The sequence below is a fragment of the Streptococcus sp. Marseille-Q4154 genome (assembly GCF_916700545.1).
Taxonomy (GTDB): domain Bacteria; phylum Bacillota; class Bacilli; order Lactobacillales; family Streptococcaceae; genus Streptococcus; species Streptococcus infantis_I.
On sequence record NZ_CAKAKN010000003.1, the window covers coordinates 57,672 to 113,696 of the forward strand.

Genomic DNA, 56,025 nt, shown 5'->3' on the forward strand with positions numbered 1-56,025 from the left:
TCTTGCAGGCACTATCTGCAAGAAGGCCATCAATCAAAGTCCCAGGCATCATCCCTCTTTCGTCAGGAGCCAGCCACTTAGGGAGATATCCAGTATCTCTATAGCTATTGAGGAAACCTTCAAGAAACTGACGATAGTGCTCTGGAATAATCAAGGCAAAGAGTGGGAATGAAGTGCGGAAGGTATCCCAAAAACCATTGTTGGTATAGAGTAGACCAGACTTGATCGTTCCTGAAGCAAGGTCTATATGAATAGTCTCGCCTTGCTCATTTACCTCATAGAAGGTTTGTGGGAAGAGAAAGAGTCTATAAAGACAGTGATCAAAAAATGTTCGGTCTACAGAGCCAGTTTCCACGACATCAAAACGGCCTAGAAGATCTTCCCAACTTGCTTTAGCCTCTGATTTCGTTTCTTTAAAGTCTTTTCTAGGCAGATTAAAGATGGCCTGTTCTTTAGAAATAAAAGAAGTAGCCAGTTGAACTAGAGCTTCTGCTCCAGCCAAGTCGATACGCCAGTCTTGCCCCACTTGATTGATAGATAAAATATCCGTAGAGAATGCGAGAGCAGTAAACATGACGAGGGGGCTTTTGTTGGTTTCGGTTAATCCGCTTTGACCAAGGTTGACAGTACGCTCATCTACTTGCTCTAATGATAAATCATCAGCTGCATGCAGATAGAGTGAGATCTTCTTGCCTTGTATCTGTCTTAGTTGAATAGAAGCCCCATAGCAAGTAGGTGTGAGTTGAGTTTCAATCTGGTAACGCTCAGAAAAAATTCTGAGATAATGGGGATTGAAAATAGCACGATCAAGGTTATAAGAAGACTGACGATGGAAGAGGGTGTCTCCACTGATTTCTCCTGTAACAGGAGTCAGTAGTAACCAAGAATAATCGCCAATCCAAGGACTAGGCTGGTGGGTTAGTCGAACACCCTGAAATATGGGAAGATGGGGATCAAAAAACCAAGACCCTTCCTGGTCACTAGTTTGCGGAACAAAGTAATTCATCCCAAAAGGCACTCCAGCGTAAGGTAGGGTATTTCCTCGAGAAAAGGCATGCTTGCTCGCGGTGCCAAAGCGGGTATCAATGGTTTCAAGTATCGGTTCCATAGCGATTTCCTTCTGTAGTTTTCTACATTATATCAGAAAAAGGATACTTTTAGAAAATGACTTCTAAATATAACAATTTTGTAGAATAATGACTAACATTTGTGTATATATTTTCTGGACTAAAAGCTATATACTGAAAATGAAAATTTGTTTGAAAGAGGCAAAATAGTTTATGGTTTATTCTAAAGAAATCGTCAGAGAGTGGCTAGATGAGGTAGCGGAGAGTGCCAAGGAACATCCTGAATGGGTCGATGTTTTTGAGCGTTGCTATACAGACACTTTAGACAATACAGTTGAAATCTTAGAAGATGGCTCGACCTTTGTACTAACTGGGGATATCCCAGCTATGTGGCTTCGGGATTCAACTGCTCAGCTTAGACCATACCTTCATGTGGCAAAAAGAGACCCTCGTTTGCGCCAGACCATTGCTGGTTTGGTTAAACGCCAGATGACTTTGATTCTCAAGGATCCCTATGCCAACTCTTTCAATATTGAGGAGAACTGGAAGGGCCATCACGAGACAGACCATACAGACCTCAATGGCTGGATTTGGGAACGCAAGTATGAAGTAGATTCGCTTTGCTATCCCTTGCAATTGGCTTACCTTCTTTGGAAGGAAACTGGTGAGACTAGCCAGTTTGATGAGACTTTTGTTACAGCGACCAAGGAGATTCTTCATCTTTGGACGGTGGAGCAAGATCACAAGAACTCACCATACCGTTTCGTCCGTGATACCGATCGTAAGGAAGACACTTTGGTTAATGATGGTTTTGGACCTGATTTTGCCGTGACAGGGATGACCTGGTCAGCCTTCCGTCCAAGCGATGACTGCTGTCAGTATAGCTACTTGATTCCATCCAATATGTTTGCAGTCGTTGTCTTAGGTTATGTCCAAGAAATCTTTGCTACATTGAGTCTAGCTGATAGTGAAAGCATCATTGCTGACGCTAAACGTCTGCAAGCTGAAATCCAAGAAGGGATCGAAAATTACGCCTACACGACTAACAGCAAGGGCGAGAAGATCTATGCCTTTGAAGTAGACGGTTTAGGAAATGCTAGCATCATGGACGACCCTAACGTACCAAGTTTGTTAGCTGCTCCATATCTTGGTTATTGTGATGTCAATGACGAAGTGTATCAAGCAACTCGTCGCACCATTCTCAGCCCTGAAAATCCATACTTCTACCAAGGAGAATACGCTAGCGGTCTCGGAAGCTCTCATACCTTCTATCGTTATATCTGGCCGATTGCCCTATCAATTCAAGGCTTAACAGCTACAGATAAAGCTGAGAAAAAATACTTGCTAGACCAACTAGTTGCCTGCGATGGCGGAACAGGTGTTATGCATGAAAGCTTCCACGTAGATGATCCGACTCTCTACTCTCGTGAATGGTTCTCATGGGCCAACATGATGTTCTGCGAATTGGTCTTGGATTACCTAGATATTCGCTAATACTCTTCGAAAATCAAATTCAAACCACGTCAGCTTCACCTTGCCGTATATATGTTACTGACTTCGTCAGTTCTATCTACAACCTCAAAGCAGTGCTTTGAGCAACCTGCGGCTAGCTTCCTAGTTTGCTCTTTGATTTTCATTGAGTATAAGGAGTACGTTTTCGCTCAACTGATTCTTGGAAAGAATCACAAATTTACATTTAAAACGTTAACAATAAAAATTTAAATTTAGAATGAGGTTTTACTTCATGGAAAATGTTGTTGTACATATCATCTCTCACAGTCACTGGGATCGTGAGTGGTATCTACCTTTTGAAAGTCACCGTATGCAATTGGTGGAACTTTTTGACAATCTTTTTGATCTTTTTGAAAATGATCCTGAGTTCAAGAGCTTCCACCTAGATGGACAAACCATTGTCCTCGATGACTATTTAGAAATTCGCCCTGAAAACCGTGACAAGGTGCAGCGTTATATCGACGAAGGCAAATTGAAGATTGGGCCTTTCTATATCTTGCAGGATGATTACTTGATTTCCAGTGAAGCTAACGTCCGCAATACCTTGATTGGACAAGCGGAATGTGCCAAATGGGGCAAATCTACTCAAATTGGTTATTTCCCAGATACTTTTGGAAATATGGGGCAGGCTCCTCAAATCCTTCAAAAATCAGGTATTCACGTAGCAGCCTTTGGTCGCGGTGTCAAGCCAATCGGATTTGACAATCAAGTCCTTGAAGATGAACAGTTTACCTCTCAATTTTCTGAGATGTACTGGCAAGGGGCTGATGGTAGCCGTGTGCTGGGTATTCTCTTTGCCAACTGGTACAGTAACGGGAACGAAATTCCAGTGGATAAAGATGAAGCTTTGGATTTCTGGAAACAAAAATTGGCAGACGTTCGTGACTATGCATCAACTAACCAATGGTTGATGATGAACGGTTGCGACCACCAACCAGTTCAACGGAACTTGAGCGAAGCCATTCGTGTGGCAAACGAACTCTTCCCTGACGTGACCTTTATTCATAGCTCATTTGACGAATATGTCCAAGCACTGGAAAGTGCCCTTCCTGAACAATTATCAACGGTCACAGGTGAGTTGACTAGCCAGGAAACGGATGGCTGGTACACCCTTGCCAATACCTCTTCTTCACGTGTTTATCTCAAACAAGCCTTCCAAGAAAATAGCAACTTGTTAGAGCAGGTCGTGGAACCATTAACCATTATCACTGGAGGCCACAACCACAAGGATCAATTGACCTATGCTTGGAAAGTACTTCTGCAAAATGCACCGCACGATAGTATCTGTGGTTGTAGTATTGACGAAGTTCACCGTGAAATGGAAACTCGTTTTGCAAAGGTTAATCAAGTCGGGAATTTTGTTAAGAGTAATCTTCTTAACGAGTGGAAACATAAAATAGCAACTCAGGAAGCGCAAAGCGACCACCTCTTTACCGTTGTCAACACAGCCTTACATGACAAGGTTGATACAGTTAGTGTTGTAGTGGATGTTGTGACTTGTGATTTTAAAGAATTGCATCCGACTGAAGGTTACAAGAAGATGGCAGCCGTGACCTTGCCAGATTACCATGTTGAAGATTTGGATGGCCATGTCCTTGAAGCCAAGATTGAAGACTTGGGAGCAAATTTTGGCTATACTTTGCCTAAGGATAAATTCCGCCAACCATATATTGCACGCCAAGTGCGCGTGACAATCCCAGTCCACCTTGCTCCGCTTTCTTGGGCAAGCTTCCAATTGGTCGAAGGTCAAGTAAATCACCGTGATGGTATTTACCAAAATGGAGTAATTGATACACCATTCGTAACAGTCAGTGTGGATGAAGGAATCACAGTCTATGACAAGACTACTAACGAAGCTTACGAAGATTTCATCCAATTCGAGGACCGTGGAGATATTGGTAACGAGTACATTTACTTCCAGCCGAAAGGAACTGAGCCAATTTATGCTCAACTGAAAGGTTATGGAGTCTTAGAAAACAATGCTCGCTATGCTAAAATCTTGCTCAAACATGACTTGACCATTCCAGTCAGTGCAGATGAAAAATTGGATGCTGAACAAAGAGGTATCATCGAGTTCATGAAACGAGATGCAGGTCGTTCAGAAGAGTTGACAACTATTCCTCTTGAAACTGAGATGACCGTCTTTGTGGACAATCCACAGATTCGCTTTAAAACTCGCTTTACCAACACAGCCAAGGATCACCGCATTCGTCTCTTGGTGAAAACTCATAACACTCGTCCAAGCAATGATTCTGAAAGCATCTATGAAGTTGTGACACGGCCAAATAAACCAGCAGCTTCTTGGGAAAATCCTGAAAATCCACAACACCAACAAGCCTTTGTAAGCTTGTATGATGACGTAAAAGGAGTAACCGTATCCAATAAAGGATTGCATGAATACGAAATCCTTGGAGACGACACCATGGCTGTAACCCTTCTTCGTGCTTCAGGCGAACTTGGTGACTGGGGTTACTTCCCAACGCCGGAAGCTCAGTGCTTGCGTGATATCGAAGTTGAATTTGCAGTAGAATGTCACCAAGCAGGGGAACGCTTCTCAGCTTTCCGTCGTGCCAAAGCCTTCCAGGTGTCATTTACAGCTCTTCAAGTTGCAAAACAAGAGGGTAGCGTTGCAGCAACGGGTAGCCTCTTTAACCATCCGGCTCTGAACTTGCCACAAGTATGCCCAACAGCCTTTAAGGTGGCTGAGAATGAAGAAGGTTATGTCCTTCGTTACTACAACATGAGTCAAGAAAATATCCGTGTGTCTGAAAAACAACAAACTATTCTTGACTTGTTGGAACGCCCATACCCAGTCCATTCAGGACTATTGGCACCACAGGAAATTCGTACAGAACTCATTCAAAAAGAAGAAATTTAATTTCAAAAAGTAAACATAAAAAGAAAGGAGGAGCGAAAAAGTAAGAACAAACTGCTGATTCGCTCCTTTTTGCAGGTGAAAGCAATGACCATTGCAACGATTGATATCGGAGGGACTGGCATTAAGTTTGCTAGTCTAACTCCTGATGGAAAGATTTTAGATAAAACCAGCACCCCAACTCCAGAAACTCTGGAAGATTTGCTAGCTTGGTTGGACCAACGCTTATCGGAACAAGACTACAGTGGAATCGCTATGAGTGTTCCAGGAGCGGTCAATCAAGAAACAGGTGTGATTGAGGGGATTAGTGCCATTCCTTATATCCATGGTTTTTCATGGTACCAGGCCCTTTCTCATCACCAGCTACCTATCCATCTAGAAAATGATGCCAACTGTGTTGGACTTAGTGAACTGCTAGCTCATCCTGAGATTGAAAATGCAGCCTGTGTTGTCATTGGCACAGGGATTGGCGGTGCTATGATTATCAATGGCAAAATTCACCGTGGTCGCCATGGCTTGGGTGGAGAGTTTGGTTACATGACAACTATCGAACCAGCAGAAAAACTCAATAACTGGTCACAACTAGCTTCTACAGGAAACATGGTTCGTTATGTCATTGAAAAATCAGGTCAGTCAGACTGGGATGGCCGTAAGGTTTACCAAGAAGCTGTAGCAGGCAATGCCCTTTGCCAAGAAGCCATTGAGCGTATGAATCGTAATCTAGCTCAAGGACTACTCAATATTCAGTACCTGATCGACCCAGATGTCATTAGTCTGGGAGGCTCTATCAGTCAAAATCCAGATTTTATCCAAGGCGTCAAAAAAGCTGTTGATGCATTCGTAGAAACCTACGAAGAATATACTATCGCTCCAGTGATTCAAGCTTGCACCTATCAGGCAGATGCCAATCTCTACGGTGCCCTTGTCAACTGGTTACAGGAGGAAAACCAATGGTAAATTTTACCGGAATTAGCAGTAAACAACAGCAAGCTATAGACTTACTTCAAAAGCATATTTCTCTACCAGATGTAGAAGTGGCAGTCGCTCAGTCTGACCAAGCTTCTATCTCTATCAAGGGTGAGGACGGAAGCTATCAATTGACTTATCGCAAACCTCACCAACTCTATCGCGCCTTGTCTGTGCTAGCAACAGCTTTGGTAGAAGGTGATAAGGTAGAGATTGAAGAACAAGCGGCTTATGAAGATTTAGCCTACATGGCTGACTGTTCGCGAAATGCGGTTCTAAATGTTGCATCAGCCAAGCAGATGATTGAAGTCTTGGCTCTGATGGGTTATTCAATCTTTGAGCTCTACATGGAAGACACCTATCAGATTGAAGGGCAACCTTATTTTGGCTATTTCCGCGGGGCTTATTCAGCTGAAGAATTACAGGAAATCGAAGCTTATGCCCAGCAGTTTGACATGACTTTTGTTCCTTGTATCCAGACCTTGGCTCACTTATCAGCCTTTGTCAAATGGGGTGTCAAAGAAGTTCAGCAACTTCGTGATGTAGAGGACATTCTCCTCATCGGTGAAGAAAAGGTTTATGATTTGATTGACGGGATGTTTGCCACTTTGTCTAAGCTACAAACACGCAAGGTCAATATCGGCATGGACGAAGCCCACTTGGTTGGTTTGGGACGCTATTTGATTCTCAATGGTGTTGTGGATCGTAGTCTCCTTATGTGCCAACACTTGGAGCGCGTGCTGGATATTGCAGACAAGTATGGTTTCCACTGCCAGATGTGGAGCGATATGTTCTTCAAACTCATGTCAGCAGATGGCCAGTACGACCGTGATGTCGAAATTCCAGAGGAAACACGCGTTTATCTTGACCGTCTAAAAGACCGTGTGACCTTGGTTTACTGGGATTATTATCAGGATAGCGAAGAAAAATACAACCGTAACTTCGGTAATCACCACAAGATTAGCCAGGATATTGCCTTTGCAGGTGGTGCTTGGAAGTGGATTGGTTTCACACCACACAACCATTTCAGTCGTCTCATCGCTGTCGAAGCAAACAAAGCCTGCCGTGCTAATCAGATCAAAGAAGTCATTGTGACTGGTTGGGGAGACAATGGTGGTGAAACAGCTCAGTTCTCTATTCTGCCAAGCTTGCAAATCTGGGCAGAACTCAGCTACCGCAATGATTTAGACCGTTTGTCAGCTCATTTCAAGACCAATACAGGTCTACCGGTTGAGGACTTCATGCAACTTGATCTTGCCAACCTCTTGCCAGATCTACCAGATAATCTCAGCGGGATCAACCCCAATCGCTATGTCTTTTATCAGGATGTTCTCTGTCCAATCCTTGATAAGCACATGACTCCTGAACAGGACAAGCCTCACTTTGCCCAGGCAGCGGAGACTCTTTCTGCTATTAAAGAAAAAGCAGGAAACTATGCTTATCTCTTTGAAACCCAGGCCCAGTTGAATGCTATTTTAAGTGGCAAGGTGGATGTGGGCCGACGCATTCGTCAAGCCTATCAAAAAGGTGATAAAGAGAGCTTGCAACAAATTGCTAGGGAAGAATTACCAAAATTAAGAAGCCAGATTGAAACCTTCCACAAGCTCTTTAGCCACCAATGGTTGAAAGAAAACAAGGTCTTTGGCTTGGATACAGTGGACATCCGTATGGGTGGCCTATTGCAACGAATCAAGCGAGCAGAAAGTCGCATTGAAAACTACCTAGCAGGCGAAATCTCTCGTATCGATGAGTTGGAAGTAGAGATTTTGCCATTCAACGATTTCTACGGAGATAAGGACTTCGCAGCCACAACGGCTAATCAATGGCATACCATTGCGACAGCTTCGACTATTTATACGACCTAGAAAAACTCTATTCAGAAAAGAAGTTTCCCGTGAAACCTATTCTTATATAAAAAGTTCTCCACATAAAATAATTTGTGGAGTTTTTTCTATAATTTGTAGTTTAAACTGTCCTAAAAATAAGAGTATACTATTTTTGTAAACGTTATCAAGTTTAAAAATGTGAGATTATGAAGTTTTAGAAAATAAAAAGGGAGGAAATTATGAACAAGTTTTCAAAAACTTTAAGAGATAATTGGATTTTTCTCTTAATGGTTCTACCAGGAACAATTTGGTTGATTTTATTCTTCTACATTCCAGTTTTTGGGAATGTGGTTGCCTTCAAAGACTACCATATGACTGGTGAAGGATTCGTCCACAGTATTATAAATAGTAGATGGGTCGGACTAGATAACTTTAAATTCTTGTTTAGTTCCAAGGATGCCTTTGTCATCACTCGAAACACAGTACTTTACAACCTTGGATTTATCTTTATCGGTTTGGTTGTGTCAGTTGGTATCGCCATTATCCTTAGTGAACTTCGCTCTAAGCAAATGGTTAAAATCTACCAAACATCTATGTTATTCCCTTACTTCCTATCTTGGGTTATCATCAGTTTCTTTACAGATGCATTCCTAAATATCGATAAAGGGCTTATCAACCATACCTTAGAAGCTCTAGGGATGAAGGGTATTAACTTCTACGCTGATGTCAGTATCTGGCCTTACCTCCTCCTCTTCCTAGGTATCTGGAAAGGCTTTGGATATAGTAGTGTGATGTACTACGCAACGATCATGGGTATTGACCCAACTTACTACGAAGCAGCGACAGTGGACGGTGCTAGCAAATGGCAACGTATCCGTAACGTAACCATCCCTCAGTTGACACCGCTTGTGACAGTATTGACCATCCTTGCAGTCGGAAACATCTTCCGTGCAGACTTCGGTCTCTTCTACCAAATCCCTCACAACGCAGGTCAGCTCTATAGTGTAACAAATGTATTGGACGTCTATGTCTTTAACGGATTGACTCAGACAGCAGATATCGGTATGGCTTCAGCAGCCGGTCTCTACCAGTCAGTCGTCGGTTTGATTCTCGTTATCCTATCAAACTTACTTGCAAGACGTGTTGATCCTAACTCAGCACTATTCTAGAAAGGAGGAGCATATGGCAAAAAAAATTCAAAAAGAAAAAATTGATAATGTTGGCATACACTCCTTCAGCAAAAAGGCAGATATCTTCTTTAGTATCATATCTGGTTTGCTGGCCTTCTCTTGTATCTTGCCTTTCATCTTCGTAATCATTATTTCAGTTACAGACGAAAAAAGTATTGTTCAATATGGATATAGTTTCTTCCCTTCCAAGTTTGGTGTAGATGGATTCCAATTCTTGGCTCAGTTTAAAGACAAAATTTTACAAGCGCTCTTTATCTCAGCTTTTGTAACAGTTGTTGGAACTTTGACAAACGTCTTCATCACAACAACATACGCTTATGCCATCTCACGTTCAACATTTAAGTATCGCAAATTTTTTACAATCTTTGCTCTTCTTAGTATGTTGTTCAATGCTGGTTTGGTACCAGGCTATATTGTGGTAACTCAGTTACTTCACTTGGGTGATACTATTTGGGCCTTGATTGTTCCGATGCTTCTATCGCCATTCAACATCATGTTGATGCGGTCTTTCTTCAAGAAAACCATTCCAGAAGCAATCCTCGAATCAGCTCGTATCGATGGTGCTAGCGAGGCGCGGATCTTCTTCCAAATCTGTTTACCACTCTCTCTTCCAGGGATCGCGACTATCACACTTTTGACAGCACTTGGATTCTGGAACGACTGGTTCAATGCCCTTCTTTACATCAAGAGTGACAACTTGTATCCATTGCAATATTTGCTCATGCAAATTCAAAACAACATGGATTACATTGCTAAGTCAGTTGGTATGTCAGGACAGCTTGCGGTTGCCCTACCAAAAGAAACAGGTCGTATGGCCATGGTCGTAGTTGCGACTGTCCCAATTGCGATTCTCTATCCTTTCTTCCAACGCTACTTTGTAAAAGGTTTGACTATCGGTGGTGTTAAAGAATAAGAGACACTGAGAAACAAGTTTTCTCTACCCTATCTAACTTTTCTTTGTTGAAAAGTAGATCATTAAAATTGTTTATAAATTAAAAATAAAAAAAGGAGTTTTTATCATGAAAAACTGGAAAAAATATGCTTTTGCATCTGCTAGCCTTGTCGCTTTAGCTGCTAGTCTTGCTGCTTGTGGAAACCTTAAAGGAAACAACCAAAAAGCTGCTGACTCAGCTTCAGGTGACAAAACTGTTATCAAAATGTACCAAATTGGTGACAAACCAGATAACTTGGATGAATTGCTAGAAAATGCAAACAAAATCATCGGAGAAAAAGTTGGTGCTAAATTAGACATCCAATATCTTGGTTGGGGTGACTATGGTAAGAAAATGTCAGTTATCACTTCATCAGGTGAAAACTACGATATCGCATTTGCAGATAACTATGTAGTAAACGCTCAAAAAGGTGCTTATGCTGACTTGACAGAATTGTACAAGAAAGAAGGTGCTGAGCTTTACAAAGCGCTTGACCCAGCTTACATCAAAGGTAACACTATAAACGGTAAGATTTATTCTGTTCCAGTTGCAGCTAACGTTGCATCTTCACAAAACTTTGCTTTCAACGGCCCACTTCTTGAAAAATATGGAATCGATATCTCAGGTGTAACTTCATACGAAACACTTGAACCAGTATTGAAACAAATCAAAGAAAAAGCTCCAGACGTAATGCCATTCGCTGTTGGTAAAAACTTTATCCCGTCAGAAAACTTTGACTACCCAGTTGCAAATGGTCTTCCATTCGTTATCGACCTTGAAGGCGACACTACTAAGATCGTAAACCGTTACGAAGTTCCTCGTTTCGTAGAACACTTGAAGACTCTTCACAAATACTATGAAGCAGGATACATTCCAAAAGACGTAGCAACAAGTGAAACTTCATATGACCTTACTCAAGATACTTGGCTTGTTCGTGAAGAAACAGTAGGACCAGCTGACTACGGTAGCAGCTTGCTTTCTCGTGTTGCTAACAGAGACATCCAAATCAAACCATTTACTAACTTCATCAAGAAAAACCAAACAACTCAAGTTGCAAACTTTGTAATCTCAAACAACTCTAAGAACAAAGAAAAAGCAATGGAAGTGTTGAACCTCTTGAACACTAACCCAGAACTCTTGAACGGCCTTGTTTACGGTCCAGAAGGCAAGAACTGGGAAAAAGTTGCAGGTAAAGAAAACCGTGTTAAAGTCCTTGATGGATACAAAGGAAACACTCACATGTCAGGATGGAACACTGGTAACAACTGGATCCTTTACATCAACGAAAACGTTACAGATGAGCAAATTGCACAATCTAAGAAAGACTTGGAAACTGCAAAAGAATCTCCAGCGCTTGGATTCATCTTCAACACTGACAACGTGAAATCTGAAATCTCAGCTATCACTAACACTATGCAACAATTCGATACAGCTATCAACACTGGTACTGTAGACCCAGAAAAAGCTATTCCAGAATTGATGGAAAAACTTAAATCTGAAGGTGCTTACCAAAAAGTATTGGATGAAATGCAAAAACAATACGACGAATTCTTGAAAAACAAAAAATCATAAGATAGATTGATTTCGTGTATTCATTCCTAAAAGATGCGATCACTGCCTTGTCTGGATTTTTCCAGACGGGGTGGTGATTCTTTTTTTGAGCAAATACATATAATTATCTGTGTTTGAAATCCAGACATTTGCCTTACAAGTAGCGTTGATAATAGGTACATGAAAAATACCATCTACTCCTAAAAATCAGTGCAATTTTTTCTGGATTCGAAATCTTATCAGTCTTGTTTTTTTAGATCATGATTAGTAATTTATTCAAGACAGGCCATGGATATCTTTTTGTTAATTTTTCTTCTTCAAATATTTAATTAAAACAAGATCTGAAAATGGGTCTTGTTTTTTATTTTTCGGTCAAATAAATTGCATTCGCTTTCTTGGGAGAGTATACTGGTATAGTTGAATGAAAATTTCTGATAATTTAATCTTAGAAAAGAGAAGCAAATGTCAAAAGATATTCGAGTTTTACTTTACTATAAATATGTTCCCATCGAAAACGCGGAACAATTTGCTGCAGACCACTTGGCTTTCTGTAAGTCTATTGGCCTCAAGGGCCGTATCCTAGTGGCTGACGAAGGGATCAACGGAACCGTTTCTGGTGACTACGAAACAACGCAAAAATACATGGACTACGTTCACAGCCTTCCAGGTATGGAAGACCTCTGGTTCAAGATTGATGAAGAAAGTGAGCAAGCCTTCAAGAAGATGTTTGTTCGCTACAAAAAGGAAATCGTTCACCTTGGTTTAGAGGATGATAACTTTGATAACGACATCAATCCTCTTGAAACAACAGGTGCTTACTTGTCACCAAAAGAATTCAAAGAAGCCCTTCTTGACGAAGATACAGTTGTCCTTGATACTCGTAATGACTATGAGTACGATCTTGGGCACTTCCGTGGGGCTATCCGTCCTGACATCCGCAACTTCCGTGAATTACCACAATGGGTCCGTGATAACAAGGAAAAGTTCATGGACAAGCGTGTCGTAGTTTATTGTACAGGTGGAGTCCGCTGTGAGAAATTCTCTGGCTGGATGGTCCGTGAAGGCTACAAAGATGTCGGTCAATTGCATGGAGGAATTGCGACTTACGGGAAAGATCCAGAAGTTCAAGGGGAACTTTGGGATGGGAAAATGTATGTCTTTGACGAACGTATTGCAGTCGATGTCAACCATGTAAATCCAACCATTGTAGGGAAAGACTGGTTTGATGGAACACCATGTGAACGCTATGTCAACTGTGGAAATCCATTCTGTAACCGCCGTATCTTGGCATCAGAAGACAACGAAGACAAATATCTTCGTGGTTGCTCACACGAGTGTCGTGTTCACCCACGTAATCGCTATGTTTTAGAACATGAATTGACACAAGATCAAGTCATCGAGCGTTTAGCAGCGATTGGTGAGAACCTAGATCATTCTGAAGTCGTATAATAGTATCAACAGTCCTAAAGGGCTGTTTTTCTATGCTTTTGACTAAAAAATCTTAAATTTGTTTCTGCATCTTTCAGGAAAATGGTGTATACTATATGTAAACGATTTCAAAGGAGACCATTATGGTGAAGACATTTTTTATTCCAAATAAACAAAGTATTTTAGGACAACAGGAGATTCTCACAGCTAAATCAATTTTAGGCTTAGTAGAAGGCCTAGAGTCGCATAGTTATGATGCTGTTTACCTCCGTCAACCTCTTAATCGCCTTGAGTATATCGAGTGTGGAATCGTAGGTAAGTCTCAATTTCTCTTTAAAGTTCGATATCTAGATGCTCAAAAAGGCTATCAAGTAATCATTCCTGACTTGATTACAAGAGCTGACTGGGAGATTGTAGAAGGGCTCTTGCGGGCTTTGTCTAGCAAGGTTGGTGAAGCAGTTGAGGGCTTGGCAGACTTTGATTTGGAAAACTATTTCCAAGAAACGGTTAAGAACTATCTGGCTGATAAAGCTGCTCGTTTAGGTTTCTGTCAGGGTATTCTATCACCTGTTTACTTTGATAAGAAGGATTTGGAAAGTTTCTTGGAAGAAGATGGCTTGGCACGTTTTGAAGAGTTAGTCAAGAAAGTTCAAGGGTCTGATGCCTATCCTTCCAGTGCTAAATTCTATCCAGATGGTGAAGGTAAGGTTCATGGGGTCTACCACCTAGCTCAGGGGGTAAAAACCATTTTGCCAAAAGAACCGGTGATTCCTGCTCCTTACGTTGAGCAATTGGTAGGCAAGGAACTTGTTTGGGAGATTGATTTGGTAAAAATCTCTGGAGATGGCTCAAAACCAGAAGACTATGAAGCGGTAGCTAGAGTTGATTATCAAGCCTTTTTAGGAGCTTTGCCAAAAGAACTTTATCAGGACTTAGATGCTAACCAAGTAGAGGTAGGACCAGTTTCAGGGGAAGATTTTGATAACTTAGTAAAAGGTAACTAGAGGCATAAATGAAAGATATTGGTTTTAAATAATGTGAAAAGGCAGATCGTTTGATCTGCTTTTTGTGTACACAAAAAAATCCTGTCAGAGTGACAGGATTTTATCTTATATAAAAGCAAGGATTCGAAGATAGTCAAAAACAAGAGCCATTTCTGCTAGAAAGAAGAGAAATAGAACACCACCGTTGACTAGGAAAGCTAAAAGAAGGCGATAGAAGGGATCGGTTTGACTATCCTTGCTAGGTCTTGAGATGAAGTAGAGATTGGCCAAGAGAGTCAGACCAATGCTAATCAAGCAAAGCAATGCTGCAAATCGTAGACCATTAAAAAGAGCGAAGAAACTAGCAATACCTGTCAAGAGAACTGGGATAGCCAAGAGTCTGCTATGTGCTTGAAAGGCTCTTTCTAATGTCCAATCACTGTCCTGGTCGACAAAACGTTTGACTACAAATCCACCCATGAGAATTGAAAAGAAGAAGAGACTTGTCGCTACTAGGATGGAGAAGACCGAGAAGAGATTGAGAGACGGGAATTGTTCCATGAAGTGAGCATCGATGCTTGCCATACGACCATAGTAGCCTTGTTTGGCGTGATAAACTGTAAAGAGGAAACTTGTGGCAGAAAAGATAGTTAGGAGCACAAAGGCATTATAACTATGTTTTTTATCTGTATCAATGCTTGCTGTTGGCTCTTTGAGAGCACCTTGTAACCAGACCCAAAAATCAGCCAATTCTTCTTTGAAGATTGTAGTTTTTGTAGGGACAGGATCTGGGACAAATGGACTTTCCAAAGATTTGCTAGGCTGAGCTGCTTCCTTAACTAGTTTTTCTGCTTGGTCTGTCTTTGTTGCCAGTTCTTCTTGTTCTTCAGTCTCTACAGGTTCTTCTGACTTGTCTGTATTTTCCACGATTTCTTCGTGTTCGTCACTCTCTACTTTCTCTAGGTCAGCTTCTTGTTCTTCAGGATTGGCTTGAAGGCTTTCTTCAACCACTGGCAATTCTTCTTTTTCTTTTAACTCTTCTTGGGGAATGACTGGGTCAGATGGATTATCTTTTTTCTCATTGTTGGCTGTTTTCTCGAAATCAGCACTTTCGAACCATTCTTGAGTCATGATGAGACCTCCTTTTTTATTTCTTGTTTGAGTAGTAATGATTAACTATTATTCATGATCTCTCGAATTAGGTGAGCGATCCGGTTCGTCTGGAATGTTGATATCTTGACCTGCCTTTACGACGAGGAGATCTTGCGTATCTTTTTTCTCTACTTTGTAAGGATTTGAGAATTCTTCGTCCCTATTTACATCATTTCCCTGGCCAGGCTTCACTCCTTCTCGAGTTCGATGATAAATAGCTCCGTATTCTGATGAGAGATTGAGATTGATTCGTTCAAGCTCTTTTCTTGATAACATGAGCGATATGTCATTTTCTGCCTCGAATTCTACCTTACCGTGCACTTGGATGTCGTCAGCAGAGATATGTTCATGTTCTGCTTGGATACGGCTATCTGTTAGACTTGTTCCAAATACATTGACAATTCCAGTTGTGGTCAGTTGGCTATTTTTTATCTCGCTATTTGTGATACGAAGAAGAAAGCCATTTGACTGAATCTTGGCATTGCTGAGTTTTACATCGGCAATCGAAAGGACACCGTGGTCGACCTGGGCGGTTAGATCTTTTAATTCTCTTCCTTTTGGCAATGATAGAACGACTTCATCATTGCGGCTAGAAATTCCGCTTGCGATAAAGAGGATACCTTGGATACTAGAACCTACAGAAGGACGTGTAGTTGACTTGGTGTCAGAAATCTCAAGAGTTTTTTCTTTGGTAGAATGTTGAAGATTTTCTTTTTCAGAGATAGTTGGATGATACTGAAGGTGAATCTTGTCATCGCTAGATTCTCTAATGACTAACGAATGTTCTGTCAGTGACATGTTAAGTTTTTCAATATCTTGATCAAAAACGAGCTCTTCCATTCGGCTCTCAAAGACTGGTTTTTGTGACATTGCAAGGAGGCTTCTGATACCGTCTGTTTGGATGCCGATGATCATCATGGCAAAACCGATGATACTAGTAACAACACCAAAGATAAGAAATCCTTTTGTTAATTTACGCATGACTTTCACCTCTCTTTCCTCTATTAAGAATCCACTGAATAAGTCGAAGGATTAGTATTCCAAAGAAACGGGTCACATAGGAAGTCGCTAGCAAGACTAGGGATGAAGCTCCAATAGCTAGCAAACCTCCACCAAAAATCAGCGTAAAGGCAGATGTCGATTCAGCCAGAACGTAGAAGCTTTCAAATAGGAGAACACCTCCTAGGATTAGTCCAGCTGCTGATATAGCAAAGAAGGTTAAAAGTACACTAACCGCAGCGATAAAAATCCCGATGATAGCCATGAGAAGACCAATACCGACTGGAATCCCAATAGGTGCAGCCAGAAGTGCGAGGATTGCGATTTGTAAAACCTGACGGTTGTTCTTATTGGAATTTTCTTCGTTGATTTTTTTATCAAGAAGTGTTGTCAGGATGTCATGGGCAGCCTCTTTTGGACTACCGAGACTAGCTATGAGTTCTTTCTCACCTTCTGGACCAGCATCATCAAAGAGTTCTTTGAAGTAGTCCATGGCTTCGATGCGATCAGATTGAGGAAGCTTCATCAGATAGGCTTCAAGCTGATTCAAATATTCAGTTCTTGTCATGGCGAACGCTCCCTTCTATGATGCCGTTGATAGTGTCAGTGTAGAGTGTCCACTCTTCTCTGAGTACAAATAGTTGCTCCTCCCCAATCTCTGTTAAGGAGTAGTATTTCCGCATCCGACCTTGGTATTCGCGAGAGTATGTAGTCAGATAGCGGTTGGTATCCAGTTTTTTCAAGATGGGGTAGAGGGTAGATTCCTTGATTTTGGCAATGAGTTTAATGGTTTGACTAATTTCATAACCATAGGAATCCCCTTGTTCTAGAATGGCCAAGATGAGAAATTCAATCAAAGCCGCTGATGTCGGAAAATACATGGGGCACCTCCTTTTTAGTATATAAAAATTTTATATATAATTATTCTACACATACATCATACATCTAAATGGAAACGCTGTCAAGTAATATGTATAAAATTTTTACATATAAAAAATCTTCTAGTGAAAACTAGAAGATTAGAGGATTTTATCCGCTCGATCCACCATAAAGAGGGCGACCGTCATGATGATATCAATTACTAGAAGAATCAGTACCGCTGGAACCCAAGACTGGAACATGTTAAAACTGTAACCAAAGAGAGTTGGTCCAAAGGCCGCTAGAATGTAACCACCAGTCTGGGCAAGACCAGATAATTGGGCCGTCTTTTCAGGAGAGCTGGTTTTGATGGAGAAGCAAACCATGAGATAAGGGAAAAGAGCGCTACAAGCAGTACCAATCAAGAGATGCGCTACTAACCAGTAAAGGAAACTCTTGCTCGGGTATAGGAGCATAGCAATTCCAAGCATTCCAGCCAGAGAGATGACTGTCAGCATGATTTGACGGTGACGATTTGATAAACGAGTTGTGAGACTTGGAATGGTCATCGAGAAGGGGATACTAATCAGTGAAAAGATAGAAGCCAGAAGTCCAGCATCTGTATGAGATAGTCCTGCACTGATGGCCATGGTTGGTAGCCAGGTCATACTGGTATAGAAGAGTAGGGACTGCAACCCACCAAATACAATAATAGCCCAAACTTCCTTGTTTTTTAAGATATTCTCTTTCTTTTGTTTTTTCTCACTTCCTCTTAGAAAATGATTGTGACGATGATTGGGGAGCCAGGCAACTAAAGTTAGTAAGCAGACCAAGGATAAACAGAGAATCAAGCCTTTCCAGGATGTTGCCTGAGTAATGGGGACTGAGAGATAGGAAGCAAGAGCCGTTGTAATCCCCATAGAGGTCACATAGATGGTTGTCAGAAAGCCAATCTTTTGTGGGTGATTGGCCTGAATGGCGCTAGGAAGGAGCACGTTAAAGATCGCAATACTTGCTCCGATGAGTAAAGTCCCTAGATAGAGTAAAGGAAGATTAAAGATACGAATCACTGAACCGATGGTCAATACGATAAGACTATAGGTGAAAAGGTGCTCGAGTCCAATTTTTTGAGCCAAACGAGTCGCAAAAGAGGAGAAGAGGGCAAACATCAAGAGAGGGAGACTGGTCAAAACACCAAGTGAACTGACTTCCACGCCTAAACCTTGGGCAATATCTCCCAAAATAGTTGGTAAAGCTGTGAAAGGAGCTCTTAAGACCGCTCCAATTAAGATAATTCCTAGAATAAAAAAGAGTGATCGTTTTTTCATGTGAACCTCAATAAGCTGATTTTGATAACAGCTTATTTTAATTTTTTTTCCTAAAGATGTCAAGTTGACCTGACGTGATTCGCTACGTAGTCGATAGAAATCATAGTAAAGAAGGACAATATATTTACTAGTTTTTTTCTGGGATTCAAATAAAAATAGGAAAGTCTGAAAAATTGTGATAAAATAGTGAAAGAAAATCTATATATTGGAGAACTACTGTGTCTGAAAATCGTAAATTTAGCGTCCTGATGTCAGTCTATGTTAAAGAAAATCCAGTCTTTCTAGAAGAGGCGGTAGAGAGTATCATACATCAAACGCTCAAACCTAGCGAAGTGGTAATCGTCGAAGATGGTCCGCTGACACCTGAACTGTATCAAGTTTTGGAGAAATTGGAAGCACAGTCAAGTATTCCAATCAAACGTTGTCCACTTGAGCAAAATCGCGGCTTAGGTTTAGCGCTTCAGTACGGTGTCTTACAGTGCCAATATGACGTCATTGCTCGTATGGATACAGATGATATTGCTGTTGAAGACCGTTTCGAACAGCAGTTCGAATTGATGGAAAAAGAAAACTTGGACCTACTAGGTGGTCATATCGCAGAGTTTATCGACCAACCTGACGAGATTGTGTCTTACCGTCGTGTACCGACTAAGCATGAGGATATCATTGCCTACCAACGTATGAGAAGTGCCTTTAATCATATGACTGTTATGTTCAAAAAAGAAATGGTTCTCAAGGCTGGTAACTACGAGGATGGTCTTTATATGGAAGATGATCTTCTCTGGCTCAATATGATTAGCGCTGGAGCTCGAACTGGAAATGTGGATCAAATTCTATGTAAGGTGCGCGTGGGAGCAGGGATGTTTGAACGCCGTGGAGGTCTTCGCTATCTCAAACTCTATCGCCAAGCACGTCAAAGAATGCACGCTCGTGGACAGATTTCTTATGGCGAATATCTGAAAAGTGTTTTAATCCAAGTTGTCGTTGCCCTATGTCCAGGATTTGTGCGACAGTTTATATTTTTGAAACTTCTAAGAAAAAGCAAGTAATTGAAGCTAATTAGATTTTAAAAATTTATCTGAAGATTACTAGAAAATGTGATTCTGTGTAGGAGGATACCATTCACATGAATAAAAAAATAACAGATTACGTAATTGATCTGGTTGAAGTATTAAATAAACAACAGAAACAAATTTTTTGGGGATTTTTTGATATTGCCAGTATGGTCTTATCAATTATTGTTTCCTATATTCTATTTTATGGCTTGATTAATCCAGCCCCGGTAGACTATGTCATTTACACAGGTCTAACCTTCCTTTTCTACCAACTGATGATTGGATTCTGGGGGCTTAATGCTAGTATTAGTCGATATAGCAAAATAACAGATTTCATGAAGATTTTCTTCGGAGTGACTATCAGTAGTATCTTATCTTATGTGATCTGCTATGCTTTCTTGCCGCTCTTTTCTATCCGCTTTATCGTACTCTTTATCCTATTAACAACATTCTTGATTCTACTTCCTCGTATCACTTGGCAGTTGATTTACTCAAGACGTAAAAAGGGAAATGGAGCTGGAGAACACCGTCGTACCTTCTTGATTGGTGCTGGTGATGGTGGCGCGCTCTTTATGAACAGCTACCAACATCCTACTAGTGACCTTGAACTAGTTGGGATTTTGGATAATGATGAAAAGAAAAAAGGACAAAAACTTGGGAAAATCCCAGTTTTGGGTTCTTATGATGATCTACCAGAATTGGCTAAACGCTACAGAGTTGAAAAAGTGATCGTTGCGATTCCGTCTCTAGATCCATCTGAATATGAACGAATCCTGCAAATGTGTAACAGTATCGGTGTAAAATGCTTTAAGATGCCGATGATTGAATCAGTTGTGCAAGGTATCCAGCCTCAAGCAGGTGGTTTCCAGAAAATTGATATCACGGACCTGTTGGGACGTAAAGAGATTCAGCTCGATGAATCACGTCTGGGTTCTGAAATCACTAATAAAACGATTTTGGTAACTGGTGCCGGAGGTTCGATTGGTTCAGAAATTTGCCGTCAAGTCAGTCGCTTCAATCCGGAACGTGTCGTTTTGCTCGGTCATGGAGAAAACTCTATTTATCTGATTTACCATGAATTGATTCGTAAATTCCAGGGAATTGACTTTGTTCCTGTCATTGCCGATATTCAAGATTACGATCGTTTGCTTCAAGTTTTTGAACAGTACGAACCAGCGATTGTTTACCATGCTGCAGCTCATAAACATGTTCCGATGATGGAGCGTAATCCAAAAGAAGCATTCAAGAATAACATCCTTGGAACTTATAATGTTGCTAAGGCAGTTGACGCTGCTCGAGTTCCAAAAATGGTCATGATTTCGACAGATAAGGCTGTTAATCCACCAAACGTAATGGGAGCAACTAAACGTGTGGCTGAGTTAATTGTTACAGGATTTAATCAACGTAGCCAATCTACCTACTGTGCGGTTCGTTTCGGTAACGTACTCGGTAGCCGTGGTAGTGTAATTCCTGTCTTTGAACGTCAGATTGCTGAAGGTGGGCCTGTAACGGTGACAGACTTCCGAATGACTCGTTACTTTATGACCATTCCAGAAGCTAGCCGTTTGGTGATTCATGCGGGTGCTTATGCAAAAGATGGAGAAGTCTTTATCCTTGATATGGGCAAGCCAGTACGCATTTACGATTTGGCTAAGAAAATGGTTCTACTCAGTGGCCATACTGAAAATGAAATTCCAATCGTAGAAGTAGGTATTCGCCCAGGTGAAAAACTATACGAAGAGTTGCTTGTATCAACTGAACTAGTTGATAATCAAGTAATGGACAAAATCTTTGTTGGTAAAGTAAATGTAATGCCTCTTGAGATGATCAATCAGAAGATTGAAGAGTTCCGTACCTTGCAAGGTTCTGAATTGAAGAGAGCAATCATAGCTTTTGCTAATGAAACAACACATGTTGACTAAAAATAGATGAGATATTATCTGCAACTTCTGTTTATGAGAAAGAGCGGATAGTATCTTTTTTTCTAGATTTCGAGAGACTTTCAGAGTTTTTTGAACAAACTTGTTATTATTGAACAGATATGGTAAACTATAGTAAATAAAAAATTAGGGAGTAACTTATGATTAACGCAATTAAAAATTTCTTTAAAGGTTATGTAGATTTTTCAGGACGTTCAACTCGCGCAGATTACTGGTGGATTTGGTTGGCAAACATTATCCTTTCTATTCCTTTCTACATGGCATACGGTGCTGCAATGGCAAATCCAGATAGCGAAGCTGCTATTATGACTTTGGGCTTAATCGGATTTGTCTATCTCATTTTTGGACTAGCAGTTTTATTGCCTGGACTAGCACTGACAGTTCGTCGTCTACGTGATGCTGGTTTCCATTGGGCGCTCATCTTCGTTGCTTTTATTCCAATGGTTGGAGGTATCGCACTTTTGGTGCTCCTAGCTATGCCAACAAAGGACTAACACTAAGTTCAGCTATCTGAAAAAATGCTACAAGAACGAAGAAGTTTCAATCTTGTCGAATAATTTGCTAACACTCCCAGGTCTTTTACTAGATTTGGGAGTGTTCTATAACTGTACAGTATCTACTGATAAAATAAAAGTTGGGAGTATCATATGATTAACGCAATTAAAAATTTCTTTAAAGGTTATGTAGATTTCTCTGGACGTTCAACACGTCCTGATTACTGGTGGATTGGGTTGGCAAACATTATCCTTTCTATTCCTTTTGACATAGTCTACGGTAGTGCAATAGCAAATCCAGATAGCGAAGCTGCTATTACGACTTTGGGTCTTTTCATATTTATTTATTTCATTTTTGGTCTGGCACTTTTCTTGCCTCAACTTGCATTGACAGTTCGTCGTCTGCGTGATGCTGGTTTCCATTGGGCACTCATTTTCGTAGCATTTGTTCCATTTGTTGGAGGTATCGCTCTTATGATACTCCTAGCTATGCCGACAAAGGATTAAATATAAGTTCAACTATCTGAAGAATGCTACAAGGACGAAGAATTTTCAGTCTTGTCGAATAATTGGCTAACACTCCCAGGCCTTTTACTAGATTTGGGAGTGTTCTATAACTGTACAGTTTAGTATCTACTGATAAAATAAAAAATGGGAGTATCATATGATTAACGCGTATAAGAATTTTTTTAAGAATTATGCAGAGTTCACCGGTCGTTCGACGCGTCCAGATTTCTGGTGGGTTTGGCTAGGAAACCTCATCCTTTCTATTCCTTTCTGGATTATCTATTTCTACATTGTATATCTTAGTACTGTGATGGATTCAGTGAGCGATTCAGCCAGCGAGGCTATTTTCATGGTTTTTGGTTTAGTTGCTATTATTTATGCAGTTTTCTACCTAGCAATCTTAGTACCGACTTTGGCTATATCAGTTCGCCGTTTGCGTGATGCCGGATTCCACTGGGCCTTTATCTTCCTTCGCTTTGCCCCAATGGGAGGGCTAGCTCTTTTGATTCTTTTCGCTATGCCGACAAAAGAAACTGAAGTGGTAAACTATAGTGAATCTCAAGCAGTCAAAAATGAAGAAGCCATCGAAGATACACCGTTCGAAGAATCAGATAAGAACTAAGAGATTCTTGTTTTACGGTTGAATCTGTTTTGGACTTCTTGTATTTTATTATCAAAAAGTTAAAAAACACTCCAATTTAATTGGAGTGTTTTTTGTTTAGGGTTTCAATTATAGTTGACGTAAAATGTCTGCTGGTTGATGTGCGACCCAGTCAGGATGGTAGCTCATCAACTCTTCCTCTTCACCAAATCCCCAAGTAACCGCTAGTTTTTTAATGCCAGTTTCTTGGGCGCCAATCATATCAAATTTAGTATCTCCGATAAGGACCACTTTTTCTGGATCCAATTTATGAGTTGTCAAAGCTTGATGAATGACATCTGCCTTATGCACCGCTTGAGGACTTGAACCATAGATGCCGTCAAAGAAGTGATCGATTTCAAAATTAGCTGTCATATGGACTGCTGTCGGAGTATTTTTTGTTGTCGTGATATAGAGAGGATATTGTTGAGCTAGTTCAGTGAGTAGTTCCTTGATTTGTGGAAAGAGCTGAGCTTCGTAGACTCCTTTTTCCTTATAATAGGAGCGATAAAGCTGGATAGCTGACTCAATCTGCTCAGTTGGTAAGCAACTAGCGAAACTAGTTTCCAAAGGAGGTCCCATAAAACCACGGATGGTTTTTGCATCTGGACTAGGAATTCCCAGTTGTTCAAAAGTATAGGTGAAGCCATTGTGAATACCGATAGAGCTGTCCACAAGGGTTCCATCTAAGTCGAAAAAGATGGCTGATAGAGATGACATTGATTCTCCTAGTAATCTTGAAATTATTCGCCGAAGATTTCTTTTTGAAGGCGACGGCCTGTCGGTGTGGCTGCGAGACCACCTTCGGCAGTTTCACGAAAGGCAGTTGGGAGGCTAGAGCCTACTTGGTACATGGCATCAATGACTTCGTCAACCGGGATTTTTGATTCGATACCGGCTAGAGCCATATCAGCTGCGATGAAGGCGAAACTTGCCCCCATAGCATTACGCTTAACACAAGGGACTTCAACCAAACCTGCAACGGGATCGCAGATAAGACCGAGCATGTTTTTGATAACGAAGGCGATAGCCTGACTCGCTTGATAAGGAGTTCCACCTGCAGCTAGAGTTAGGGCAGCAGCGCTCATGGCAGAGGCAGATCCAACTTCGGCTTGACAGCCTCCTTCGGCTCCCGAGATAGAAGCGTTATTAGCAATGACGAGCCCAAAAGCACCGGCAGCAAAGAGAAAATCTAGTTGTTGTTCATGCGTTAAATCTAACTTTTGAATAGCAGATGTGAGAACTGCAGGAAGACAACCTGCGCTACCTGCAGTTGGTGTCGCACACACAAGGCCCATCTTGGCATTGTGCTCATTAACGGCAATGGCGTTACGGGCGGCAGACAAGACAGTGAAGTCTGATAAGGTCTTTCCTTTTTTGATGTAGTGGTCGAGCTTAGCTGCATCACCACCAGTCAAACCGCTACGAGATTTCTTTTCGCTGAGACCAAGCTCGACGGAAGCTTTCATGACTTCGAGGTTACGTTCCATGAGGAGGAGAACTTCTTCTCGCTCACGACCAGTTAGCTCATACTCAGTAGTAATCATGAGCTCAGCAACATTTCCTTGGAAATCAAGTTCGGCTTGTTCGACTAATTCTTTGATAGAGTAAAACATATTTTCTCCTATTGAAAGAAATTGACATTGTGCAAATGAGGAATTTTCCGAATTTCTTCGATAGATTCTTCACAGTTGCGACTATCAACTTCAATAATCATGATTGCTTTCTCGCCAGCTTTTTCTCGAGTTACATTCATCTGAGCGATATTGATACCAAAGCGAGAAAGAGCCTCAGTCACATGAGCAATCATACCTGGAACATCCTGATGAACGATGATGATGGTAGGGGTGTTCATGTTGAGAGATACGGCAAAACCATTTAATTCTGTCACCTGGATATTTCCACCGCCGATTGAAATTCCTGTTACGCTGATAGTCTTACGATCGTTCTTAACAGTGATTTTCGTAGTATTTGGGTGGGGAGCATTACTGTCCTTTTGGATGGTCCACACGATTTTAATGCCACGCTTATGGGCAATTTCTAAACTATTTGGAATTTCAGGATCATCCGTATCCATTCCCAAAATACCAGCTACAAGGGCAAGGTCTGTCCCGTGTCCACGATAGGTTTTTGCAAAAGAGTTAAAAAGCTGGAATTCAACCTCAGTTGGAGTATCATCAAAGATAGATGAAACGATTTTACCGATACGAACAGCTCCTGCAGTGTGACTACTAGATGGCCCAATCATTACTGGTCCAATGATATCAAAGACAGATTGAAAACGAAGTGATTGCATCTGTTTCCCCTTAAAAAGATTCTTACTTCTATTATAGCAAAGATTAGATGTAAGTGCTTAATTACTTTCTGAAATATATAAAAAGATTAAAAAGCTTTAATAACAAGGGTTTTGTAACAAAAAAGGGCTTTTTTAAGTAAATAAATCACAGTTTTGTAACATTTCTACACAAATTCGTTAACAAATAGTAACATTAGAAAGGTATCATGGTAGTATAAGAAAAAAGGAGAACTTTTTTAAATGAAATTAAACATTAAGACTAAACTTGCAGGATTTGCAGTTGTACTTGCTTTCCTTGCACCATCACTTACTTTTGCACAAGAATCAAAAACTTATACAGTTAAACCTGGAGATACTCTATCAGAAATTGCTGAGACTTACAACACAACAGTTGAAAAATTGGCTAAATTGAACAACATTAAAAACGTTGACCTCATCTATGTTGACCAAGTTTTAGTTATTGAAGGAGAAGCTCCAGTAGTAGCGGCGACTCCTGCAACGACAACTCCTGCACCATCTGCAAATACTGAAGCTCCGGTTTCAACACCAGCCCCAGCGACTGCAGAAGAAACTCCAGCAGTAGAAGAAACTTCTGCCCCAGCAGCTGCAACACCAGCCCCAGTAGCAGAAGAGAGCACAACACCAGCTGCGACTGTAAGCGGATCTGAAGCAGAAGCGAAAGAATGGATTGCTCAAAAAGAATCAGGTGGTAGCTACACAGCTACAAACGGACGCTACATCGGACGTTACCAATTGACAGATTCATACTTGAACGGTGACTATTCAGCAGAAAACCAAGAACGTGTAGCAGATGCTTACGTTTCAGGACGTTACGGTTCATGGACAGCTGCTAAGAACTTCTGGCTTAACAACGGTTGGTACTAAGAAATAAAAATAAGAGCCTTGAAAGGCTCTTTTTGTATGCCTTTTGATGAAAGACAATTTTTTAGAGATTAGTGATGGTAGATTCATTAATGCTGATGATGTTTACAGAATTTTTCACTCGAATTAGTAAGATGAACGGTTTGTTTCGTGAAATTCAGTCTAATCACTGTGGTTATTAGACTCTACTTGAGAACTGGAAGAATTAGAAGGTTGACCTTGTGTGTCAACACTATGATTTCCTTCACTGCCAGCACTATCAGACGAGTATTGCTCAGTTGCAGGTGCTTGAGAATTATTTATGCTTCCATATGATTCAGTGTAGGTTGGAGTGTAGTTGCTATCTTCTGAATTGTAGTTTTCTACTCCCTGAACGTTACTAGTCGTTTCAGTATGGTTAGACTTTTGTTCTTCTTTTTTGGTCAAGGTTTCAACTTGTTTTTGGAATTTAGAGATTAGTTCTTGAATTGGTTTTGTCTTTTCTTCAAGAGCAACTTGGTCGCTGGCAGAATTAATGTTTTTAATGATGTCTATTATTTTTTGCAAGGAAGTGATGGCTGTCTCAAGTGTTTGTTTATCTTGAAAATGGCTATCAGAATCCTTTATATCTAATTTCAAAGCTTTTTCACTATAATGATTTGTGACTTTATCGGCAGTAGAAGCGAGAAAGTCTGCTAATGTCTTTTTGCCTTCATCAGTAGTTGGTTTTAATTCTTGAATTTTTTTCCAATCTTCTATAATGGTTTCAGAATCAATATTGAAGTCTTTAATGGCGTTTTTTACTTGTTCGACATCTTGTTGATTTTTTTGTTGTTTGATGAGAGCAACATTCCCTCTCTCTGCTTGGATTTTTTCTTGATGGAGGACTAAGCCTGTCAAAAGTCCAATACCTGCAATAAGTGTAATAATAAAAATAGTATTTTTTGATTTTAGAATATCTTTGTAATTGTTCACATTTGTTCTACGCACACGGATGATGGTGTATATATGGAATCATGTGCGCATTCCTCCTTATTAAAGTATATCATTTTTAGTTGATTTTAAAAATAAGTTTTTAAAGAGAATAGAGATTTAGGAATGGATTGACTTTTTTGTATCCTATCTTCATGTATTTATAAATGAGGTGGCTAGGTTTGTCAGCATCTTCCTTGTCTTCTCTAATCAAGCATGTTATAATGAAAACTGCTCAAACGACCTTCAATCGTGATAGCAAACACGACCTTCAATCGTGAATAAACGAATAGATGGGAGACATACCATGAGTGATAACTCTAAGACACGTGTTGTCGTGGGGATGAGTGGTGGTGTTGATTCGTCGGTGACGGCTCTCTTGCTCAAAGAACAGGGCTACGATGTGATCGGTATCTTCATGAAGAACTGGGACGACACAGATGAAAACGGCGTCTGTACGGCGACCGAAGATTACAAGGATGTGGCTGCGGTAGCAGATCAACTTGGCATTCCTTACTACTCTGTAAATTTTGAAAAAGAGTACTGGGACCGCGTTTTTGAGTATTTCCTAGCGGAATACCGTGCAGGACGCACGCCAAATCCAGACGTTATGTGTAACAAGGAAATCAAGTTTAAGGCCTTTTTGGACTATGCCATGACCTTGGGAGCAGACTATGTAGCGACTGGGCACTATGCCCGAGTGGCGCGTGATGAGGATGGTATCGTTCACATGCTTCGTGGCGTGGACAATGGCAAAGACCAGACCTATTTCCTCAGTCAACTTTCACAAGAACAATTACAAAAGACTATGTTCCCATTGGGACATTTGGAAAAGCCTGAAGTTCGCAGACTAGCAGAAGAAGCAGGCCTTGCGACTGCTAAGAAGAAAGATTCAACAGGGATTTGCTTTATTGGAGAAAAGAACTTTAAAGAATTTCTCAGCAACTACTTGCCAGCTCAACCTGGTCGAATGATGACTGTAGATGGTCGCGATATGGGTGAGCATGCTGGTCTGATGTACTATACGATCGGTCAGCGTGGCGGACTCGGTATCGGTGGACAACACGGCGGTGACAATGCTCCTTGGTTCGTTGTTGGAAAAGACCTGAGCAAGAATATCCTCTATGTAGGCCAAGGTTTCTACCATGATTCGCTTATGTCAACTAGCTTAGAAGCCAGTCAGGTTCACTTTACTCGTGATATGCCAGAGGAATTTACGCTAGAATGCACGGCTAAATTCCGCTATCGTCAGCCTGACTCTAAAGTGACTGTACATGTCAAAGGAGATAAGGCAGAGGTCATCTTTGCGGAGCCACAACGCGCCATTACACCAGGACAAGCAGTTGTCTTTTACGACGGTGAAGAGTGTCTCGGTGGCGGTTTGATTGATAATGCTTACCGTGATGGCAAGGTTTGTCAGTACATTTAGATTGACAAATGTTCTCAATTTGCTACAATAATAAAAGCAATAGAAATGATGGTCAAAGCTCATGGATGTTGCAGGCTTTTTTGTCCTGCACTTCTTACGAGTTTTGACTGTTTTTGTGTCGTTTAAAGGAAAGGACAACATGACTCAACAAGACTTTCGGACAAAAGTGGGGGATACGGTTTTTGGCGTTCGGGCGACAGCTTTGATTCTTCAAAACCGCAAGCTCCTAGTCACCAAAGATAAGGGCAAGTATTACACTATTGGCGGTGCGATCCAAGTAAATGAAAGCACGGAAGACGCGGTAGTCCGCGAAGTGAGGGAAGAACTGGGTGTTAAAGCTCAAGCTGGGCCACTAGCTTTCGTGGTTGAAAATCGTTTTGAACAGGACGGTGTTTCCTATCACAACATCGAGTTTCATTATCTGGTAGACTTACTTGAGGACGCCCCATTGACCATGCAGGAAGATGAGAAAAGGCAACCCTGTGAGTGGATTGACTTGGAAAAGCTTGAGGATTTCCAACTAGTTCCAGCCTTTTTAAAAACAGCCCTGCCAGATTGGGACGGCCAACTAAGACACATTCACCTTGAAGAATAGGAGAGAAAATGACTTATAATTTTACGGAAGAATACGATATTATTGTAATCGGTGCGGGACATGCTGGGGTCGAAGCTTCCCTAGCTGCGAGCCGTATGGGTTGCAAGGTCTTGCTTGCGACTATCAACATTGAAATGTTGGCTTTCATGCCTTGTAATCCGTCTATTGGTGGTTCTGCCAAGGGGATTGTCGTGCGTGAGGTAGATGCCCTTGGTGGCGAAATGGCTAAGACCATTGACAAGAGTTACATCCAGATGAAGATGCTCAACACTGGGAAGGGACCAGCTGTCCGTGCCCTTCGTGCGCAGGCTGATAAGGAACTTTACTCTAAGGAAATGCGCAAGACGGTTGAAAATCAAGAAAATCTAACCCTTCGTCAAACTATGATTGATGAGATCTTGGTGGAAGAAGGCAAGGTTGTCGGTGTTCGTACAGCTACCCATCAGGAATATGCTGCCAAGGCTGTTATCGTGACCACAGGGACAGCCCTCCGTGGGGAAATCATCATCGGAGATCTCAAGTACTCATCAGGGCCAAACCACAGCCTAGCTTCTATTAACCTAGCTGACAATCTCAAGGAACTTGGACTTGAAATCGGTCGTTTCAAGACAGGAACGCCTCCACGTGTCAAGGCTTCCTCTATCAACTATGATGTGACAGAGATTCAGCCAGGAGATGAAACACCAAATCACTTCTCTTACACTTCACGCGATGAAGATTATGTTAAAGACCAAGTGCCGTGCTGGTTGACCTATACCAATGGTACCAGTCATGAGATTATCCAAAACAACCTCCATCGTGCGCCTATGTTTACAGGTGTGGTTAAGGGAGTGGGACCTCGTTACTGTCCGTCGATTGAGGACAAGATTGTGCGTTTTGCGGACAAGGAACGCCACCAGCTTTTCCTTGAGCCAGAAGGACGAAACACAGAAGAAGTTTATGTCCAAGGACTTTCAACCAGTCTTCCTGAGGATGTCCAACGTGACTTGGTTCATTCCATCAAAGGTTTGGAAAATGCAGAGATGATGCGAACTGGTTATGCTATCGAGTACGACATGATCTTGCCTCATCAATTGCGTGCAACGCTTGAAACCAAGAAAATCTCAGGACTTTTCACTGCGGGTCAGACAAATGGAACGTCTGGATATGAAGAAGCTGCTGGTCAAGGGATTATCGCGGGTATCAACGCAGCGCTGAAAATCCAAGGTAAGCCTGAGTTAATTCTAAAACGAAGCGACGGTTATATCGGGGTTATGATTGATGACTTGGTGACCAAGGGAACCATTGAACCTTACCGTCTCTTGACCAGTCGTGCAGAATACCGTCTCATTCTCCGTCATGACAATGCCGATATGCGTTTGACTGAGATGGGGCGCGAGATTGGGCTTGTTGACGATGAACGTTGGGCTCGTTTTGAAATCAAGAAAAATCAATTTGAAAATGAGATGAAGCGCCTAGACAGCATCAAACTCAAGCCAGTCAAGGAAACCAATGCCAAGGTTGAGGAGATGGGCTTCAAGCCGTTGACCGATGCAGTGACAGCCAAGGAATTCCTTCGCCGTCCAGAAGTTTCTTACCAAGATGTGGTAGCCTTCATCGGACCTGCTTCTGAAGAGTTAGATGACAAGATTATCGAATTGATTGAAACAGAAATCAAGTACGAAGGCTACATTTCAAAAGCCATGGATCAGGTTGCCAAGATGAAACGCATGGAAGAAAAACGGATTCCAGCGAATATTGACTGGGATGATATTGACTCTATCGCGACTGAAGCTCGTCAGAAGTTCAAGCTCATCAATCCAGAAACTATCGGGCAAGCTAGCCGTATTTCAGGTGTAAACCCAGCAGATATTTCCATTCTTATGGTGTATTTAGAAGGTAAAAATCGAAGCATTTCTAAAAACTTAGAAAAGAAAGCTGACTAAAAATAAAAAGCTGAATTCTCATTTTGAGAATTCAGTTTTTTTAGTTTTTTCTTCATTTTTCGAATTAAGAGAAAAGGAGAAATGACTATGCTGACAGTAGAAGAAAAAAATTTTTTAGACCGCTATAAAAGAGTTTCATATCATCGTTTTTATGAGATTGAACGCTTTGTTACCTTGTCTGAAAAGTTGAGCGAACGTCCGCCAAAGGCTGACAAGAACTAGACTTTTTGATATACTAGAACAAATTAAAATATAGGAGAGAGCGAATGAACGTATATGGCAGATTAGAAGACGAACCAACTCCAACTTGGATGGGAAGTCAGGATGCTCCAGTAGAAAATGAGGAGCAACTCGAGGTTGAAACTCGTCAGCCTGCCCGCTTACCATTTTTGAATATCCTCATTTTGAGTACTCTAGTGGTCCTTGTGTCCGTAATTTTACCCTTCTTCTTAGGGTTAATAAGTCCGGAGCAATCTCAGGATTTTTATATTGGATGGGCTATGCATCAGAGCGGAGATATCTACACAGATTATTTTGGAACTAGTGGTCTCCTTTATTACTTTTTACAGTATTTAACAAAGGGCAGTATTTTATTTGCCGTCTTTAATTGGTTGGCTTTAGTAGGTGCCGGATTCTTTCTTTTCCGTTCGGCTTACAATCTGACGGAACAAAATAAGCAATCGCAACAAGTGTTGACAGTCTTTTATGTCCTGGCTAGTGCTCTTAGTTTTGGTGGGGGCTATGCAACTATTCTTGCACTCCCATTCTTGTTCTATTCCTTGAGTTTAGTAACAGCTTATTTGGCAGAACCAAGCCTTGACAAAGGATTTATCCGTATTGGAGCTAGCTTAGCTCTAGCATTTTTCTTTGCACCTTTGGTTACAACTTTGTACGCCTTTGTCTTGTTTTTTGCTGTAACAGCTTTTAATATTGGTCGCAAAAATTTGGCTCATGGTGTCTACCAATTTTTTGCAGCGGGCCTTGGTTTTTCAATTCTCTTTTATCCAATCGGATATTATACGGCTTATAAAGGTAGCTTTGGAAATGCGATTAGTCAAATCCTTTATCCATTAGATAGTTTAAACTTTACGTCTAACTCGGGATTACTCGACAATATCCTCTTTTATGGATTGTTAGCAATTGCTCTTGGAGCATTGACGTTTGCATTGACAGGTCTCTTCAAATATAAACCATTGAAGCAATCAGTCTTATCAATCACTGCTGCAATAGCTGTTGTTTTGGTATTAGTTTTAGAAATTTTCTCTACAGATCTTATCAATGGTAGTCGTATGGTTGAGTTACTTCCTTTCTTGTCGCTTCTTTTTCTGACACGAATTCCTACAGAGAAGCCAGAAGGAGCGAATCGTCGTAGAAGATCTAGAGAAGAAACTTCGGTATGGGGAGTTTTTGTAAAAGGAAATGCCTATCTACCAATTTTGGCTCTCGTTTATCTATTTTCAGCCCCTCTAGTATCACGATATTTACTTCATGCGGAACAATATCAAGAGCGCACAAGCATTGAAGCTAAGGTCAAAGGGGAAACTCAAGCTACAGATCGTATCTATGTTTGGGATAATCTGACAAGTAGTTATAAGGCTAGTGAACGTTTAGCTGCGAGTCAGTTGCTTTCGCCTAGGTTGCATACAGGACTTGGTGAAAATCGTACCAAACTTGTTAATGATCTGAGAGATAATCAACCAAAGATGATTGTAGTGAATACAAAAACAAGTCTATGGACAGAAGTTGAGCAGCTCTTAGCTGAAAATTATCAAGCGGTTCAAAGTGAATTCAAAGATTTTAAACTCTATAAATTAAAATAAAAACTATCAATATCTTGTGTAATTTTAAAAAATTTTTATTTTTTAACACAAGATATTGATTTTTATTTTTTTAGTGATATAATACTTTTTAGAATCAATATTATATTTAAGAAAAGGGTATGGATATGATTGTATTGGAAGAGAAGGCTGTCCCTGATCCGACTTTATTCGTCGAAAAACGTGACGGCAGACGTGTAATTTTTGATGTAGACAAGATTGACAAAGCGCTTCATAAGGCAGCTGAAAAGGTTATGGATGTAACCCCTTTGGTTGAAAAGCGACTTAGTACCCTAGTTGAACGTATCGTCGAAGAGATTCATAGTCGCTTTCCTCAAGGTGTAAAAATCTATGAAATCCAAAACATCGTAGAACATGAGTTATTGGAAGCTAAAGAATACGCCTTGGCCGAGGAGTATATCACCTATCGGACTCAAAGGGATTTTGAGCGCTCAAAAGCGACAGATATCAACTTTAGTATTCATAAACTTCTCAATAAAGATCAGGCAGTTGTCAATGAAAATGCCAATAAGGATAGTGATGTTTTTAATACCCAGCGTGATTTGACGGCAGGGATTGTTGGGAAATCCATCGGACTTCAAATGCTTCCTAAACATGTGGCTAATGCCCATCAAAAAGGAGATATCCACTATCATGATTTGGACTACAGTCCCTATACCCCTATGACCAACTGCTGTTTGATTGATTTCAAGGGCATGTTGGAAAATGGTTTTAAGATTGGGAATGCTGAGGTAGAGAGTCCCAAATCTATCCAGACTGCGACAGCGCAGATTTCACAAATCATCGCAAACGTTGCTTCTAGCCAGTATGGGGGCTGTTCAGCTGACCGTATCGATGAAGTATTGGCTCCTTATGCAGAGAAAAATTACCAAAAGCACCTCAAAGATGCGGAGGAATGGGTTCTGCCTGATAAGCGCCAAGAATATGCCTGGAAGAAAACCCAAAAAGACATCTACGATGCCATGCAATCTCTAGAGTACGAGATTAATACCCTCTTTACATCAAATGGGCAAACGCCATTTACCTCTCTTGGTTTCGGTCTAGGAACCAGTCGTTTTGAACGTGAAATTCAAAAGGCAATCCTGAACATTCGTATCAAGGGGCTTGGTTCGGAACATCGAACAGCCATCTTCCCTAAACTCATCTTTACGCTAAAAAGAGGACTCAACTTAGAGGAAGGCTCTCCTAACTACGACATCAAACAGTTGGCTCTTGAGTGTGCAACCAAGCGCATGTACCCAGATGTCTTGTCTTATGATAAGATTGTCGAGTTGACAGGTTCTTTCAAGGTTCCGATGGGATGTCGTTCATTCCTTCAAGGATGGAAGGATGAAAATGGAGTAGAAGTCAATTCGGGCCGTATGAATCTAGGGGTCGTGACGGTTAATCTTCCTCGTATCGCACTTGAATCCGAAGGCGACCTGAACAAGTTCTGGGAAATCTTCAATGAGCGTATGAATATCGCGGAAGATGCCTTGGTTTACCGTGTGGAAAGAACCAAGGAAGCCACTCCAGCTAATGCACCAATTCTTTATCAATATGGTGCCTTCGGACGTCGTCTTGGTAAAGAAGAAAGAGTTGACGAGCTCTTTAAGAACCGTCGTGCGACTGTTTCGCTTGGCTACATTGGACTTTATGAAGTAGCGACAGTATTCTTTGGCAACAATTGGGAAACTAATCCAGAAGCTAAAGAATTCACCCTTAATATCATTCGAGATATGAAACATCGAGTGGAAGAGTGGTCAGACCAATATGGGTATCATTTCTCTATTTATTCAACACCATCTGAAAGTCTGACAGACCGCTTCTGCCGCTTGGATACAGAGAAATTTGGCTCTATTCCAGACATTACTGATAAAGAATACTACACAAATTCCTTCCATTATGATGTGCGTAAAAATCCAACTCCTTTTGAAAAACTAGATTTTGAAAAGGTTTATCCAGAAGCAGGTGCATCAGGTGGCTTTATCCACTACTGCGAGTATCCTGTTCTCCAACAAAACCCAAAGGCCTTGGAAGCTGTGTGGGACTATGCTTATGACCGTGTAGGTTATCTAGGAACCAATACTCCGATTGACCGTTGCTACAAGTGTGATTTTGAAGGAGATTTTGAACCTACTGAGAGAGGATTTGCTTGTCCTAACTGTGGAAATAACGATCCTAAAACAGTAGATGTGGTTAAACGGACCTGTGGCTATCTTGGGAACCCACAAGCGCGTCCGATGGTTAATGGACGCCACAAGGAAATTGCTGCGCGTGTCAAACACATGAACGGTTCTACTATCAAAACAGCAGGACATGAAGTAAGAAATTAGAAAGAGATAGCATGGGAAAATATCAATTAGATGATAAAGGCAAGGCCTTGGTTCAACGATTCCACGAAAAACATTCAAAGGGTGGAGTCAATAAAAAAGACCGAGTAGCTAGCCTTAGAGAACAATTTTTAAACAAGAACAAGAAAAAGTGAGAGTTGCCTCTCGCTTTTCTTATAGCGGGGAGGGGAATATGGAACTACGCAGACCAAGATTGGCAGATAAAGAAACAGTTTTAGAGATGATGGCAGAGTTTGAACAGACTCAATCAGCCCACGATGGCGGATTTTGGGATGCTGAGAATTTTGTTTATGAAGAGTGGTTAGAAGAAAATCTTCAAGCGGAAGCGGGACTCAATATTCCTGAAAACTGGGTTCCTTCTATTCAATTTGTATCATTTGATGATGTAGGTTGTGCTTTAGGGTTTTTGAATCTGCGATTAAGACTGAATGAGGGCTTGCTGAATTATGCTGGCCACATTGGCTACTCTATTCGTCCATCTGAAAGAGGTAAGGATTATGCGAAAGAATCCCTCCGACAAGGTCTACAAGTTGCTAAGGGAAAAAATATTAAACGAGCTTTAGTGACTTGTAGCACAGAAAATCCAGCAAGCCGAGCTGTTATCTTAGCTAATGGTGGGGAGTTGGAGGATGTTCGAAATGGAACGGAGCGCTATTGGATAGACTTGGAGTAGAAAGCATGACATGGAATACACCAAAACCAGGCGAGTGGAAAAGTGAAGAACTCAGTCAGGGGCGCATCATTGACTATAAGGCTTTTAACTTTGTCGATGGAGAGGGGGTGCGCAATTCTCTCTATGTAGCAGGTTGCATGTTTCACTGTGAGGGCTGTTATAATGTTGCGACCTGGTCCTTTAATGCAGGCATACCTTATACCCCAGAGTTGGAAGAGCAAATCATAGTAGACCTAGCCCAACCCTATGTTCAAGGCTTGACTTTATTAGGAGGAGAACCCTTCCTAAATACAGGAATCCTCTTGCCGCTCGTGAAACGTATCCGGAAAGAATTGCCAGAAAAAGATATCTGGTCTTGGACGGGATACACATGGGAAGAGATGATGTTGGAGACACCTGATAAACTGGAGCTCTTGTCAATGATTGATATCTTGGTTGATGGACGGTATGATAAAAGCAAGCGTAATCTCATGCTTCAATTCCGTGGCTCTTCCAATCAACGAATTATCGATGTACAAAAATCTATGCAAAGTGGAAAAGTAGTTATTTGGGACAAGCTTAATGATGGGAAGCAAAGCTATGAACAGGTGAAGAGAGAATGAAGAAAAAAGACTTAATAGAAAGACTAGTATCAGAAATAGAGTCCGGAAAAGTAAAAACGCTGGGTATTTACGGTCATGGGGCTTCAGGGAAATCAACCTTCGCTCAGGAATTGTATCAAGCCCTAGATTCTACTACAGTAAATTTGCTAGAAACAGATCCCTATATCACCTCAGAACGTCACCTGGTAGTACCAAAGCAAGCACCTGATCAAAAGGTGACAGCCTGTCTGCCAGTGGCGCATGAACTGGCAAGTTTGCAGAGAGATATTCTCGCCCTGCAGGCGGGTATGGATGTCTTGACAATCGAAGAACCTTGGAAAGCTAGTGAAATCTTGTCTGGTTCTAAACCAATTCTGATAGTCGAAGGGATGTCTGTGGGTTTTCTACCCAAGGAACTCTTTGACAAAACTGTCTGTTTCTACACGAATGAAGAGACAGAATTAAAGAGGCGTCTAGCTCGAGATACGACTGTGAGAAATCGCGATGCGTCCTTTATATTGGCTAGTCAGCAAATGAGACGAGAACAGTATCTGCAATACTATAAAGAAACCGAGTCAAAAGCGGATATCTTGATAAATCAATCAAATGATAAATTTCAGATCAAAACGAATATTATATAGAAGAAAAAATAAAAATTCGCTCTTCATTTATGCTTATTTGAGATAAGGAGCGATAAGAAAACAGTTTCATTCGAAAAATTAAAAAAATCCTGTCAAATCCCTTGCAATCGCAGGGGCTTTGTGTTATTCTATTATGGTGCTGTAAATTACAGCCTTAGCTTTGATGCAAGAGGTTGCGACACGCTCGGTTGCATTGCCACGCAACGCGCGTCGGTTTTCTTGTGGAGCTAGCCTATTATCTTAAATAGACGAAAAGGAGAAAAAGATGGCAAACAAAAAAATCCGTATCCGTTTGAAAGCTTACGAACACCGTACGCTTGACACAGCGGCTGCTAAAATCGTAGAATCAGCTACTCGCACAGGTGCAGAAGTTGCAGGTCCAATCCCACTTCCAACTGAACGTAGCCTCTACACAATTATTCGTGCGACTCACAAATATAAAGACTCTCGCGAACAATTCGAAATGCGTACACACAAACGTTTGATCGATATCATCAACCCAACTCAAAAAACAGTTGACGCTTTGATGAAATTGGATCTTCCAAGTGGTGTAAACGTAGAAATCAAACTTTAATCTAAAGTTTGAAACCTTGAGCATAAAAAACGCTCGTTAAAAACTTTTTGAATAAAAAATATAGAAAAGGAACTATTTTCTCATGACAAAAGGAATCTTAGGGAAAAAAGTGGGAATGACTCAAATCTTCACTGAAGCTGGCGAATTGATCCCTGTAACAGTTATCGAAGCAACTCCAAACGTTGTTCTTCAAGTTAAAACTGTTGAAACAGATGGTTACAACGCTATCCAAGTTGGTTTCGATGACAAACGCGAAGTATTGAGCAACAAACCTGCTAAAGGACATGTAGCAAAAGCTAACACGGCTCCTAAGCGCTTCATTCGTGAATTCAAAAACGTTGAAGGCTTGGAAGTTGGTGCTGAAATCACAGTTGAAACTTTCGCAGCTGGAGACATTGTTGATGTAACTGGTACATCTAAAGGTAAAGGTTTCCAAGGTGTTATCAAACGCCACGGACAATCACGTGGACCTATGGCTCACGGTTCTCGTTACCACCGTCGTCCAGGTTCTATGGGACCTGTTGCACCTAACCGCGTATTCAAAGGTAAAAACCTTGCAGGACGTATGGGTGGCGACCGCGTAACAATTCAAAACCTTGAAGTTGTACAAGTTGTTCCAGAAAAGAACGTTATCCTTATCAAAGGTAACGTACCAGGTGCTAAGAAATCTCTTATCACTATCAAGTCAGCAGTTAAAGCTGGTAAATAATAAGGAAAGGGGAATACAGTCAAAATGGCAAATGTAACATTATTCGACCAAACTGGTAAACAAGCGGGCGAAGTTGTTCTTAACGATGCAATCTTTGGTATCGAACCAAACCAATCTGTTGTGTTTGATGTGATCATCAGCCAACGTGCTAGCCTTCGTCAAGGAACTCACGCAGTTAAAAACCGCTCAGCTGTTTCAGGTGGCGGACGCAAACCATGGCGTCAAAAAGGAACTGGACGTGCTCGTCAAGGTTCTATCCGCTCTCCACAATGGCGTGGTGGTGGAATCGTCTTCGGACCAACTCCACGTAGCTATGCGTACAAACTTCCTCAAAAAGTTCGTCGCCTTGCGCTTAAATCTGTTTACTCAGAGAAAGTTGCTGAAAACAAATTTGTAGCCGTTGATTCTCTTGAATTTACAGCTCCAAAAACTGCTGAATTTGCAAAAGTTCTTGCAGCTTTGAGCATCGATTCTAAAGTCCTTGTTATTCTTGAAGAAGGAAACGAATTCGCAGCTCTCTCAGCTCGTAACCTTCCAAACGTGAAAGTTGCGACTGCTACAACTGCAAGTGTTCTTGACATCGCAAATAGTGACAAACTTCTTGTTACTCAAGCAGCTATCTCTAAAATCGAGGAGGTTCTTGCATAATGAATTTGTATGATGTTATCAAAAAACCTGTTATCACTGAAAGCTCAATGGCTCAACTTGAAGCAGGGAAATATGTATTTGAAGTTGACACTCGTGCACACAAACTTTTGATCAAGCAAGCTGTTGAAGCTGCTTTCGAAGGTGTTAAAGTTGCAAATGTTAACACAATCAACGTAAAACCTAAAGCTAAACGTGTTGGACGTTACACTGGTTTTACTAACAAAACTAAAAAAGCTATCATCACTCTTACAGCTGATTCAAAAGCAATCGAGTTGTTTGCAGCTGATGCTGAATAATCTAAGGAGGAAATATCGTGGGAATTCGTGTTTATAAACCAACAACAAACGGTCGCCGTAATATGACTTCTTTGGATTTCGCTGAAATCACAACAAGCACTCCTGAAAAATCATTGCTTGTTGCATTGAAGAGCAAGGCTGGTCGTAACAACAACGGTCGTATCACAGTTCGTCACCAAGGTGGTGGACACAAACGTTTCTACCGTTTGGTTGACTTTAAACGTAACAAAGACAACGTTGAAGCAGTTGTTAAAACTATCGAGTACGATCCAAACCGTTCTGCAAACATCGCTCTTGTACACTACACTGACGGTGTGAAAGCATACATCATCGCTCCAAAAGGTCTTGAAGTAGGTCAACGTATCGTTTCAGGTCCAGAAGCAGATATCAAAGTCGGAAACGCTCTTCCACTTGCTAACATCCCAGTTGGTACTTTGATCCACAACATCGAATTGAAACCAGGTCGTGGTGGAGAATTGGTACGTGCTGCTGGAGCTTCTGCTCAAGTATTGGGTCAAGAAGGTAAGTACGTTCTTGTTCGTCTTCAATCAGGTGAAGTTCGTATGATTCTTGGAACTTGTCGTGCAACAGTTGGTGTTGTCGGAAACGAACAACATGGACTTGTAAACCTTGGTAAAGCAGGACGTAGCCGTTGGAAAGGTATCCGCCCAACAGTTCGTGGTTCTGTAATGAACCCTAACGATCACCCACACGGTGGTGGTGAAGGTAAAGCACCAGTTGGTCGTAAAGCACCATCAACTCCATGGGGCAAACCTGCTCTTGGTCTTAAAACTCGTAACAAGAAAGCGAAATCTGACAAACTTATCGTTCGTCGTCGCAACGAGAAATAATTTAAAATTAGTCGCTTAAGCGCTAGATAATCCGCCAGCTCGGTAGCGCTCGTTGAGAGCGCAAGCCGCTGTGGTACTATATTTAAAGGAGAAAATATAAAAATGGGACGCAGTCTTAAAAAAGGACCTTTCGTCGATGAGCATTTGATGAAAAAAGTTGAAGCTCAAGCTAACGACGAAAAGAAAAAAGTTATCAAAACTTGGTCACGTCGTTCAACGATCTTCCCAAGTTTCATTGGTTACACTATCGCAGTTTATGATGGACGTAAACACGTACCTGTTTACATCCAAGAAGACATGGTAGGTCACAAGCTTGGTGAATTTGCACCAACTCGTACTTACAAAGGTCACGCCGCAGACGACAAGAAGACACGTAGAAAATAAGGAGAACATAAATGGCAGAAATTACTTCAGCTAAAGCAATGGCTCGCACAGTACGTGTTTCACCTCGTAAATCACGTCTTGTTCTTGACAACATCCGTGGTAAAAGTGTAGCCGATGCAATCGCAATTTTGACATTCACTCCAAACAAAGCTGCTGAAATCATCTTGAAAGTTTTGAACTCAGCTGTAGCTAACGCTGAAAACAACTTTGGTTTGGATAAAGCTAACTTGGTAGTATCTGAAGCATTTGCAAACGAAGGACCAACTATGAAACGTTTCCGTCCACGTGCGAAGGGTTCAGCTTCACCAATCAACAAACGTACAGCTCACATCACTGTAGCTGTTGCAGAAAAATAAGGAGGTAAAATCGTGGGTCAAAAAGTACATCCAATTGGTATGCGTGTCGGCATCATCCGTGATTGGGATGCCAAATGGTATGCTGAAAAAGAATACGCGGATTACCTTCATGAAGATCTTGCAATCCGTAAATTCGTTCAAAAAGAACTTGCTGACGCAGCAGTTTCAACTATTGAAATCGAACGCGCAGTAAACAAAGTTAACGTTTCACTTCACACTGCTAAACCAGGTATGGTTATCGGTAAAGGTGGTGCTAACGTTGATGCACTCCGTGCAAAACTTAACAAATTGACTGGAAAACAAGTACACATCAACATCATCGAAATCAAACAACCTGATTTGGATGCTCACCTTGTTGGTGAAGGAATTGCTCGTCAATTGGAGCAACGTGTTGCTTTCCGTCGTGCACAAAAACAAGCAATCCAACGTGCTATGCGTGCTGGAGCTAAAGGAATTAAAACTCAAGTATCAGGTCGTTTGAACGGTGCAGATATTGCCCGTGCTGAAGGATACTCTGAAGGAACAGTTCCACTTCACACACTTCGCGCAGATATCGATTACGCTTGGGAAGAAGCAGATACTACATACGGTAAACTTGGTGTTAAAGTATGGATCTACCGTGGTGAAGTTCTTCCAGCTCGTAAAAACACTAAAGGAGGTAAATAACCAATGTTAGTACCTAAACGTGTTAAACACCGTCGTGAATTCCGTGGTAAAATGCGCGGTGAAGCTAAAGGTGGGAAAGAAGTAGCATTCGGTGAATACGGTCTTCAAGCTACAACTAGCCACTGGATCACTAACCGCCAAATCGAAGCTGCTCGTATCGCCATGACTCGTTACATGAAACGTGGTGGTAAAGTTTGGATTAAAATCTTCCCACACAAATCTTACACAGCTAAAGCTATCGGGGTTCGTATGGGATCTGGTAAAGGGGCACCTGAAGGTTGGGTAGCACCAGTTAAACGTGGTAAAGTAATGTTTGAAGTTGCTGGTGTATCTGAAGAAGTTGCTCGCGAAGCGCTTCGTCTTGCAAGCCACAAATTGCCAGTTAAATGTAAATTCGTAAAACGTGAAGCAGAATAAGGAGAAGGCATGAAACTTAATGAAGTAAAAGAATTTGTTAAAGAACTTCGTGGTCTTTCTCAAGAAGAACTCGCGAAGCGCGAAAACGAATTGAAAAAAGAATTGTTCGAACTTCGTTTCCAAGCTGCTACTGGTCAATTAGAACAAACAGCTCGCTTGAAAGAAGTTAAAAAACAAATCGCTCGTATCAAAACAGTTCAATCTGAAGCGAAATAATAGACTAGGGAAGGAGAAATTTCAATGGAACGCAATAATCGTAAAGTTCTTGTTGGACGTGTTGTATCTGACAAAATGGACAAGACAATCACAGTTGTAGTTGAAACAAAACGTAACCACCCAGTCTATGGTAAACGTATTAACTACTCTAAAAAATACAAAGCACATGATGAAAACAATGTTGCCAAAGAAGGCGATATCGTACGTATCATGGAAACTCGCCCGCTTTCAGCTACAAAACGTTTCCGTCTTGTAGAAGTTGTTGAAGAAGCGGTAATCATCTAATCAAACCTGAAAGGAGAAAACTGAAATGATTCAAACAGAAACTCGTTTGAAAGTCGCAGACAACAGCGGTGCTCGCGAAATCTTGACTATCAAAGTTCTTGGTGGTTCAGGACGTAAATTTGCAAACATCGGTGATGTTATTGTGGCATCTGTAAAACAAGCTACTCCTGGTGGTGCGGTTAAAAAAGGTGACGTTGTTAAAGCAGTTATCGTTCGTACTAAATCAGGTGCTCGTCGTGCTGATGGTTCATACATCAAATTTGACGAAAACGCAGCAGTTATCATCCGTGACGACAAAACTCCTCGCGGAACACGTATCTTTGGCCCAGTTGCACGTGAATTGCGTGAAGGTGGCTTCATGAAGATCGTGTCACTTGCTCCAGAAGTACTTTAATCAATAAAAACAAACACAGTCCCCTGGCTTAGCCAGGGTGCCCATTGGGCGTAAGAATAAAAGGAGAAAAAAATGTTTGTAAAAAAAGGCGACAAAGTTCGCGTAATCGCTGGTAAAGATAAGGGAACAGAAGCTGTTGTCCTTACTGCCCTTCCAAAAGTAAACAAAGTTATCGTTGAAGGTGTTAACATCGTTAAGAAACACCAACGTCCAACTAACGAACTTCCTCAAGGTGGTATCATCGAGAAGGAAGCAGCTATCCACGTATCAAACGTTCAAGTTTTGGACAAAAATGGTGTAGCTGGTCGTGTTGGTTACAAATTTGTAGACGGTAAAAAAGTTCGCTACAACAAAAAATCAGGCGAAGTGCTTGATTAATCACGAAGGAAAGGAGAAGTATAATGGCAAATCGTTTAAAAGAAAAATATCTTAATGAAGTAGTTCCTGCTTTGACAGAACAATTTAACTACTCATCAGTGATGGCTGTTCCTAAAGTGGATAAGATCGTTTTGAACATGGGTGTTGGTGAAGCAGTATCAAACGCTAAAAGTCTTGAAAAAGCTGCTGAAGAATTGGCGCTTATCTCAGGTCAAAAACCACTTATCACTAAAGCTAAAAAATCTATCGCCGGCTTCCGTCTTCGTGAAGGTGTTGCGATCGGTGCAAAAGTTACCCTTCGTGGTGAACGTATGTACGAATTCTTGGATAAATTGGTTTCAGTATCACTTCCACGTGTACGTGACTTCCACGGTGTTCCAACAAAATCATTTGACGGACGCGGAAACTACACACTTGGTGTGAAAGAGCAATTGATTTTCCCAGAAATCAACTTTGATGACGTTGACAAAACTCGTGGTCTTGACATCGTTATCGTTACTACTGCTAACACTGACGAAGAGTCACGTGCATTGCTTACAGGCCTTGGAATGCCTTTTGCAAAATAATATAGGAGGTATAACTAATGGCTAAAAAATCTATGATTGCTAAGAACAAACGCCCAGCGAAGTTCTCTACTCAAGCATACACTCGCTGTGAACGTTGTGGACGTCCACACTCAGTTTACCGCAAGTTTAAACTTTGCCGTGTTTGCTTCCGTGAATTGGCATATAAAGGTCAAATCCCTGGTGTAACAAAAGCATCTTGGTAATTTAAGATATCAAGGGCGTCAAAACTCTAAGTGAAAATAGGAAATTTGACGAAGAAACTTTAGTTTCTAGGAAAGTTTATCTTTTTCGCGCAGAGTTTAGCCCGGGTTCAGTTGGGCCCGCCAATTTGAACACGAGCTACAGCTTTGGCAAAAAAGACCAATTTTCTTTGGAGCATCGCTCCTGCATCAAATTGCCTATTTTTGCTCTAGCTGTTACGCTCTCTGTATCATGTATTAACTAGCAAGTGCAACTTGCAAACTACTAGTAAGAGGAGAAAAATAAAATGGTTATGACTGACCCAATCGCAGACTTCCTAACTCGTATTCGTAACGCTAACCAAGCAAAACACGAAGTACTTGAAGTGCCTGCATCAAACATCAAAAAAGGGATTGCTGAAATCCTTAAACGCGAAGGTTTTGTTAAGAACGTAGAAATCATCGAAGATGACAAACAAGGCATCATCCGTGTATTCCTTAAATACGGAGCAAACGGTGAACGAGTTATCACTAACTTGAAACGCGTTTCTAAACCAGGACTTCGTGTCTACAAAAAACGTGAAGATCTTCCAAAAGTACTTAACGGCCTTGGAATTGCTATCCTTTCAACTTCAGAAGGTTTGCTTACTGATAAAGAAGCTCGCCAAAAGAATGTTGGTGGGGAAGTTATCGCTTACGTTTGGTAATTGATGATGTGAGAGCGTTAAAAGAATGCAGTGAAAATAGGAAGTTTGTAGCAGGAGCGATGCTCCAAGACAAACTTATCTTTTTCACCAAATTCTTAGCTCGAACTCAAATCAAGATACACAGTTCTTAGAGCGTGTTCAGTTCAGCTCTTGAACTAAACAAGTATCTTAAACCCCGTGAAAACTGGCCTTTATGGCCTGACAATTTAACAGGAGAATAAAAACATGTCACGTATTGGTAATAAAGTTATCGTGTTGCCTGCTGGTGTTGAACTCACTAACAATGACAACGTTGTAACTGTAAAAGGACCTAAAGGAGAACTTACTCGTGAGTTCTCAAAAGATATTGAAATCCGTGTGGAAGGTACTGAAGTAACTCTTCACCGTCCAAACGATTCAAAAGAAATGAAAACTATCCACGGAACTACTCGTGCACTTTTGAACAACATGGTTATTGGTGTTTCAGAAGGATTCAAGAAAGAACTTGAAATGCGTGGGGTTGGTTACCGTGCTCAACTTCAAGGAAACAAACTTGTTTTGGCTGTTGGTAAATCACATCCAGATGAAGTTGAAGCTCCAGCAGGAATTACTTTTGAACTTCCAAACCCAACGACTATCGTTATCAGCGGAATTTCAAAAGAAAAAGTTGGTCAAACAGCTGCTTACGTACGTAGCCTTCGTTCACCAGAACCATACAAAGGTAAAGGTATCCGTTACGTTGGCGAATATGTTCGTCTTAAAGAAGGTAAAACTGGTAAATAATGTTGAGTGGTTGATTTTCAACCACCAACCTCATTACCAACTTTGTGCATAGCACACGATTTAAAATTAAAGAGGTGAAAACTGTGATTTCTAAACCAGATAAAAACAAACTCCGCCAAAAACGCCACCGTCGCGTTCGCGGAAAACTCTCTGGAACTGCTGATCGCCCACGTTTGAACGTATTCCGTTCTAATACAGGCATCTACGCTCAAGTGATTGATGACGTAGCGGGTGTAACGCTCGCAAGTGCTTCAACTCTTGACAAAGAAGTTTCAAAAGGAACTAAAACTGAACAAGCCGTTGCTGTCGGTAAACTCGTTGCAGAACGTGCAAGTGCTAAAGGTATTTCAGAAGTGGTGTTCGACCGCGGTGGATATCTATATCACGGACGTGTGAAAGCTTTGGCTGATGCAGCTCGTGAAAACGGATTGAAATTCTAATAGGAGGACACTAGAAAATGGCATTTAAAGACAATGCAGTAGAACTTGAAGAACGCGTAGTTGCTGTTAACCGTGTTACAAAAGTTGTTAAGGGTGGACGTCGTCTTCGTTTCGCAGCTCTTGTAGTTGTTGGTGACCGCAATGGTCGTGTAGGATTTGGTACTGGTAAAGCTCAAGAAGTTCCAGAAGCAATCCGCAAAGCAGTAGAAGATGCTAAGAAAAACTTGATCGAAGTTCCTATGGTTGGAACAACAATCCCACATGAAGTTCTTTCAGAATTTGGTGGAGCTAAAGTATTGTTGAAACCAGCTGTAGAAGGTTCTGGAGTTGCCGCAGGTGGTGCAGTTCGTGCCGTTGTGGAATTGGCAGGTGTGGCAGATATTACATCTAAATCACTTGGCTCTAACACTCCAATCAACATTGTTCGCGCAACTGTTGAAGGTTTGAAACAATTGAAACGCGCTGAAGAAGTTGCTGCCCTTCGTGGTATTTCAGTTTCTGATTTGGCATAAGAAAGGGGATAAAATGGCTCAAATTAAAATTACTTTGACTAAGTCTCCAATCGGACGCATTCCATCACAACGTAAAACTGTTGTAGCACTTGGACTTGGCAAATTGAACAGCTCTGTTATTAAAGAAGATAATGCTGCTATCCGTGGTATGATCACTGCAGTATCTCACTTGGTAACAGTTGAAGAAGTAAACTAATAAAATTTTAGGGGATGTGCATAAGACCATCCCCTAAAACTAGATATAGTCATCTTAGATGACTCAGTATAGGCGAGTTGATAGGAGAGACAACCTTTTCTCTCTTATCGGCGCTAGCATTTTACAAAAGAGGAGAAAATATATAATGAAACTTCATGAATTGAAACCTGCAGAAGGTTCTCGTAAAACTCGTAACCGTGTTGGTCGTGGTACTTCATCAGGTAACGGCAAAACATCTGGTCGTGGTCAAAAAGGTCAAAAAGCTCGTAGCGGTGGCGGAGTACGCCTTGGTTTCGAAGGTGGACAAACTCCATTGTTCCGTCGTCTTCCAAAACGTGGATTTACTAACATCAACGCTAAAGAATATGCGATTGTTAACCTTGACCAATTGAACGCCTTTGATGATGGTGCTGAAGTAACTCCAGTGGTACTTGTAGAATCAGGAATTGTTAAAGCTGAAAAATCAGGTATCAAGATTCTTGGTAACGGTGAGTTGACTAAGAAGTTGACTGTTAAAGCTGCTAAATTCTCTAAATCAGCTGAAGAAGCTATCACTGCTAAAGGTGGTTCAGTTGAAGTCATCTAAGTGAGGTGACCTATGTTTTTTAAATTATTGAGAGAAGCACTCAAAGTTAAGCAAGTTCGATCAAAGATTTTATTTACAATTTTTATCGTATTTGTTTTTCGTATCGGTACTAGTATTACTGTACCGTGGGTAAATGCAAATAGCTTGAACGCTTTGAGTGGACTATCCTTCTTGAATATGTTGAGCTTGGTGTCAGGGAATGCCATGAAAAACTTTTCAGTTTTTGCTCTTGGAGTTAGCCCTTACATTACAGCCTCAATCGTCGTCCAACTTTTGCAAATGGATTTATTACCAAAGTTTGTGGAGTGGGGCAAACAAGGGGAAGTTGGCCGTAGAAAGTTAAACCAAGCGACTCGATACATTGCACTAGTGCTTGCATTTGTTCAATCAGTCGGTATTACTGCTGGATTTAACGCTCTGTCTGGAGCTAAACTTTTGACTGTACCACTTACACCACAAGTTTTCCTTGTGATTGGAGGGATCTTAACAGCAGGTAGCATGATTGTAACCTGGCTGGGAGAGCAAATCACAGATAAGGGATATGGTAATGGTGTTTCAATGATTATCTTTGCAGGGATTGTTGCTTCAATTCCTGACATGGTTAAGGGCATCTACGTGGACTACTTTGTCAATGTACCAAGTAGTCGATTGACATCGTCTCTCATTTTCGTTGCCATCTTAATCATTGCTGTTTTGTTAATTGTATACTTTACAACTTACGTTGAACAAGCTAAATACAAGATTCCAATTCAGTATACAAAGGTAGCTCAAGGTGCGCCGTCAAGCTCCTATCTTCCATTGAAGATTAACCCTGCTGGGGTTATCCCGGTTATCTTTGCTAGCTCTATTACAGCAGCACCGGCAGCAATTTTACAATTCGTAAGTGCGTCTGGCCTTAATTGGGAATGGGTAAAAACAGCTCAAGAGTTGGTATCTACTTCAACCCCAACAGGTGTTGCTTTGTATGCTCTGTTGATTATTCTCTTTACATTCTTCTATACATTTGTACAGATCAATCCAGAGAAAGCAGCAGAAAATTTACAAAAGAGTGGAGCTTATATCCATGGTGTCCGTCCTGGTAAAGGGACAGAAGAATATATGTCAAAACTTCTTCGTCGTCTCGCAACAGTCGGATCAATCTTCCTAGGTGTGATTTCTATCTTACCTATTGTAGCTAAAGATTTATTTGGTCTTTCAGAAGTTGTCGCTTTTGGGGGAACAAGTTTGCTAATCATTATCTCTACAGGTATCGAAGGAATTAAACAATTGGAAGGTTATCTATTGAAACGTAAGTATGTTGGTTTCTTAGATACAACAGAATAATTGTAATAGAAAATAAAATTCACTATTGCTCAGAGAGTGGAGTGTAAAAATCAAAGACATTGTCAGATTTTTATCTCCTCTCTTCTATTTTGTATTTAAATAGGAGTTGAAATGAATTTTTGCTTCTATTTAAATACAAAAAAGGAGTTTGAATCATGAATCTTTTGATTATGGGTTTACCTGGTGCAGGTAAAGGGACACAAGCAGCGAAAATTGTTGAACAGTTTCACGTTGCCCACATCTCAACAGGTGACATGTTCCGTGCAGCAATGGCTAACCAAACTGAAATGGGTGTATTAGCTAAGTCTTATATCGATAAAGGCGAATTGGTTCCAGATGAAGTTACAAATGGAATTGTTAAAGAACGTCTTTCTCAAGATGATATTAAAGAAACTGGTTTCTTGTTGGATGGATACCCACGTACAATTGAGCAAGCTCATGCCTTAGATAAAACATTGGCTGAACTTGGAATTAAACTTGAAGGTGTTATCAACATCGAAGTAGATCCATCTTGCCTACTTGAACGTTTGAGTGGTCGTATCATTCACCGTGAAACTGGCGAAACTTTCCATAAAGTATTCAACCCACCAGTTGATTACAAAGAGGAAGATTACTACCAACGTGAGGATGATAAACCTGAGACAGTAAAACGTCGTTTGGATGTCAATATCGCTCAAGGTGAACCAATCATTGCTCACTATCGTGCTAAAGGTCTAGTACATGATATCGAAGGCAACCAAGATATCAATGATGTCTTTAAAGATATCGAAAAGGTATTGACAAATTTGAAATAAAAGCGTTTTTCAGGCTTGCAAAATGTCTTGACAAATGTTATACTGAGTTAGTCTGACTTATAATTGTTGTCTCTGTGTCTAGAGGCATCAAATCGAAATTTAGGGAGGTACTTTTGCGTGGCAAAAGACGATGTGATTGAAGTTGAAGGCAAAGTAGTCGATACGATGCCGAATGCAATGTTTACGGTTGAACTTGAAAATGGACATCAGATTTTAGCAACAGTTTCTGGTAAAATTCGTAAAAACTATATTCGTATTTTAGCGGGAGATCGTGTTACTGTTGAAATGAGTCCATATGACTTGACACGTGGACGTATCACTTACCGCTTTAAATAATCGAAAAACTTGGAGGGATAAGAAATGAAAGTAAGACCATCGGTCAAACCAATTTGCGAATACTGTAAAGTAATTCGTCGTAATGGTCGTGTTATGGTAATTTGCCCAGCAAATCCAAAACACAAACAACGTCAAGGATAAGATAGAAAGGAGAAAACATGGCTCGTATTGCTGGAGTTGATATTCCAAATGACAAACGCGTAGTTATCTCATTGACTTATGTCTATGGTATCGGACTTGCAACATCTCAAAAGATTTTGGCAGCTGCTGGAGTTTCAGAAGATATTCGTGTTCGTGACCTTACATCAGATCAAGAAGATGCTATCCGTCGTGAAGTGGATGCAATTAAAGTTGAAGGTGACCTTCGTCGTGAAGTGAACTTGAACATCAAACGTTTGATGGAAATCGGTTCATACCGTGGTATCCGTCACCGTCGTGGACTTCCTGTCCGTGGACAAAATACTAAAAACAACGCTCGCACTCGTAAAGGTAAAGCTGTTGCGATTGCTGGTAAGAAAAAATAATATAGGAGGTAAAAGTCTTGGCTAAACCAACACGTAAACGTCGTGTGAAAAAGAATATCGAATCTGGTATTGCTCATATTCACGCTACATTTAATAACACTATTGTTATGATTACTGATGTGCATGGTAATGCAATCGCTTGGTCATCAGCTGGTGCTCTTGGTTTCAAAGGTTCTCGTAAATCTACACCATTTGCTGCTCAAATGGCTTCAGAAGCTGCTGCTAAATCTGCACAAGAACACGGTCTTAAATCAGTTGAAGTTACTGTAAAAGGTCCAGGTTCTGGTCGTGAGTCAGCTATTCGTGCTCTTGCTGCCGCTGGTCTTGAAGTAACAGCAATTCGTGATGTGACTCCAGTGCCACACAATGGTGCTCGTCCTCCAAAACGTCGCCGTGTATAATCATTACCTTTACACTGCTTTTCGTTTAAGAGGGAGTAACTAAATGATCGAGTTTGAAAAACCAAATATAACAAAAATTGATGAAAATAAAGATTATGGCAAGTTTGTAATCGAACCACTAGAACGTGGATACGGTACAACACTTGGTAACTCTCTTCGTCGTGTACTTCTTGCTTCTCTTCCAGGAGCAGCTGTTACATCTATCGATATCGATGGAGTATTACATGAATTTGATACAATTCCTGGTGTTCGCGAAGACGTGATGCAAATCATTCTGAACATTAAAGGTATTGCAGTTAAATCATATGTAAAAGACGAAAAGACTATTGAACTTGATGTTGAAGGTCCTGCTGAAGTGACAGCCGGAGATATTTTAACTGATAGTGATATTGAAATCGTAAATCCAGATCATTATCTTTTTACAATCGGAGAAGGTGCTTCATTTAAAGCAACTATGACTGTAAACACTGGTCGTGGTTATGTACCTGCAGATGAAAATAAAAAAGATAATGCCCCAGTTGGAACACTTGCTGTAGATTCTATTTATACACCAGTTACAAAAGTTAACTATCAAGTTGAACCTGCTCGTGTAGGAAGCAATGATGGTTTCGACAAATTAACCCTTGAAATCTTGACAAATGGAACGATTATTCCAGAAGATGCTTTAGGGCTTTCAGCACGTATTTTGACAGAACATCTTGATTTGTTTACAAATCTTACAGAGATTGCTAAATCTGCAGAAGTGATGAAAGAAGCTGATACTGAATCGGACGACCGTATTTTGGAACGTACGATTGAGGAACTTGACTTGTCTGTACGCTCATATAACTGTTTGAAACGTGCTGGTATCAATACTGTGCATGATTTGACAGAAAAATCTGAAGCAGAGATGATGAAAGTAAGAAATCTTGGACGCAAGAGTTTGGAAGAAGTGAAACTCAAACTCATTGATTTGGGTCTTGGATTAAAAGATAAATAAAGGAGGAATACATGGCTTACCGTAAACTAGGACGCACTAGCTCACAACGTAAAGCAATGCTTCGCGATTTGACAACTGACCTTTTGATCAACGAATCAATCGTGACAACTGAAGCTCGTGCTAAAGAAATCCGTAAAACTGTTGAAAAAATGATTACTCTAGGTAAACGTGGTGATTTGCATGCACGTCGTCAAGCTGCTGCTTTCGTACGTAATGAAATCGCATCTGAAAACTATGATGAAGCAACTGATAAGTACACTTCTACTACAGCACTTCAAAAATTGTTCTCAGAAATCGCACCTCGTTACGCAGAACGTAACGGTGGATACACTCGTATCCTTAAAACTGAACCACGTCGTGGTGATGCAGCGCCAATGGCGATCATCGAATTAGTATAAAATCATCAATTTTGTTGAGTGTTATGATGATGGAGCCCTGTGCTCTTAGTCTAGCTCTGGTCTACCGCTAGGACTTTTGTCCTAGCGGGAACACTCATCATAAGATGGTAGGGTAGACGCTTGTTTACGAAATTGTTTTTCTTTTAAGAACAATTTCGTAAGCAGGCGTTTTTTAGTTTTTTTGAAGTAAATGTGCTATACTGAGAAAAAAGAAAAATATAGATATGGTTATTTTCTATGATTTCAAAGATGGAGGACCAATATGAAAGCTATTATAACTGTTGTTGGAAAAGATAAGGGTGGTATTGTTGCAGGTGTTGCGACTAAGATTGCTGAATTAGGATTAAATATTGATGATATTTCACAAACTGTCTTGGATGAGTTTTTTACCATGATGGCTGTAGTATCCAGTGATGAAAAACATGATTTTACTCAACTAAGAAATGAGTTTGAAGCCTTTGGCCAGACATTGAATGTCAAAATCAATATTCAGAGCGCAGCTATTTTCGATGCTATGTACAATATCTAGGAGGTGCTTATGGATATTAGACAAGTTACCGAAACTATTGCAATGATTGAAGAGCAGAATTTTGATATTCGTACCATTACCATGGGAATTTCTCTTCTTGATTGTATTGATCCAGATATTGATAAGGCTGCAGATAAAATATATGAAAAAGTTACGACTAAGGCGGCGAATTTAGTGGCAGTCGGTGATGAAATTGCTGCTGAGTTAGGTATACCTATTGTCAATAAACGTGTATCAGTAACACCGATTTCTCTAATTGGTGCGGCTACAAATGCAAGGGACTATGTACCATTAGCCAAAGCTTTAGATAGAGCAGCAAAAGAAATTGGCGTAGATTTTATTGGTGGTTTTTCTGCTTTGGTACAGAAAGGCTATCAAAAAGGAGATGAAATACTCATCAATTCGATTCCACGTGCTTTAGCTGAAACTGATAAAGTTTGCTCTTCAGTAAATATTGGTTCAACAAAGTCAGGAATCAACATGACTGCTGTAGCTGATATGGGTCGAATTATCAAGGAGACAGCTGAGCTTTCAGATATGGGTGCTGCAAAACTTGTCGTTTTTGCCAATGCAGTTGAAGACAATCCTTTTATGGCCGGAGCCTTTCATGGTGTTGGTGAAGCTGATGTTATTATCAATGTAGGTGTTTCGGGGCCCGGTGTTGTCAAACGTGCTTTAGAAAAAGTTCGCGGTCAAAGCTTTGATGTAGTTGCTGAAACTGTTAAAAAGACAGCCTTCAAGATTACTCGGATTGGTCAATTAGTTGGCCAGATGGCTAGTGAAAGACTAGGTGTTGATTTTGGGATTGTTGATTTGAGTTTAGCACCTACTCCTGCAGTGGGGGATTCAGTAGCTCGGGTCCTGGAAGAAATGGGACTGGAAACAGTTGGGACTCATGGGACGACTGCAGCTTTAGCTCTTTTAAATGACCAAGTAAAAAAAGGCGGAGTAATGGCTTGCAACCAAGTCGGTGGTCTGTCAGGTGCTTTCATCCCAGTTTCAGAAGATGAGGGTATGATAGCAGCAGTGCAAAATGGTTCCCTAAATCTTGAGAAATTAGAAGCCATGACTGCTATCTGTTCAGTTGGATTGGATATGATTGCCATTCCAGCTGATACCCCGGCAGAAACGATTGCGGCTATGATTGCGGATGAGGCAGCAATTGGTGTTATTAATATGAAAACCACAGCTGTCCGTATCATTCCAAAGGGTAAAGAAGGCGATATGATTGAGTTTGGTGGCTTGTTAGGAACTGCCCCAGTTATGAAAGTCAATGGAGCTTCTTCGGCTGATTTCATCGCTCGTGGAGGACAGATTCCAGCTCCAATTCATAGTTTTAAAAATTAATAAAAAAATAAAATGATTTAAGTTCAATTTAAGGATAGGTGTGTATACTCTAATCATTAAATAAAGACCTCCTAACTTTATTTAATAGAAATCCTAAACTTTTTCATAATAATCTCCTACAAAAGTCGCTCGTAAGAGTGGCTTTTGTTTTGTATTCTTTAAAAAACTAGTAAAATTTCATTGATTCTGGTCAAATTTTTTAAGAATGGCGACTTTTTTCGAAGTCAAACCAGTCTAAAACCTTGCCATGATTGGCTTTTTGAAAAATTATGGTATAATAGTAGTAGTTTTATTAGATGGAGTAGAATTTTTGAGAAAAAGCTTTCGTGTAAAAAAAGAGAAAGATTTCGACGCCATATTTAAAAAGGGAGCAAGTGTAGCTAATCGAAAATTTGTTATTTATCGATTAGAAAACAATGAAACACATTTTCGAGTAGGTTTATCAGTCAGTAAAAAATTAGGAAATGCTGTGACAAGAAACCAAATCAAGAGAAGAATCCGGCATGTTCTCATTCAAAATAGTAATCAACTTGTTGATAATGTTGATTTTGTTGTGATTGCTCGAAAAGGCGTTGAACTATTAGAATATGCAGAAATTGAAAAAAACTTACTTCATGTTTTGAGATTAGCGAAGATTTACCAGGAAGGAAATAAGAGTGAAGAAGAAATTACAATTGACTAGTTTGTTAGGTTTGTCCTTGTTGGTAATGACTGCTTGTGCAACTAGTGAAGTGTCTGCAGATTCTGCAGACTTTTGGAGTAAACTTGTTTATTTTTTTGCTGAAATTATTCGATTTTTGTCATTTGATGTCAGCATTGGTTTAGGGATTATTCTGTTCACAGTCTTGATTAGAACAATACTGTTACCAGTCTTTCAAACACAAATGGTGGCTTCCAGAAAAATGCAAGAGGCGCAACCTCTTATCAAAGAATTGCGCGAACGTTATCCAGGTCGCGACATGGAAAGTCGTACTAAGCTAGATCAGGAAACACGTAAATTATTTAAAGAATTAGGCATTAAGCAATCCGCATCCTTCTGGCCACTTTTGATTCAAATGCCAATTCTATTGGCTCTTTTCCAAGCTTTATCAAACGTAGATTTTTTGAAGACAGGCCACTTTTTATGGTTCAATCTAGGTGGAGCTGATACCACTTTCGTACTACCTATTTTAGCTGCCCTATTCACCTTCCTCAGTAGCTGGCTTTCAAATAAAGCTTTGCCTGAGAAAAATGGTGCAATGACAGGTATGATGTATGGGATGCCTGTTATAATCTTCTTTTTTGCAATATCTGCTCCAAGTGGTGTCGCTCTTTACTGGGCGGTTTCAAATGCTTATCAAGTATTGCAAACTTACCTTTTGAACAACCCCTTCAAAATCATTGCAGAGCGTGAAGCAGATGTGCAAGCTAAGAAGGATTTAGAAGTTAAGAAAAGAAAAGCTCAAAAGAAAGCACAGAAAAAGAAAAAGTAAGGAGAAATCTGATAATGGTATTATTTACAGGTTCAACAGTTGAAGAAGCAATCCAAAAGGGATTGAATGAATTAAATATTCCGAGAATGAAAGCTCATATCAAAGTTGTTTCGAGAGAAAAAAAGGGATTTTTTGGACTTTTTGGTACAAAACCAGCTCAAGTTGATATCGAAGCAATCAGTGAAACAACTGTTGTAAAAGCAAATCAGCAGGCGATCAAAGGTGTTCCAAAAGAAATTAATGATCAAAATGATCCAGTTAAAACAGTCAGTGAAGCAACCGTTGATTTGGGACATGTAGTTGCTGCTATCAAGAAAATTGAAGAAGAAGGCCAAGAAATTTCTGAAGAAGTC

The 56,025-nt window shown here is 40.7% G+C and carries 69 protein-coding genes (2 of these 69 running past the window's edge); 59 read left to right on the forward strand and 10 right to left on the reverse strand.

The features are described from left to right. Nucleotides 1-1,108 carry the 5' portion of a GH92 family glycosyl hydrolase gene (locus LG369_RS07805; RefSeq protein WP_004250999.1) on the reverse strand. Its footprint begins 977 nt before the window's first position, so only the first 1,108 of its 2,085 coding nucleotides appear in the window; the start codon lies at nt 1,106-1,108; its stop codon lies beyond the left edge, outside the window. Between the two features lie 172 nt (nt 1,109-1,280). Between LG369_RS07805 and LG369_RS07810 the strand changes: the two genes are divergently transcribed. From LG369_RS07810 to LG369_RS07850, 9 genes are all read left to right on the forward strand, one after another. Further along, entirely contained in the window at nt 1,281-2,561 is a 1,281-nt protein-coding gene (locus tag LG369_RS07810) for a glycoside hydrolase family 125 protein (protein WP_004251001.1), read from the forward strand. 250 nt (nt 2,562-2,811) lie between these two features. Continuing rightward, nucleotides 2,812-5,457, forward strand: a complete 2,646-nt coding sequence (locus LG369_RS07815) for an alpha-mannosidase (protein ID WP_074324775.1) — start codon at nt 2,812-2,814, stop codon at nt 5,455-5,457. An 84-nt stretch (nt 5,458-5,541) separates the two neighbouring features. Continuing rightward, entirely contained in the window at nt 5,542-6,411 is an 870-nt protein-coding gene (locus LG369_RS07820) for an ROK family protein (protein ID WP_225750767.1), read from the forward strand. Continuing rightward, nucleotides 6,405-8,285: a beta-N-acetylhexosaminidase gene (locus tag LG369_RS07825; RefSeq protein WP_004251013.1), complete on the forward strand. Its 1,881-nt coding sequence runs from the start codon at nt 6,405-6,407 to the stop codon at nt 8,283-8,285. Before LG369_RS07820 ends, LG369_RS07825 begins: the two co-directional genes overlap by 7 nt. Nucleotides 8,286-8,485: 200 nt before the next feature. Then, a complete protein-coding gene (locus tag LG369_RS07830) occupies nt 8,486-9,415 on the forward strand; it encodes an ABC transporter permease (protein WP_004251016.1) in 930 nt (309 codons plus the stop codon). Between the two features lie 13 nt (nt 9,416-9,428). Beyond that, nucleotides 9,429-10,349 carry a carbohydrate ABC transporter permease gene (locus tag LG369_RS07835; protein ID WP_025170531.1) on the forward strand — a complete coding sequence of 307 codons (921 nt, stop codon included), beginning with the start codon at nt 9,429-9,431 and terminating at the stop codon, nt 10,347-10,349. Nucleotides 10,350-10,455: 106 nt separating this feature from the next. Continuing rightward, entirely contained in the window at nt 10,456-11,940 is a 1,485-nt protein-coding gene (locus tag LG369_RS07840; protein ID WP_006149054.1) for an ABC transporter substrate-binding protein, read from the forward strand. 441 nt (nt 11,941-12,381) lie between these two features. Then, complete coding sequence (locus tag LG369_RS07845; RefSeq protein ID WP_004251023.1) at nt 12,382-13,368, forward strand: rhodanese-related sulfurtransferase; 987 nt, start codon at nt 12,382-12,384, stop codon at nt 13,366-13,368. Between the two features lie 122 nt (nt 13,369-13,490). Continuing rightward, on the forward strand, nt 13,491-14,351 hold the full coding sequence (locus LG369_RS07850; RefSeq protein WP_004251026.1) for a DUF4299 family protein: 861 nt from the start codon (nt 13,491-13,493) through the stop codon (nt 14,349-14,351). Nucleotides 14,352-14,456: 105 nt separating this feature from the next. Here LG369_RS07850 and LG369_RS07855 read toward each other — a convergent pair whose 3' ends face one another. From LG369_RS07855 to LG369_RS07875, 5 genes are all read right to left on the reverse strand, one after another. Continuing rightward, the gene (locus LG369_RS07855; protein WP_004251030.1) at nt 14,457-15,461 is read right to left on the reverse strand and encodes a DUF6574 domain-containing protein; all 1,005 of its coding nucleotides are present in this window, start codon (nt 15,459-15,461) and stop codon (nt 14,457-14,459) included. 48 nt (nt 15,462-15,509) lie between these two features. After that, nucleotides 15,510-16,463, reverse strand: coding sequence for a DUF4097 family beta strand repeat-containing protein (locus LG369_RS07860; protein WP_225750768.1), 954 nt, complete (start codon nt 16,461-16,463; stop codon nt 15,510-15,512). After that, nucleotides 16,456-17,049, reverse strand: a complete 594-nt coding sequence (locus LG369_RS07865; protein WP_225750769.1) for a DUF1700 domain-containing protein — start codon at nt 17,047-17,049, stop codon at nt 16,456-16,458. The genes LG369_RS07860 and LG369_RS07865 overlap by 8 nt, the downstream gene beginning before the upstream one ends. Further along, complete coding sequence (locus tag LG369_RS07870; RefSeq protein WP_006153330.1) at nt 17,036-17,362, reverse strand: PadR family transcriptional regulator; 327 nt, start codon at nt 17,360-17,362, stop codon at nt 17,036-17,038. Before LG369_RS07870 ends, LG369_RS07865 begins: the two co-directional genes overlap by 14 nt. Before the next feature lie 138 nt (nt 17,363-17,500). Further along, the gene (locus LG369_RS07875; protein ID WP_004251040.1) at nt 17,501-18,667 is read right to left on the reverse strand and encodes a CynX/NimT family MFS transporter; all 1,167 of its coding nucleotides are present in this window, start codon (nt 18,665-18,667) and stop codon (nt 17,501-17,503) included. Between the two features lie 218 nt (nt 18,668-18,885). On the opposite strand from LG369_RS07875, the gene LG369_RS07880 reads away from it, so the two are divergent. From LG369_RS07880 to LG369_RS07900, 5 genes are all read left to right on the forward strand, one after another. After that, nucleotides 18,886-19,716 (forward strand): glycosyltransferase, encoded by an 831-nt coding sequence (locus tag LG369_RS07880; RefSeq protein ID WP_004251041.1) that lies wholly within the window; start codon nt 18,886-18,888, stop codon nt 19,714-19,716. A gap of 77 nt (nt 19,717-19,793) precedes the next feature. Continuing rightward, nucleotides 19,794-21,644 carry a polysaccharide biosynthesis protein gene (locus LG369_RS07885; protein ID WP_004251043.1) on the forward strand — a complete coding sequence of 617 codons (1,851 nt, stop codon included), beginning with the start codon at nt 19,794-19,796 and terminating at the stop codon, nt 21,642-21,644. Nucleotides 21,645-21,802: 158 nt separating this feature from the next. Next, entirely contained in the window at nt 21,803-22,156 is a 354-nt protein-coding gene (locus LG369_RS07890; RefSeq protein ID WP_004251045.1) for a DUF805 domain-containing protein, read from the forward strand. A gap of 153 nt (nt 22,157-22,309) precedes the next feature. Then, nucleotides 22,310-22,663 carry a DUF805 domain-containing protein gene (locus LG369_RS07895; RefSeq protein WP_004251050.1) on the forward strand — a complete coding sequence of 118 codons (354 nt, stop codon included), beginning with the start codon at nt 22,310-22,312 and terminating at the stop codon, nt 22,661-22,663. Between the two features lie 157 nt (nt 22,664-22,820). Further along, entirely contained in the window at nt 22,821-23,285 is a 465-nt protein-coding gene (locus LG369_RS07900; protein WP_004251052.1) for a DUF805 domain-containing protein, read from the forward strand. A 108-nt stretch (nt 23,286-23,393) separates the two neighbouring features. On the opposite strand, the gene LG369_RS07905 is transcribed toward LG369_RS07900, so the two are convergent. The 3 genes from LG369_RS07905 to sdaAB are packed head-to-tail and all read right to left on the reverse strand — an operon-like array spanning nt 23,394 to nt 25,599. Next, nucleotides 23,394-24,023 carry an HAD hydrolase-like protein gene (locus LG369_RS07905; RefSeq protein WP_004251054.1) on the reverse strand — a complete coding sequence of 210 codons (630 nt, stop codon included), beginning with the start codon at nt 24,021-24,023 and terminating at the stop codon, nt 23,394-23,396. Between the two features lie 23 nt (nt 24,024-24,046). Beyond that, nucleotides 24,047-24,919, reverse strand: coding sequence for an L-serine ammonia-lyase, iron-sulfur-dependent, subunit alpha (gene sdaAA, locus LG369_RS07910; RefSeq protein ID WP_004251056.1), 873 nt, complete (start codon nt 24,917-24,919; stop codon nt 24,047-24,049). A gap of 8 nt (nt 24,920-24,927) precedes the next feature. Then, nucleotides 24,928-25,599, reverse strand: coding sequence for an L-serine ammonia-lyase, iron-sulfur-dependent subunit beta (gene sdaAB, locus LG369_RS07915; RefSeq protein WP_004251057.1), 672 nt, complete (start codon nt 25,597-25,599; stop codon nt 24,928-24,930). Between the two features lie 240 nt (nt 25,600-25,839). On the opposite strand from sdaAB, the gene LG369_RS07920 reads away from it, so the two are divergent. Continuing rightward, on the forward strand, nt 25,840-26,484 hold the full coding sequence (locus LG369_RS07920) for a LysM peptidoglycan-binding domain-containing protein (protein ID WP_049494420.1): 645 nt from the start codon (nt 25,840-25,842) through the stop codon (nt 26,482-26,484). 159 nt (nt 26,485-26,643) lie between these two features. On the opposite strand, the gene LG369_RS07925 is transcribed toward LG369_RS07920, so the two are convergent. Further along, nucleotides 26,644-27,435 (reverse strand): hypothetical protein, encoded by a 792-nt coding sequence (locus LG369_RS07925; RefSeq protein ID WP_070677872.1) that lies wholly within the window; start codon nt 27,433-27,435, stop codon nt 26,644-26,646. Between the two features lie 304 nt (nt 27,436-27,739). Between LG369_RS07925 and mnmA the strand changes: the two genes are divergently transcribed. From mnmA to jag, 44 genes are all read left to right on the forward strand, one after another. After that, complete coding sequence (mnmA, locus tag LG369_RS07930; protein ID WP_070677838.1) at nt 27,740-28,861, forward strand: tRNA 2-thiouridine(34) synthase MnmA; 1,122 nt, start codon at nt 27,740-27,742, stop codon at nt 28,859-28,861. 139 nt (nt 28,862-29,000) lie between these two features. Further along, nucleotides 29,001-29,456 (forward strand): NUDIX hydrolase, encoded by a 456-nt coding sequence (locus LG369_RS07935; protein WP_070677840.1) that lies wholly within the window; start codon nt 29,001-29,003, stop codon nt 29,454-29,456. Nucleotides 29,457-29,464: 8 nt separating this feature from the next. Continuing rightward, complete coding sequence (mnmG, locus tag LG369_RS07940) at nt 29,465-31,381, forward strand: tRNA uridine-5-carboxymethylaminomethyl(34) synthesis enzyme MnmG (protein ID WP_225750770.1); 1,917 nt, start codon at nt 29,465-29,467, stop codon at nt 31,379-31,381. An 87-nt stretch (nt 31,382-31,468) separates the two neighbouring features. Then, the gene (locus LG369_RS08515) at nt 31,469-31,603 is read left to right on the forward strand and encodes a hypothetical protein (RefSeq protein WP_024054483.1); all 135 of its coding nucleotides are present in this window, start codon (nt 31,469-31,471) and stop codon (nt 31,601-31,603) included. Nucleotides 31,604-31,647: 44 nt separating this feature from the next. Continuing rightward, the gene (locus tag LG369_RS07945; RefSeq protein ID WP_070677844.1) at nt 31,648-33,201 is read left to right on the forward strand and encodes a damage-inducible protein CinA; all 1,554 of its coding nucleotides are present in this window, start codon (nt 31,648-31,650) and stop codon (nt 33,199-33,201) included. Between the two features lie 125 nt (nt 33,202-33,326). Further along, the gene (gene nrdD / locus LG369_RS07950) at nt 33,327-35,534 is read left to right on the forward strand and encodes an anaerobic ribonucleoside-triphosphate reductase (RefSeq protein WP_070677873.1); all 2,208 of its coding nucleotides are present in this window, start codon (nt 33,327-33,329) and stop codon (nt 35,532-35,534) included. Nucleotides 35,535-35,545: 11 nt separating this feature from the next. Further along, entirely contained in the window at nt 35,546-35,686 is a 141-nt protein-coding gene (locus LG369_RS07955; protein ID WP_000521611.1) for a hypothetical protein, read from the forward strand. 38 nt (nt 35,687-35,724) lie between these two features. Continuing rightward, nucleotides 35,725-36,225 carry a GNAT family N-acetyltransferase gene (locus LG369_RS07960; RefSeq protein WP_004251074.1) on the forward strand — a complete coding sequence of 167 codons (501 nt, stop codon included), beginning with the start codon at nt 35,725-35,727 and terminating at the stop codon, nt 36,223-36,225. Between the two features lie 5 nt (nt 36,226-36,230). Continuing rightward, the gene (gene nrdG, locus LG369_RS07965) at nt 36,231-36,827 is read left to right on the forward strand and encodes an anaerobic ribonucleoside-triphosphate reductase activating protein (protein WP_004251085.1); all 597 of its coding nucleotides are present in this window, start codon (nt 36,231-36,233) and stop codon (nt 36,825-36,827) included. Next, nucleotides 36,824-37,447 (forward strand): uridine kinase, encoded by a 624-nt coding sequence (locus tag LG369_RS07970; protein ID WP_004251086.1) that lies wholly within the window; start codon nt 36,824-36,826, stop codon nt 37,445-37,447. The genes nrdG and LG369_RS07970 overlap by 4 nt, the downstream gene beginning before the upstream one ends. A gap of 265 nt (nt 37,448-37,712) precedes the next feature. Further along, nucleotides 37,713-38,021, forward strand: coding sequence for a 30S ribosomal protein S10 (gene rpsJ / locus LG369_RS07975; RefSeq protein WP_001284511.1), 309 nt, complete (start codon nt 37,713-37,715; stop codon nt 38,019-38,021). Nucleotides 38,022-38,103: 82 nt separating this feature from the next. Next, nucleotides 38,104-38,730 carry a 50S ribosomal protein L3 gene (gene rplC, locus LG369_RS07980; RefSeq protein ID WP_004251088.1) on the forward strand — a complete coding sequence of 209 codons (627 nt, stop codon included), beginning with the start codon at nt 38,104-38,106 and terminating at the stop codon, nt 38,728-38,730. A 24-nt stretch (nt 38,731-38,754) separates the two neighbouring features. Then, nucleotides 38,755-39,378, forward strand: a complete 624-nt coding sequence (rplD, locus tag LG369_RS07985) for a 50S ribosomal protein L4 (RefSeq protein ID WP_000024549.1) — start codon at nt 38,755-38,757, stop codon at nt 39,376-39,378. After that, the gene (locus LG369_RS07990) at nt 39,378-39,674 is read left to right on the forward strand and encodes a 50S ribosomal protein L23 (protein ID WP_070677850.1); all 297 of its coding nucleotides are present in this window, start codon (nt 39,378-39,380) and stop codon (nt 39,672-39,674) included. The genes rplD and LG369_RS07990 overlap by 1 nt, the downstream gene beginning before the upstream one ends. A gap of 17 nt (nt 39,675-39,691) precedes the next feature. Then, complete coding sequence (gene rplB / locus LG369_RS07995; protein ID WP_000512910.1) at nt 39,692-40,525, forward strand: 50S ribosomal protein L2; 834 nt, start codon at nt 39,692-39,694, stop codon at nt 40,523-40,525. A 102-nt stretch (nt 40,526-40,627) separates the two neighbouring features. Beyond that, nucleotides 40,628-40,909, forward strand: coding sequence for a 30S ribosomal protein S19 (gene rpsS, locus LG369_RS08000; protein ID WP_000533766.1), 282 nt, complete (start codon nt 40,628-40,630; stop codon nt 40,907-40,909). An 11-nt stretch (nt 40,910-40,920) separates the two neighbouring features. Beyond that, on the forward strand, nt 40,921-41,265 hold the full coding sequence (rplV, locus tag LG369_RS08005) for a 50S ribosomal protein L22 (protein WP_000818137.1): 345 nt from the start codon (nt 40,921-40,923) through the stop codon (nt 41,263-41,265). 12 nt (nt 41,266-41,277) lie between these two features. Then, nucleotides 41,278-41,931 (forward strand): 30S ribosomal protein S3, encoded by a 654-nt coding sequence (gene rpsC / locus LG369_RS08010; protein WP_000529936.1) that lies wholly within the window; start codon nt 41,278-41,280, stop codon nt 41,929-41,931. Between the two features lie 3 nt (nt 41,932-41,934). After that, nucleotides 41,935-42,348: a 50S ribosomal protein L16 gene (rplP, locus tag LG369_RS08015; RefSeq protein WP_002928793.1), complete on the forward strand. Its 414-nt coding sequence runs from the start codon at nt 41,935-41,937 to the stop codon at nt 42,346-42,348. Between the two features lie 9 nt (nt 42,349-42,357). Next, nucleotides 42,358-42,564, forward strand: a complete 207-nt coding sequence (rpmC, locus tag LG369_RS08020) for a 50S ribosomal protein L29 (protein ID WP_000772918.1) — start codon at nt 42,358-42,360, stop codon at nt 42,562-42,564. A gap of 24 nt (nt 42,565-42,588) precedes the next feature. Beyond that, nucleotides 42,589-42,849, forward strand: a complete 261-nt coding sequence (rpsQ, locus tag LG369_RS08025) for a 30S ribosomal protein S17 (protein WP_000440801.1) — start codon at nt 42,589-42,591, stop codon at nt 42,847-42,849. A 25-nt stretch (nt 42,850-42,874) separates the two neighbouring features. Further along, a complete protein-coding gene (gene rplN, locus LG369_RS08030; protein ID WP_002928796.1) occupies nt 42,875-43,243 on the forward strand; it encodes a 50S ribosomal protein L14 in 369 nt (122 codons plus the stop codon). A gap of 72 nt (nt 43,244-43,315) precedes the next feature. Further along, complete coding sequence (rplX, locus tag LG369_RS08035; protein WP_000497691.1) at nt 43,316-43,621, forward strand: 50S ribosomal protein L24; 306 nt, start codon at nt 43,316-43,318, stop codon at nt 43,619-43,621. A gap of 23 nt (nt 43,622-43,644) precedes the next feature. Continuing rightward, entirely contained in the window at nt 43,645-44,187 is a 543-nt protein-coding gene (rplE, locus tag LG369_RS08040) for a 50S ribosomal protein L5 (protein WP_000013542.1), read from the forward strand. Between the two features lie 17 nt (nt 44,188-44,204). After that, on the forward strand, nt 44,205-44,390 hold the full coding sequence (locus LG369_RS08045) for a type Z 30S ribosomal protein S14 (protein WP_001085699.1): 186 nt from the start codon (nt 44,205-44,207) through the stop codon (nt 44,388-44,390). A 284-nt stretch (nt 44,391-44,674) separates the two neighbouring features. Beyond that, complete coding sequence (rpsH, locus tag LG369_RS08050) at nt 44,675-45,073, forward strand: 30S ribosomal protein S8 (RefSeq protein ID WP_004251095.1); 399 nt, start codon at nt 44,675-44,677, stop codon at nt 45,071-45,073. Between the two features lie 225 nt (nt 45,074-45,298). Then, entirely contained in the window at nt 45,299-45,835 is a 537-nt protein-coding gene (gene rplF, locus LG369_RS08055) for a 50S ribosomal protein L6 (RefSeq protein WP_004251096.1), read from the forward strand. Between the two features lie 83 nt (nt 45,836-45,918). Continuing rightward, entirely contained in the window at nt 45,919-46,275 is a 357-nt protein-coding gene (gene rplR / locus LG369_RS08060) for a 50S ribosomal protein L18 (protein ID WP_004251098.1), read from the forward strand. Nucleotides 46,276-46,292: 17 nt separating this feature from the next. Continuing rightward, entirely contained in the window at nt 46,293-46,787 is a 495-nt protein-coding gene (gene rpsE / locus LG369_RS08065) for a 30S ribosomal protein S5 (protein ID WP_004251100.1), read from the forward strand. Between the two features lie 13 nt (nt 46,788-46,800). Continuing rightward, nucleotides 46,801-46,983 carry a 50S ribosomal protein L30 gene (gene rpmD, locus LG369_RS08070; RefSeq protein WP_000057241.1) on the forward strand — a complete coding sequence of 61 codons (183 nt, stop codon included), beginning with the start codon at nt 46,801-46,803 and terminating at the stop codon, nt 46,981-46,983. 145 nt (nt 46,984-47,128) lie between these two features. Further along, entirely contained in the window at nt 47,129-47,569 is a 441-nt protein-coding gene (gene rplO, locus LG369_RS08075) for a 50S ribosomal protein L15 (protein ID WP_006154715.1), read from the forward strand. A 12-nt stretch (nt 47,570-47,581) separates the two neighbouring features. Then, nucleotides 47,582-48,892, forward strand: a complete 1,311-nt coding sequence (secY, locus tag LG369_RS08080) for a preprotein translocase subunit SecY (RefSeq protein WP_004251112.1) — start codon at nt 47,582-47,584, stop codon at nt 48,890-48,892. A 155-nt stretch (nt 48,893-49,047) separates the two neighbouring features. Beyond that, on the forward strand, nt 49,048-49,686 hold the full coding sequence (locus LG369_RS08085; protein ID WP_004251114.1) for an adenylate kinase: 639 nt from the start codon (nt 49,048-49,050) through the stop codon (nt 49,684-49,686). Between the two features lie 117 nt (nt 49,687-49,803). Then, the gene (gene infA / locus LG369_RS08090; RefSeq protein ID WP_001029883.1) at nt 49,804-50,022 is read left to right on the forward strand and encodes a translation initiation factor IF-1; all 219 of its coding nucleotides are present in this window, start codon (nt 49,804-49,806) and stop codon (nt 50,020-50,022) included. A 24-nt stretch (nt 50,023-50,046) separates the two neighbouring features. Further along, entirely contained in the window at nt 50,047-50,163 is a 117-nt protein-coding gene (rpmJ, locus tag LG369_RS08095; RefSeq protein ID WP_001808836.1) for a 50S ribosomal protein L36, read from the forward strand. A gap of 17 nt (nt 50,164-50,180) precedes the next feature. Then, entirely contained in the window at nt 50,181-50,546 is a 366-nt protein-coding gene (gene rpsM / locus LG369_RS08100) for a 30S ribosomal protein S13 (RefSeq protein ID WP_004251117.1), read from the forward strand. Nucleotides 50,547-50,563: 17 nt separating this feature from the next. After that, nucleotides 50,564-50,947, forward strand: coding sequence for a 30S ribosomal protein S11 (gene rpsK, locus LG369_RS08105; RefSeq protein ID WP_001118385.1), 384 nt, complete (start codon nt 50,564-50,566; stop codon nt 50,945-50,947). A gap of 43 nt (nt 50,948-50,990) precedes the next feature. Continuing rightward, entirely contained in the window at nt 50,991-51,926 is a 936-nt protein-coding gene (locus tag LG369_RS08110; RefSeq protein WP_004251121.1) for a DNA-directed RNA polymerase subunit alpha, read from the forward strand. Nucleotides 51,927-51,937: 11 nt separating this feature from the next. After that, entirely contained in the window at nt 51,938-52,324 is a 387-nt protein-coding gene (rplQ, locus tag LG369_RS08115; RefSeq protein WP_000331493.1) for a 50S ribosomal protein L17, read from the forward strand. Between the two features lie 262 nt (nt 52,325-52,586). Further along, entirely contained in the window at nt 52,587-52,853 is a 267-nt protein-coding gene (locus LG369_RS08120) for an ACT domain-containing protein (RefSeq protein WP_006149010.1), read from the forward strand. Nucleotides 52,854-52,862: 9 nt separating this feature from the next. Beyond that, a complete protein-coding gene (locus LG369_RS08125; RefSeq protein WP_049494408.1) occupies nt 52,863-54,200 on the forward strand; it encodes a PFL family protein in 1,338 nt (445 codons plus the stop codon). A 310-nt stretch (nt 54,201-54,510) separates the two neighbouring features. Continuing rightward, a complete protein-coding gene (gene rnpA / locus LG369_RS08130; RefSeq protein ID WP_025169334.1) occupies nt 54,511-54,882 on the forward strand; it encodes a ribonuclease P protein component in 372 nt (123 codons plus the stop codon). After that, complete coding sequence (locus tag LG369_RS08135; RefSeq protein ID WP_053092418.1) at nt 54,857-55,672, forward strand: YidC/Oxa1 family membrane protein insertase; 816 nt, start codon at nt 54,857-54,859, stop codon at nt 55,670-55,672. The genes rnpA and LG369_RS08135 overlap by 26 nt, the downstream gene beginning before the upstream one ends. A 14-nt stretch (nt 55,673-55,686) precedes the next feature. Then, on the forward strand, nt 55,687-56,025 hold the 5' end (the start) of the coding sequence (gene jag / locus LG369_RS08140; RefSeq protein ID WP_074324785.1) for an RNA-binding cell elongation regulator Jag/EloR. It continues 618 nt past the right edge of the window; only the first 339 of its 957 coding nucleotides appear in the window; its start codon is at nt 55,687-55,689; the stop codon falls past the right edge of the window.

Coding starts and splice junctions, on each gene's coding strand:
- LG369_RS07810 (WP_004251001.1), top strand. CDS start 1,281: ATGGTTTATTCTAAAGAAATCGTCAGAGAGTGGCTAGATGAGGTAGCG.
- LG369_RS07815 (WP_074324775.1), top strand. CDS start 2,812: ATGGAAAATGTTGTTGTACATATCATCTCTCACAGTCACTGGGATCGT.
- LG369_RS07820 (WP_225750767.1), top strand. CDS start 5,542: ATGACCATTGCAACGATTGATATCGGAGGGACTGGCATTAAGTTTGCT.
- LG369_RS07825 (WP_004251013.1), top strand. CDS start 6,405: ATGGTAAATTTTACCGGAATTAGCAGTAAACAACAGCAAGCTATAGAC.
- LG369_RS07830 (WP_004251016.1), top strand. CDS start 8,486: ATGAACAAGTTTTCAAAAACTTTAAGAGATAATTGGATTTTTCTCTTA.
- LG369_RS07835 (WP_025170531.1), top strand. CDS start 9,429: ATGGCAAAAAAAATTCAAAAAGAAAAAATTGATAATGTTGGCATACAC.
- LG369_RS07840 (WP_006149054.1), top strand. CDS start 10,456: ATGAAAAACTGGAAAAAATATGCTTTTGCATCTGCTAGCCTTGTCGCT.
- LG369_RS07845 (WP_004251023.1), top strand. CDS start 12,382: ATGTCAAAAGATATTCGAGTTTTACTTTACTATAAATATGTTCCCATC.
- LG369_RS07850 (WP_004251026.1), top strand. CDS start 13,491: ATGGTGAAGACATTTTTTATTCCAAATAAACAAAGTATTTTAGGACAA.
- LG369_RS07855 (WP_004251030.1), bottom strand. CDS start 15,461: ATGACTCAAGAATGGTTCGAAAGTGCTGATTTCGAGAAAACAGCCAAC.
- LG369_RS07860 (WP_225750768.1), bottom strand. CDS start 16,463: ATGCGTAAATTAACAAAAGGATTTCTTATCTTTGGTGTTGTTACTAGT.
- LG369_RS07865 (WP_225750769.1), bottom strand. CDS start 17,049: ATGACAAGAACTGAATATTTGAATCAGCTTGAAGCCTATCTGATGAAG.
- LG369_RS07870 (WP_006153330.1), bottom strand. CDS start 17,362: ATGTATTTTCCGACATCAGCGGCTTTGATTGAATTTCTCATCTTGGCC.
- LG369_RS07875 (WP_004251040.1), bottom strand. CDS start 18,667: ATGAAAAAACGATCACTCTTTTTTATTCTAGGAATTATCTTAATTGGA.
- LG369_RS07885 (WP_004251043.1), top strand. CDS start 19,794: ATGAATAAAAAAATAACAGATTACGTAATTGATCTGGTTGAAGTATTA.
- LG369_RS07890 (WP_004251045.1), top strand. CDS start 21,803: ATGATTAACGCAATTAAAAATTTCTTTAAAGGTTATGTAGATTTTTCA.
- LG369_RS07895 (WP_004251050.1), top strand. CDS start 22,310: ATGATTAACGCAATTAAAAATTTCTTTAAAGGTTATGTAGATTTCTCT.
- LG369_RS07900 (WP_004251052.1), top strand. CDS start 22,821: ATGATTAACGCGTATAAGAATTTTTTTAAGAATTATGCAGAGTTCACC.
- LG369_RS07905 (WP_004251054.1), bottom strand. CDS start 24,023: ATGTCATCTCTATCAGCCATCTTTTTCGACTTAGATGGAACCCTTGTG.
- sdaAA (WP_004251056.1), bottom strand. CDS start 24,919: ATGTTTTACTCTATCAAAGAATTAGTCGAACAAGCCGAACTTGATTTC.
- sdaAB (WP_004251057.1), bottom strand. CDS start 25,599: ATGCAATCACTTCGTTTTCAATCTGTCTTTGATATCATTGGACCAGTA.
- LG369_RS07920 (WP_049494420.1), top strand. CDS start 25,840: ATGAAATTAAACATTAAGACTAAACTTGCAGGATTTGCAGTTGTACTT.
- mnmA (WP_070677838.1), top strand. CDS start 27,740: ATGAGTGATAACTCTAAGACACGTGTTGTCGTGGGGATGAGTGGTGGT.
- LG369_RS07935 (WP_070677840.1), top strand. CDS start 29,001: ATGACTCAACAAGACTTTCGGACAAAAGTGGGGGATACGGTTTTTGGC.
- mnmG (WP_225750770.1), top strand. CDS start 29,465: ATGACTTATAATTTTACGGAAGAATACGATATTATTGTAATCGGTGCG.
- LG369_RS08515 (WP_024054483.1), top strand. CDS start 31,469: ATGCTGACAGTAGAAGAAAAAAATTTTTTAGACCGCTATAAAAGAGTT.
- LG369_RS07945 (WP_070677844.1), top strand. CDS start 31,648: ATGAACGTATATGGCAGATTAGAAGACGAACCAACTCCAACTTGGATG.
- nrdD (WP_070677873.1), top strand. CDS start 33,327: ATGATTGTATTGGAAGAGAAGGCTGTCCCTGATCCGACTTTATTCGTC.
- LG369_RS07955 (WP_000521611.1), top strand. CDS start 35,546: ATGGGAAAATATCAATTAGATGATAAAGGCAAGGCCTTGGTTCAACGA.
- LG369_RS07960 (WP_004251074.1), top strand. CDS start 35,725: ATGGAACTACGCAGACCAAGATTGGCAGATAAAGAAACAGTTTTAGAG.
- nrdG (WP_004251085.1), top strand. CDS start 36,231: ATGACATGGAATACACCAAAACCAGGCGAGTGGAAAAGTGAAGAACTC.
- LG369_RS07970 (WP_004251086.1), top strand. CDS start 36,824: ATGAAGAAAAAAGACTTAATAGAAAGACTAGTATCAGAAATAGAGTCC.
- rpsJ (WP_001284511.1), top strand. CDS start 37,713: ATGGCAAACAAAAAAATCCGTATCCGTTTGAAAGCTTACGAACACCGT.
- rplC (WP_004251088.1), top strand. CDS start 38,104: ATGACAAAAGGAATCTTAGGGAAAAAAGTGGGAATGACTCAAATCTTC.
- rplD (WP_000024549.1), top strand. CDS start 38,755: ATGGCAAATGTAACATTATTCGACCAAACTGGTAAACAAGCGGGCGAA.
- LG369_RS07990 (WP_070677850.1), top strand. CDS start 39,378: ATGAATTTGTATGATGTTATCAAAAAACCTGTTATCACTGAAAGCTCA.
- rpsS (WP_000533766.1), top strand. CDS start 40,628: ATGGGACGCAGTCTTAAAAAAGGACCTTTCGTCGATGAGCATTTGATG.
- rplV (WP_000818137.1), top strand. CDS start 40,921: ATGGCAGAAATTACTTCAGCTAAAGCAATGGCTCGCACAGTACGTGTT.
- rplP (WP_002928793.1), top strand. CDS start 41,935: ATGTTAGTACCTAAACGTGTTAAACACCGTCGTGAATTCCGTGGTAAA.
- rpmC (WP_000772918.1), top strand. CDS start 42,358: ATGAAACTTAATGAAGTAAAAGAATTTGTTAAAGAACTTCGTGGTCTT.
- rpsQ (WP_000440801.1), top strand. CDS start 42,589: ATGGAACGCAATAATCGTAAAGTTCTTGTTGGACGTGTTGTATCTGAC.
- rplN (WP_002928796.1), top strand. CDS start 42,875: ATGATTCAAACAGAAACTCGTTTGAAAGTCGCAGACAACAGCGGTGCT.
- rplX (WP_000497691.1), top strand. CDS start 43,316: ATGTTTGTAAAAAAAGGCGACAAAGTTCGCGTAATCGCTGGTAAAGAT.
- rplE (WP_000013542.1), top strand. CDS start 43,645: ATGGCAAATCGTTTAAAAGAAAAATATCTTAATGAAGTAGTTCCTGCT.
- LG369_RS08045 (WP_001085699.1), top strand. CDS start 44,205: ATGGCTAAAAAATCTATGATTGCTAAGAACAAACGCCCAGCGAAGTTC.
- rpsH (WP_004251095.1), top strand. CDS start 44,675: ATGGTTATGACTGACCCAATCGCAGACTTCCTAACTCGTATTCGTAAC.
- rplF (WP_004251096.1), top strand. CDS start 45,299: ATGTCACGTATTGGTAATAAAGTTATCGTGTTGCCTGCTGGTGTTGAA.
- rpsE (WP_004251100.1), top strand. CDS start 46,293: ATGGCATTTAAAGACAATGCAGTAGAACTTGAAGAACGCGTAGTTGCT.
- rpmD (WP_000057241.1), top strand. CDS start 46,801: ATGGCTCAAATTAAAATTACTTTGACTAAGTCTCCAATCGGACGCATT.
- rplO (WP_006154715.1), top strand. CDS start 47,129: ATGAAACTTCATGAATTGAAACCTGCAGAAGGTTCTCGTAAAACTCGT.
- secY (WP_004251112.1), top strand. CDS start 47,582: ATGTTTTTTAAATTATTGAGAGAAGCACTCAAAGTTAAGCAAGTTCGA.
- LG369_RS08085 (WP_004251114.1), top strand. CDS start 49,048: ATGAATCTTTTGATTATGGGTTTACCTGGTGCAGGTAAAGGGACACAA.
- rpmJ (WP_001808836.1), top strand. CDS start 50,047: ATGAAAGTAAGACCATCGGTCAAACCAATTTGCGAATACTGTAAAGTA.
- rpsM (WP_004251117.1), top strand. CDS start 50,181: ATGGCTCGTATTGCTGGAGTTGATATTCCAAATGACAAACGCGTAGTT.
- LG369_RS08110 (WP_004251121.1), top strand. CDS start 50,991: ATGATCGAGTTTGAAAAACCAAATATAACAAAAATTGATGAAAATAAA.
- rplQ (WP_000331493.1), top strand. CDS start 51,938: ATGGCTTACCGTAAACTAGGACGCACTAGCTCACAACGTAAAGCAATG.
- LG369_RS08120 (WP_006149010.1), top strand. CDS start 52,587: ATGAAAGCTATTATAACTGTTGTTGGAAAAGATAAGGGTGGTATTGTT.
- LG369_RS08125 (WP_049494408.1), top strand. CDS start 52,863: ATGGATATTAGACAAGTTACCGAAACTATTGCAATGATTGAAGAGCAG.